The following is a 57,671-nucleotide window of genomic DNA, read 5'->3' on the forward strand; positions in this document are numbered from 1 at the left end:
GGTTCTTGATCGACGAGCGCAAGGCCTCCGCCACTGAGATATTCACGATGATTCGCTCAGGCTTGGTGGACCAACTATGGATGGCTGAGGAGTACCTGCGCGAGAGGAGTTACAGACTACGCATCGTCGAGTGCTACCGGCCACCGACTCAGCAGAGCCAGTACTTCCAGGAAGAGATGTCGCGACTGGCAGGTGAGCATCCAGACTTGGCCTCAAAAAAACTCATCGAGCTGGCCGGTCGGTACGTGTCCCCACCGTGGATCGCCCCGCACAGTTGCGGCGGAGCAGTCGATGTCATACTCGCCTCTCTAGACGGAACCGAGCAGGACATCGGCTACCGGATCAATGCCAACCCCAACAGACCCGACAAAATGTCATTCCTGGATGAGTGTGCCCTGCCTGAACATGCTCGAGATAACAGAGTGCTGCTGTTTTCGGCGATGGCCCACGGCGGTTGGGTGCCCCATTGGTACGAGAGCTGGCACTTCGAGATCGGCACGAGATTCGCGGCACTGATGACCGACCTGGACAAGTCCGTGTACGGGGTCATATCCGATCCACACGCAGAACATCGTTGATCATTCGACCTGAATACTAAGGGCGTCTATGTCGGGCTACGACCCCGCTGCCCCAGGTCGCATCGAGGAGCTCGAGAGCCAGGATCCCGCGAAGCCCACCGATTCCAGAGAGCAGTGCGCGGACCCTGTCAAGGACAGGTAACGTGTGCTGCCTCGCTCGCTGTCGCTAAGAGGTCGTCTCAACTGGATTGATCATTAGGCTGACTCCCATGATGGCGATGGTCGAGCGTCTGGTTCCGGACGGGTTGTGGGAGTTGTTCCAGCGGGTGGTCCCGGCTCCTCCGGTGCGTCCACAGGGCGGTGGGCGACGTCGGTATGGGGATCGGCAAGTGCTTGCGGCCACCACAGGCTGTACGTGGCGGCAGCTGCCGCTGATCTTCGGTCCGTCGGGCCTACCGCGCACCGGAGGTTCACCGAATGGAGCCGGGCCCGGGTGTGGGGCAAGCTCCACCGCCTGGTCCTGGACGAGTTCGGCGCCCGCGGCGAGTTGGACTGGTCCCGGTGCACGATCGACTCAGTGAACATGCGGGCACTGAAAGGGGACATCTTACGGGTCCGAATCCCGTAGATCGCGGCAAGAAAGGATCAAAGATCCACTTGGTCACCGAGCGGACCGGTCTGCCTATCTCGATCGGAAGCTCCGCCGCGAACATGCACGACAGCCAGGGCCTGGAACCCCTCATGCGCGGCATCCCACCCATCCGCTCGCGCCGCGGACCGCGTCGGCGCCGTCCCGCCAAGCTGCATGCCGACAAAGCGTACGACTACGACCATCTGCGCCAGCGGCTGCGCTCGCGGCACATCAGACCGCGCATCGCCCGCAAGGGCATCGAATCCTCCCGGCGACTGGGACGCCACCGCTGGACCGTGGAACGCACGGTGGCATGGCTGGCCGGGTGCCGCCGCCTGCATCGCCGCTACGAGCGCAAGGCCGCACACTTCCTGGCCTTCGCCGGCATCGCCGCCATCCTGATCTGCTACCGCAGGCTGGCGGCCTGACCAGGACGGTGCCGGGGCTGCGATGATCCAAGGTGTAACCGGATGCCCCCGGACCTCGGCCTGCCGCTTCGTGCCGAGACTTGTGCGTACACCAGCGAGGTAGCCCATGCCTGACTATCTGGACGCCGTCATGGCGATGCTCGGAGAAACCCAGAGCGGCTATGCCGAACCGTCGGCGTGGGACCAGCTCCACGCAGAACTCGGCGTACAACTGCCCTCCGACTACCGGGTCCTCGTGGACGCATACGCTCCGATCGAACTCAACGGCCACCTGAGTCTCTCCCACCCGGCGACCGAGCGGTGGAACCTGGGCCAGTGGATACGCGACACGGTCCGGGCATGGTCCGAGGTGTCCTGGGACGACCTTGACACGGACGAGGACCCTCGCCTGCTGTTCGGACTCAAGGAGCTGAGCTTCGGCACCCGCGAGGGTCTGTGGCCGATCGCGAGCACCGATCGAGGAGAGACTATTTTCCTCGCCGCGGCCACCGACACCTCATGGCTCCTCGTCGAGGACGGAGAAGGCGGCTGGTCGCAGCACCACATGAGCTTCGCCGAATGGCTCTACCGCTACCTCGTCGGCGAGAACATGGCCGGCTCTCACAGCTCCGCCTTCTACCCCGGCCCCGTGCAACTGCGCAGGCTCCCGATGACCGCCGCTGAACGTCCAGAGCTGTGGCGCGGCCCGGATCGCGGCATGTAACCCCGTCTCACCACGGCAACCGGATCAACCTGCAGCGCCGAAGGCAAGCCAAACGAGCCGACCACTAAGTCTGACAGCAGTGCCCCCATGCTCCACGCAGCCAAAGATTAAAGTGCGCCTCGCAGCCACTGATCGTGTTCCGCTGCGAGAAGTTCCTCGTCAACGCGCACTTGGCGCAGTGATTCGACCCATGCCACGACAAGCCCGCCGAAAGTATCGACGTTCTCGGGACTCATCTTTTCGTCGACGGAGAATAGCGCAATCAGTTCGGCAGCGGATTTGTTCTGGCGAGAGCACTGGGGGCATAACAGAGTCTCGCAAATGCCTGGAATGTCATCTCCGATTTGGTTTTTCCACGAGTGTCTATAGCGGACGATAAGCAGTCCAGGAGTACCGCAGGCCAGGCAGTTCGATACATCAGCGATCTTGACGAGTAGCTCGTCACAACTGGTGAGGACTGGAGTCTTCGCAGTCCGATCTACGTCGGTCACACCACACCTTGCCAAGCGTCCGGCCCGAACGTGCCCTTAATGTCGGACGCCAGCGAGGCAGCGTCGACCTGTGCCGCCAGGGCATAGACGGTCGTCTTCTGCGGACCGCGCACACTCAGATGGACGGGGCTTTCACCGGGATGGGCCTGCAAGATGCGCTTCAAGTCCGCAACTGCCTTGTCGGACACCCGATGAAGGGGCAAAGCCAGTCGCACAGGGGGTTTTCCGCCGCGTTCGGCGCTCGATACGTCCAAGACCGAGAGCTCCCTACCGAAGATATTCAGAGTGCCGTCTCGATCCTCGACCTTGCCCTTTACTGAAATTACATTGTCCTCAGTCAGAGCATGAGCAACGAGCTGGTAGACAGCTGGGAAAAAGAGCACTTCGATGGACCCGTCGCGGTCTGCAAGGTTCACGATGGCCCAGTTGTTGCCCTGCTTGGTGATCTTTCGCTGAACGCCGGTGATCAGGCCCGAGAGCTGGACATCACCCTGTGTACGTCCTGATGCCAAGAGCTCAGCGATCGTGGTGTCCCTGGCTCCCGAAAGGATGTGCTCGGCGCCGTCCAACGGATGGGCCGACACGTACAAGCCCAGCATCTCCCGCTCCGTAGCGAGAAGTTGCCGACGCGGCCACTCCTGCTCGTCCACTGGGAAGTCAAGTCCGAACCCGACTGCGGAGTCGACTTCCTCGCCTCCCAACCCGGCGAACAGATCGTCCTGGCCAAAGGATGCTGCCTTTTTGACGGGCACGACAGCATCCACGGCGATCTCATGGATCGCGCACAAGCCACGCCTCGAGTGGCCAAGGGAGTCGAACGCCCCCGCCTTGATCAGCGACTCAAGGGCCCGCTTGTTCAGGGCCGGGAGTTCACACTTGTCGAGCATGTCCGCGAACGAGGCGAACTTGCCTTTGGAACGGCGTGCGGCGACGATCGCCTCGATGACCGCGTCTCCGACGTTGCGTACGGCTCTCATGCCGAACCTCACGTCGTCGCCGATGGCGGTGAACTCTGCGGTCGACTCGTTGACGTCCGGCTGTAGAACCCGGACGCCGTTCGCGCGTGCGTCAGCCAGGTAGACCGCTGCCTTGTCCTTGTCGTCGCCGACGGATGTCAGCAGCGCTGCCATGTACTCGGCGGGGTAGTTGGCCTTGAGGTAAGCAGTCCAGGCGGAAACCAGTCCGTACCCTGCGGTGTGGGACTTGTTGAATGCGTAGCCGGAGAACGGCAGCATGACGTCCCAGATGGCTTTGATCGCCTCTTCCGAGTAGCGGTTCTCCCGCATGCCGCCCGCAAATTTGTCCCACTCGGCGGCCAGCACCTCGGGCTTCTTCTTGCCCATCGCTCGGCGCAGCATGTCGGCGCCTCCGAGGCTGTACCCGGCGAGTTGCCGGGCGATGGCCATGATCTGCTCTTGGTAGACCAGCAGATGGTGAGTCGACCCGAGGATCGGTTCGAGGGCGTCCTTGAGCTCCGGATGGATAGGGTCTGGTGCCTGCTTGCCGCTCTGACGCAGTGCGTACTTGGTGTGAGCGTTGTCGGCCATCGGGCCCGGCCGGTAAAGGGCGAGCGCTACGGCGATGTCCTCGAATCGGCTTGGCTGCATCATCTTCAGCAGAGCGCGCATACCGCCACCGTCGAGCTGGAACACGCCAAACGTGTTGCCCTCGGACAGGAGCTCGTACGTCTTGGTGTCGTCCAGGGGGATGACGACGGTCTCAGGGTCGCCGTCCAGGGGGTCAACGGTCGCCAGCTTGATCCCGCGGTTTTCCCGGATGTTCTGAATTGCCTGATCAATGACGCCCAGGTTCCGCAGACCCAGGAAGTCCATCTTGACCAGCCCCATGTCTTCACAGCTGGGGTAGTCGAATCCCGTGATCTTCACGCCGTCCGAGGCGCGCATGTGCAGGGGGATGCGATTCGTCAGGCGGGTCTTGGAGAGGATCACCGCGGCCGCATGGACACCGGTACCGCGCATCAGGCCTTCGACACCCTTGGCGGTGTCCATGACCTTTTTCACGTCCGGCTCGTTCTCATACAGCGCCCGGATCTCACCGGCTTCGCCGTAGCGAGGGTGCGCAGAGTCCCAGATGCCCGATAGTGGGATGGTCTTGCCCTGTTGGTCCGGCGGCAGCGCCTTCACGATCCGCTCGCCGTGGGAGAACGGGTAGCCGAGGATCCTCGATGAGTCCTTGATCGCGTTCTTTGCCTTGATCTTGCCGAACGTGTTGACCATGGCGGTGTACTCGTCACCGTACTTCTCGGTGACGTAACGCACCATCTGGTCGCGCTGGCGGTCGTCGAAGTCGAGGTCGACGTCCGGCGGGTTGATGCGCTCGGGGTTGAGGAAGCGCTCGAAGAGGAGTCCGTGCTCCAGGGGGCACAGTTCAGTGATCCGAGTGGCGTAGGCGACGATGGAACCGGTTGCCGAGCCACGGCCCGGCCCAACCGGGATCCCGTTGTCGCGCGCGTGCCGGCAGATGTCCGCGACGACGAGGAAGTACGAGGAGAATCCCATCGGACCGATGATGCTCATCTCGGTCTCGAACCGTTCCATAACGTGCTCAGGGATGGGGTCGCCGTAGCGCATGGCGAGTCCTCTGAGGACGTCCTTGCGCAGGCGCTCTTCCTGCGTCACTCCCTCGGGAACGTCTGGGAACTGCGGCATCTCATCGACGTTGTCGAATACCTCGCTGTATGAGCCGATGCGCTCGGCGATCAGCAGGGTGTTGTCACATGCATCCGGCAATTCCGAGAAGATTTCGCGCATCTCGGCCGCAGTCTTTAGGTAGTAGCCGGTGCCTTGGAACTTGAATCGGTTGGGATCGTCCTTGTTCTTGCCCACTCCAATGCACAGTAGGTTGTCGTGAGCCTCTGCATCGGTCGGATGGACGTAGTGGGCGTCATTGGTTGCCAGCAAGGGAATGTTAAGTTCCTTTGCCAGGCGAAGCAGTCCGTCCCGCACCTCGCGTTCGATGGACAAACCATGGTCCATCAGTTCGAGGAAGTAGCTGTCCCTGCCGAAGATCTCCTGGTAAGACCCAGCCGTCTCACGCGCTTCGTCGTACTGCCCCAGGCGCAGGCGGGTCTGGATGGCTCCGGAGGGGCAGCCTGTGGTGGCGATGATCCCCTCGGCGTGTTCGCTGATTAGCTCCATGTCCATACGGGGCTTGCCGGCCGGGAACTGGCCCGTGTAGGACGCCTCAGTTGATAGGTAGAAGAGGTTTCGAAGACCTTGGACATTCTCAGCCCACATGGTCATGTGAGTAAATCGGCCACCGCCGGAAACATCCTTCGAGCCCTCGCCGTCATCGCTCATAGCGCGTCGACCGCCAGGCCCCCAAAACTCCTGCTTCTTATGCCTCCGAGAGGAAGGGGCGACGTATGCCTCAATCCCAATAATTGGCTTTACGTCACCAAATCCCTTAGCTACTGACTGGAATTCGTAAGCACCGAACATGTTACCGTGATCGCTCATGGCAATGGCAGGCATCCCCTGGCGTGCCACCTCCTCGAACATAGGCTTCATTCGCTGCGCTCCGTCGAGCATTGAATACTCGGTGTGATTGTGCAGGTGAACGAAGCTGTTACTCACGGTGCGGTGGCTCCCTTGCGCATCGATCGGCCAGAGCAAGAGCCCCAAGCCTAGCGGGATTTGGCGACCCATCAGGACGCGACGCACGCATCCACGCGCACGGAAGACGCAACATCTGCCGATGCCCTGATCATGCAAATTCAGGTAGGACCGCTCCAGCCTGGGAGGACGCCGGCGCTACCCGTTCCATGGACATGGCCGCGGCCGAGTAGATGTGGGGTTGATGCTTCTCATTTTGCGCCTTAATTCCGTTTTGCTTGATAATGGAATGATCTGTTGTGTGGTCGCAGTCCTCTGCAGTCTGGGAAGGCAACCGTGCTCCGTTCCGCCGTCAGCTCATCCCCGCCTCCGATCCCAAGCTGGGGCCTGCCGCACCATGCGGACGCCGTCCGTCGTCTGCGGCTGGCTGTGGCGCAGAGCATCGTCCCGGACGACCCAGCCGACCCTGAGCTTCTTCGGGCGAGCGGGGCTCAGATCCGTGCGCTGATGCGGGATGCCGCCGCTGCTGGGGCCAGGCTGGTCCAGTTCCCCGAGGGGGCGATCGTCTACCCCGACCCAGATGCCATGCCGACGGGAGAGTTGGGGAGGGTGAACTGGACGGGGACGTCCTGGGATGTCATCGGCCAGGAGGAAGAGTCGATCCGGTTGCTGGCTGGTGAGCTCGGGGTGTGGGTAGCCTTCGGCACCATCCGTCCTCTCCCCGCAGCCGCGCTCCCGCGGAACTCCTTGGTGGTCGTGTCAGACCAGGGAGATGTCGCGGCCAGGTACGACAAGCGGATCCTCTCGCACACTGAGGCCACCCGCCTGTACTCCCCCGGTTGCGAGCCGGTGGTATTCGAGCTTGATGGGCTGAGGGTCGGCTGCGCGTTGTGTATTGAGGCGAACTTTCCCGAGCTGTTCGCTCAGTATGAGGCGCTCGATGTGGACGTGGTCCTGCTGTCGGTGATGGTGGACAACGCGGCCCGCGCCGTCGTCGCTCAGGCATACGGAACGCTCTTCAATTTCTGGGTCGGTTACTCGGTTCCCGCGCAGTTCGGCTCCACGGCCCCCGCTGGGATCATCGGCCCGGGGGGCCGGTGGCTCGCTCGTTGCCCGGCAGAGGACCGTCCGGCTCTGGCTGTTATGGATCTGGACCTGGACGCTGCAGACCGGGACATTGCCATCGGTCTACGGCTGGCCCGGCCTTGGCGGCGGCTGGCCCGAGCACAGAGCCGCAAGGTCGGGCTGATCGACTGACGGCTGTGGGACCGCCCCATCGCTGATTGTCGTTAGGCCGTGCGCAGGCCAACCCACGGCTACATGCAGCGGCTGCGGGCAGGCTCGGGTTCCCCGGTCGCGTATTGCCGCAGGCTCTCCCGTGCGTGCTGGAGCAAGGGGGCAGAGGATGAGCCGTCGAGGGTGCACAGCGTCAGGTCTATCTGGTCGTCGTCGCGGAGGACCGCGGTGATCTGCCGGGGCAAGTGAAATCGGTCGCGGGACTGCAGGACTGTCATCCTGTTTCCGCTGCCTGCGGTACGCGCGGCGGTGAAGTTGAAAGAGACCGCAGAGCCGTGCTCCCACTGCTGCCAGGTCGAGGCGGCTGTGTGAATGTCAGCGAGCGGGGCCGCCTCGCTGGCGTAGATCCGTCGCTGGAGGCGTGCAGGGCTGTCGTCGGGTAGGACCGGGACGGGAGCGAAGTACCAGAACATGCCCCAGGCGTCGTCGGCGTGGGCGATACGGGGGTCTCGCCCGTTGGCGACGAGGTAGAGCGTCGTGTTCTCCTCGGCGGCGACGGCCTGTCCGGTCAGTGCGGCCAGGCAGGCCCGCAGGTTGGTGCCCTGCGCTGCGGCACGGGCGCGGCATGCACGTATGGTCTCCGCGGCTACCACGAGGCGGTGTTCGTCAGGCGGTTTCGGAGTCCAGGCGAGCGGCGGGAGTCGGTGCGCGGCCGCGCCGGCGGCTGTCTCGCGACCCAGATGCCGGAGGACGGTGGCAGCAGTCGGACTGGGCGGGATGGGGCTACCGTCGACCAGCAGTGCGAGTTGGTGGAGGAAGCGTCGGTTGCTATGTCCGTCCATCAGCGCGTGATGAGTCTCCACGCCCAGGAGCAGGCCATCGCCACCGGTGAAGGCGGTCAGCGCGGCGAGAGGCGCGCCGTGGCCGGCTCGCTGAACGTCGAGGTGAGCGGGCGCCGCCATCCACGCGCGGGCATCCTTCACATCGCCAGGTTCGATCTGCAGATGCGGCCCTGTGCTCGATAGCCATCGTTGGGTGAGCCTGCCGGTGCTGGGCTCGGTGTGGAACCGGCGGTGGAGGGCGTCCAGACTATCCAGCCAGTGTTCGAGCCGCTGGAGGAATCGCTCCCGCTCGCTGGCAGGTACAGCGAGGTGGAGCAGCTGTCGTGGGAGGTAGATCCCCGCCTTCGGGTCGCAGGCGCCGAAGTGGATCATCATCTGCTGCATGGCGCCGGTAGGGGCTCGCAGCGATCGCTGCTGCCGCGTGGTCGGGCGCGTAGGCCTCGGGGCATCTGGCGTGCTGAGCGCCGCGCTGATGACCTCGAGGATGCTGGCAGCCTGTTGAGGGGAGGTGGTGTCGCCGTGTCTCAGCGTTGCGGTCGTGCCATCCGCGCCAGCACGGAAGGTCAGCGCGAGCAGGTACGGGGTGAGCAGCGCCGGGTTGGCGGGGGCCAGCGCCTGGATGCGGCGCTCCAGTGCGTCCGGCGCTGCGCCGGCGTCCTGGATGTCGACGGCGATGTGACCGACCGCTGATCCGAGGCTAGCCCGGCCGCTCCAGCGCAGGGCGCCGTAGCCGGCACCCTGATCCGGGACATCGGCAAGCTCCAAGGTCAAGTGCTCGATCGCCTCGGTCATGGGCACGTAAGGCGTGAGGACGGGATGATGGAGTCCGAACCAGCCGACGGCGTCGCTTAGATCCAGATCTGGATGGCTGCGCCCGTTGCGTTCTAGGTCGATGACGGTGGGCTGGCCGCCGTTGTGGCGGCCCAGCGCCTGCCCGGTCGCGGCGAGGAGATACGCGGCAGGGCTGTGTTGCCAGCGCCGGGTGAGCTCGCTCAAGGGCGGCATCGTGAGGCTGGTCTCCCGCAGCCGCGAGACGAGCGGGGTCTGGGGCGCGGTGAGCCCTCCGGCCAGTACCGCGCGCCATAGCCCGGTCTCTGCGTCGAAGTGACCGGCTGCGGTCTGCTGCTCGGTCAGCTCGGCGAGTTCCTGGTAGGCGTGGTCCTTGGAAAGGCTGGCACCGTTCAGGGCGAGGGCCAGCCGTCGGCCGATCACGGCCCAGGACCAGGGGTCGACGGCAAGGTGGTGCCCGAACAGGACGAGGCGTCCCGCCCCGTTGACCCGCTGGACGGCGACCGCGGCGAGCATGCGTCCGGTGACCGGGTCCACAGTGCGCTGAGCCCTGGCCAGCGTCTGTCGCAGGTCCAGCTCGGGGGCGCGCTCTGTGACGGCGGCGACGAACGGCCGGTATGGCGGCACCACGGTGAGGAACTGCTCGCACCGGTCGGCGCGGTAGCGCAGCGCCGGAGTGCTCTCGACGAGGTGTTCCATTGCGGAGGCGAGCTGCGCTGTCGGGGGCATGCGGTCGAAGGCGACGCTGTGGCGCAGGGTCCACCGCCGCCAGGCGGGGATCTTCAGCTGGTGCATCCACCGGCCGGTAGGGGTGAGTGGAGACCGCGTATTCGCGTGCCGGACTCTGCTCTGGGTGCGGTCGCGGGTGAGCCTGCGCTCGAGGTCGCGGTAGTAGGGGGCCTCATACACGTCGGCGGGGGTGAGCTGGAATCCGGCCTGGCGCAGTCGGGTCAGCAGGTGCAAGACGGTGAGGGAATCTCCTCCGTCATGGAAGAAATGGCTGTCCGAGGTCGGCGTGCTGCTCAGCAGTTCACGCCAGAGTTTGCCGAGCACTGTGTCCTCGGCGCCGACTCGGGCGGACGAAAGCGTCGGCTGGGTGGCGAGGCCAACGAGCGTGTCGTCGTCGGGCTTCCCGGTGGGGCGGGTGGGGATCCGGTCGACATTGTGTACCTGGTGGGGCCAGTGGGTCGGTGGCAGCGTCTGCCGAAGCCGGTTGGTCAGTTGTTGGGTGTCGGGGCAGCCCTCCACGAAGAGCAGCAGCCGCACGGCGTCGTCGTGGCGGTGCGTCAGGGCACGCGCGGCTGTGCATAGGCCGGTGTGGGTGGCCTGGCCCTCAAGGGCGTCCAGCTCCACTCGGTGGCCGCGGAGTTTGACCTGACGGTCGGTACGGCCGAGGTGGACCAGCCCGGCGGGCGTGTGCATGGCGTGGTCGCCGGTGAAGTACCAGTGGCCAGCGGTATCCGGCAGTGGGTGAAAGGACTCGGTGGTCAGGTCGGGCTGGTCCAGGTAGCCCTCGGCGAGGCCGATGCCGGTCAGCGCCAGTTCGCCGGGGGTTCCGGGAGGGGCGGTGGCTGCCCGGTCGATGACGATTCGGGCGGCCAGACCGCGGATGGGCCGGCCGATGGGCACGGGGTCGCCGGCTCCGGGGGTGGACTCATGGACGGTTGCGGTGACGGTCGCTTCGGTGGGCCCGTAGATATTGAAGGTGCAGGCGGGGGCGAATCGGTCGAGGTCGGTGCTGCGGCAGCCGTCCCCTGCGGAGGCGATCATCCTCAGGTCGGGCAGGTGCGCGTCGGCATCGAGGCTTCGGAGTAGGCCGGCCGGGAGAAAGGCGTGGGTGATGCGGTGGTGCCGCAACTGTTCGGTCAGCGTCGTGGTTCCGATGGGGTTGCCCTGGATGAGGGTCGCTCCCAGGACCAGCGCCGTGGTCACGTGGCAGATCCAGGGGTCGACAGTTGGCGGGGCGACCAGCAGCACGCGGCTGGTGGCGTCGAGGCCGAACCGGTCCTGTTCTCCGTGGATGAGGTTGGTGAGGGCGGCCAGGCCGACGGCCACGCCCTTCGGGCGTCCGGTGGATCCGGAGGTGTGGATCACGTAGGCGGGCGGGTCCTGCAGGCCGTCCTGGTCTGCGGTGGGAGGAAGGCATGCGGGGTGGACGCCGTCGGGGTCCAGGCGCAGTGCGGCGGGCCGGTCGGGGGGCGTGTCGCCGTCGTAGGGGATGTAGGTGCAGCCCAGTTGTAGGCAGGCAAGCCAGGCCGCTGCTCGGTCGGTGAGGCGGAGTCCGCTGACGAGGACCTCGCTTCCCTTGCGCGCGCCCGCGTGCTGCAGCGCCTCGGCGGTGGCGGTGGCCAGACTGAGCAGTTGCGGGCCGGTGCAGGCGGTGTCCGTGTCCAGGATGACGGTCCGGTCGGTCTGGCTCAGTTGCTGGACAGCGGCTTCGTGTAGCGGCGGACCGGTGTAGCCGGGTGCCGGGGTGGCCAGGGCCTGGATGCTGGTGCGGTCTGTCGGGTTGAGCAGTTGGTCGGAGCAGAGCGGGGTGTCCGGCTCTTCGGCGAGTGTGTGGAGGAACTGGTGGAAGGTGCTGGCCCACCGGTCGGGGCCGGCGGCGAGCGGGTCGGTGGCGCGGCCGGTCAGTTCGACGGTTGTGGAGCCGTCGTCCAGAGTGCGCACGACGGTGCTGAGCGCCGCGCCTTGGGGCGTGCTGTCAGCCGTGATTGGGGAGAGGGTGATGCCGGGCAAGGAGGGGTCACCGGGTGGGGCGACTGCCTGCATCACGAACGCGGTGGCTCCGGGTGCGGCCAGAGTGGGGGCTCCGGCATCGTGCAACTGGTCGGGGGTCACCATGACGTGGTCGTGTGCCTCCAGGATGGCGCGGTGCGTCATCCTGATGTATTCCGGCAGTCGGGAGTTCCAGGGCATGGTTAACCGGAGCGGGAGCACGTGAGCGAACTGGCCGACGGTGTCGAGGTGCTCGTCGGTGCGGGTGTCGACGGCCACGTGGATGCTCAGGTCGCCGGTTCCCTGGAGGCGGGCCGTGGTGTGGGCGTGGGCCGCCAGCAGGACAGCGGGTACCGTGGCGCGCGATGCTCGGGCGGCGCGGGCGAGTGCGGCAGCCTGAGCAGGTGCCAGATGCAGACGGAGCCTGGGTACGGTCCGCACCGGCTCCGGATCGGGCACGAGCCGGGCCTGCGGCGCAGCGGTGAAGTCTGTGTACCGGCGGCGCCAGTAGAGGTCGGCCGCTTCGTCGGGAGCCTGGTCGGCGAGGGCCTGGGCGAAGGAACCGGGGCGGTCGTGCTGGTCGCCTCGGTAGATCGCGGCGACGGTGTTGAACAGCAGCTTCATGGAGCGGCCGTCCGCGAAGGCATGGTCGATGATCTCGGTGACCACCCACGTGCGTTCGGCGACGCGGTGCACCGTGATGTGGCCGATCAGGCCGTGAGCAAGGTCGTAGCGGCGCCCGAGTTCTTGGTGGAAGTCGTCGAGGATGGCCTCCATCGTTGGCTCGACAGGTTGTCCGCTCCGCCGCTGGTCGATGAGCCGTACGTCGATCCGGGCCTGAGCGCCGGTCTGCCATGTGTCTCGGTCGGACAGATGCAGTCGTAACGCGTCATGTTCTTGGACGGCAGCGCGGTACGCCTCAGCAAGCCGGTCCTGGTCGAGGGGCCCGTCCAGGCGGAAGATCCGGCCCGAGTTCGCCGTCGGATGGCCAAGCCGCCGGGCCGCGAGCAGGAACATCTGTGCCGGATGTACCGCGAGCTCAGACACCGGATTCCTTCCGGCCCGCGATCAGCGCGGACAGTTGCGTGACGGTGGGGTGGTCGTGGAGGTCGACGGCGCCCAGGCGCAAGCCGTGACGGCGCTGGATCGCGCCGGAGAGCCTGACCATGCCGAGGCTGGTCAGGCCCTGTTCGAACAGGTTGGCGTCTGCGTCGATGGGTTGGTCGGTGATGGCCGCGCAGGCGTCCAGCAGCCACGCGCGGTCGTCTGCGGGCAGGTCTTGCCGCGGGTCGGTCCGGTCCATGGGCGTGCTCTCATCCCTTCGCGGTCAGGCGGTTCAGGTGGTCGGTGGTGCGTTCCAGCAGTTCACTGGCCTGTTTTTGGGTGAGGGTGGCGGGTGTCCAGGACGCCCGCAGTCGTCCTGCGTCGGTGGCCGAGGCGGACAGTTGCAGGCTCAGCGGGTGTTTCGGCCCGGCGTTCGGTGTGGCGAAGCTGCTCCAGGTGCCCGGGCCCAGTCGGCGGGTGGTGGCTGGTTGTTCGATGGCCAGGGAGATCTGCGGCCGTCCGACGGAGCGGCTGAGCAGTCCCGGTCTGGCGTGGGCGTGTCGGGAGGCGAAGTCGAGTGCCTGTTGGCAGTGCTGAACGAGGCGGTCGCCGGTGGGTTCGACATGAATGGGCAGGGGGGCGGAGGCGATGAAGCAGCCGACGATGCCGGCCTCTGCGGCTGTCCGTCGCAGGCTCATCGGCATGTGCAGCACGATGCGTCCGTGCCCGGTTTGCTCGGCCACGGCCTGGGTGACGGCTGCGACGTAGACCGCGGCCGGGCCGACGCTCAGACGCGCGGACACATCGGCGGTGTCGACTGGGCCGAGGGCGCGCACTTGTTGGCCATAGCCGTTTGGGGTCGGTGGCCGTTCGAGGTACTCGGGGTAGGGGCGGGTTTCGTGCGCTTGGCAGCGCTGCGCGACGGCTTCAGCGGCCGTGCGCGCGCTGGTAGCCGCCGCGGCGCTGGTGCTGGCCTCAGCCCATCTGCTGTAGCGCAGGTCGGGGCTGGTGGGCGCCGAGATCGGCGGGGTACTGGCACGGCGCACGATCTCGGTCCACAGCAGTTGGAGTGCGTGCTCGTCGGTGTACAGGTGGTGCGTCGTCAGTGCGCAGACCGTGTTGGGGCCGGCGATGGTCTCAGGGAGGTGGAAGAGGGCGAAGCGGATGCGGGGGCCGCTGCCCCAGAGGTCGTAGGCGGCGGCCCGCTGGGTGGCCATCCAGTCTTCGACCGTCGCGATGGCGTCGGCAGGATCGAGAGAGCGCAGGTCTGTCTCTTCGACGGGTACCAGGGCCGGGCCCAGCCCGGCGCTGGCGCTGATGCGGTAGCGGTCGTCGAGGTTGAGGATCCAGTGCAGGGCGTCGTGCCGAGCGGCGGTATCAGTCGCGGCTTGCCGCAGCGCCTTCGCTGGGACACCGTCGACGATGATCGCGTTGACCATGGTGTAGGCGGCGGGGTCTGGATTGCTGATGCCGGCTTCGAGAATGGCTTCCTGCGGAGCTGACAGTGTGCGTGGCTGTGTCACCTGGATCCTCGATCCCGCGCTGGTAGGCCGGTGGATGGCACCGGCAGATGCCGGGGGCCGTGAGCAGCACCCCCCAAGGGCCGCCGACGGGATCACTGCTTGTTGGCCCAGTAGCCGGTCATCAGGGTCTTGCGCAGGACGCTGTCCCGGCTGCCGGCGACACCGTGGAGCGAGACGGGCGAGTTGGGCATGATGAACGCCCGGTTCGGAGCGAACTGCACCTGGTGGGCCGTGCGGTGCGCGGCGTTGGAGCTGAAGTTCAGGAAGTCGTGGTCCCCGGCGCGGCACTCGTACAGTGCGGTCCCGTAGCGGTTGACGCTGGTCTCGTCGGTGTCGCCCTCGAGCTGGAGGTAGACCACGATCGTCAGGAGCTTCGGTGCGGCGTCCAGGTGCGCGCCGAGCGCCTCGGTGGCGCCGGTGTCCTGGTTGGCGTAGAGCTTGAAGTTGGGCTGGTCCCGGTCCTGGAGCGCCTCCAGGCCCAGGTGTTCCTCCAGAGGGCCCGCGAATCGCGCGAACAGCGACCGGACGAATTCGGGGTGGCGGAACGCCAGGCGGGTCCGGTTCCACGTCTCGGTGGCCATCGGCGCGTCACTGCCCGCGAAGTTCTCGATGATGCGCTCCTTGCGGTTGCCGAGGTAGGCCTTGGGCTGACCTTCCACGAAGCGGGCGACCGGGTCGAAGCCGGACTGCGAGGGCCAGTTCGCCAGGACGCTGCGGTAGAGGTCCTCGCGCAGGAAGTCGTCGACGGTGGCGAACGGGAACGGGTCGTCGTGCATGCTCAGGCGGTCCAGAGCGGGGAGGAGCTCGGCGGCACCGGCGGGGATGTCTGCGCCGATGACCCGCTGGTAGCCGTCCAGGTAACGAGCCAGGCGGGGGTGGGCGGTGGTGGTCTGTCCGGTGGTGGTCACGGTGTTCCCTTTCGTCAGCGCTGGACCGGCATCGCCGGCGCGGTGTGGTCGTCGATGAGGGCCGCGAGGGTTCGCAGGGTGGGTGCCTGGTAGAGATCGCGAGGGTGGATCTGCGCGGTGAAGGTCTCCCTGATGGCTGCGACCAGGAGCGCCGCGAGCAGGGAGCTACCACCGATGTTGAAGAAGTGGCTGTCGGCGCTGATGTCGTCGGTGCCCAGCAGTTCGGTCCACACCCCCGCCAGGCGCTGCTCGGTTGGGGTGAGCTCGTCCGATGTCACCTGGCTGGCGGGCTGCCGGCTGTCGTGGAGGGCAGAGCTCGGAAGCTGGTTGAGGGGGGCGTCCGGTTCACTGAGCAGCGCGGTGAGGACGGCCTGGAAATGGTCGAGGAGATGGTGTGCGGTGGCGGCGGTGAGCTGATCGGCTCGGTAAGTGGCCCGGCACGCGATCATCTGGTCGCTGGGCCACAGGTGCAGCTCGAACGGGTACCTGGTGTCGGCGCGGTCGATGGGCCAGGGCGCCGCGCTGAGGGTGTGGAGGCTGAGGTCGGCGGCGGGGAGATTGTCGTAGGCGAAGGAGAGGTGGGTCAGCGGACCGATGCGTCCGGCGTGGTCGGCTGCGAGTTGAGCGGCAATTTCGGTGATGGGGGCGTCTGCGTGGTCGAGCGCGTCGATGACCTCTTCGCGGACCTTCTTGATCAGGTTGGTGAAGGTGGTGGTGGGGTCGATGCGGCTGCGAATCGGCAGGACGTTGACGAAGAACCCGATGAGGTTCTCGAAGTCGGCTGTGGGACGGTCGCCTCGCGGCGTGTTGACGATCAGGTCCTGACGGCCCAGCGCGGTGCCCATGGCAGCGGCGAAGGCCGCGTGCAGCACGATGAACTCGGTGGAGCTGGTGCGTTGGGCGAGCTCGAGTAGCTGACTGCGGGACACGCCGACGGACGGGATCTGGATCTCTCGGGCGCTGCCCGGCGGATCGTCGGTCTCCTCGGCCGCCAGTAACGGGGGCTGGTCTGCGACGCTGCGCAGCTGCTCGCGCCAGTACGCCAGATCCGTGGCGATGCGCGGCCGGTTTCGGGTCTCGGTGACGTAGTCGCCGAAGTCCACGGACAGTTTCGGGATGTCCGCGGTGGCGCCGGTGGTGTGGGCGGTGTAGAGGGCGGACAGTTCCCTGGCGAAGACGGATTTCGACCAGCCGTCGCACACCAGGTGGCTCATCAGCCAGAACAGCATGTGCTCGTCAGCGCTCAGGCGCAGGAGCATGACTTTGAACCCGGGCTCGCTGGCGACGTCGAAGGGGCGTACGGCCTCGGCTTCGATGATGCTGCGGGCCGCAGCCGGCCTCTCGGCGGCGGGGACAGGCTGGAGGTCGACCACGGGTAGCGGCACCGGGCTCGCCGGGTGGACCAGCTGTGCGGACTGCCGGTCCGGTGCGAGCGATGACGGCTCGGTGGCGGGAAAGGTGGTGCGCAGCACGTCGTGCCGCTCGGCGATGCAGTCCAGGGCCCGCCGGAGAGCGGGTACGTCGAGGGCTCCGGTCAGGTGGACGGCGGTCGGCACGTTGAGGGCGACCGGTCCGCTTGCGGCGGTCTGCATCAGCATGCCTTGCTGGCCGGCGGTGAGCGGGCGGCTCCTGGCATGGGGCGGGTTGGTGGCTGGGGCCGTCATGGGGCGGTGTCCTCCTGGGAACGGGTGAGCGCGGCGCAGAACGCGTCGAGGACGGGGTGGTCGAACAGGGTGCGCACGCTCAGCTGCGGGTGCCCGTTGCGGCGCAGCCGGCTGACGACACGGGCCGCGGACAGGGAGGTGCCGCCGCTGAGGAAGAAGTGCTGCCCCGGGGCAACCGGGCGGCCGAGGATCTCGGACCACAGGGCGGCAACCCTCTGGACCTGCGGGTCGTCGGCGTTGTGGCGGCCGGCTGCGCTATGTCCGGAAGCTGGAGAGGCGGCGAGCAGGCGGGCCACCGCCCGGCGGTCGGGCTTTCCGCTGGGGGTGCGCGGCATTCGGGCCAGCCCGGTGACGGCGGCCGGGCGATGGGTGTGCGGCAGGCGGCTGTCCACCCAGGCGAGCAGGTCGCGCTCGTCGAGGAGGACGGTCTCTCGGACCGCGCCCGGGGCGGCGGCCGGTGAGGCGGGGCCTCTGGTGTAGCCGGGGCGCCGGGCGTACAGGTAGTGCAGGCCGGCGCCTTGTGACATGGGGTCGGCTTCGGTGGCCGTGTGGAAGCCGCGGGTGTGGAGCTGGTGTACGAGGTCGGCGAGCCGGCCGTCGATGTCGTGGACCTCGGCGACGATCTGGTGGATGCGCGGCCAGTGGCGCTCGTCGATGCCGGCGAGGACGTCGGCCTCGGCCTTCTGCACGTCGATCTTCAGCAGGTCGACGTCGGTCACCCCGGCCGTGTCGAGCACGTCGGACAGACGCAGGACCCGGCAGGGGAACAGGTGACCGCGCAGCTTCCCCTCGATGATGTCGGCGGCTTGCTCGCGCCAGGCTTCGGCGTCGTCCACCGCGCCCGTCTCGATTTCGCGGCGGGCGATGGCGTGCAAGGTGTCGGCCTCGGCGACGGGGTCGGGGTGGAGGGTGGACAGCCCGGTTGCCCCCGGGTACCAGGTGATCTCGGCGGTCCCGGTGCGGCTGCCGAGGGCAGCTTCGAGGAGCTGCACGGTGGCGGCCGCGTTCAGCTGCAGGTTCGCGGCGGACAACTGGTAGGTGGGCGGGCACGGTTCGAAGGCGAGGACCCGGGCGGCACGCTGGGCCACGGACAGGGAGAACAACCCGATGTTGGCCCCGGCATCGATGACCGTGGCGTCGCTGGGTACGCCGATGCCGTGCCGCTCGTACACGCGGTGCCGGTAGATCTCCTCGTACATGTGAGTGGTTTCGGGCGGGTTGGCCTCGAGGACGCGCAGTTGCGCGTCGAGGTCGCGCAGCGGGTGGGCGCTGTCGTCGATCAGGTGTCCGGGACGCAGCTGGACGGCGGCGTGAATGCGCGGGTCCTGGTCAGGGGCGGTGAGCGGGACGACGACGGCTTCCTGGACGGCCGGGTGGGTACGCAGAGCTGTCTCGACCGCGTTCAGGTCGACTAGTTTCCCGGACACCTTGACCTGGCGGTCGGCGCGGCCGGTCAGGACGATGCGGCCGGCCTCGTCAACGCGAGCGAGGTCGCCGGTGAGATGCCAGCGGCGGCCCTCCCAAGTCACGAACCGGGTGTCCTGTTCGCCCTGCTGATAGCGGTAGCCGCGGGCCAGGCCGGGGCCCGACACGGCCAGCACCTCGCTTCGTCCGTCGCCGGGATCCTCCTGCTGCGGGTGGAGCGCGACGTGGGTACCGGACAGCGGGTCGCCGATCGGAAGGTAGCCGTCTCCCGGGAGGGCCGACGTGGTCACCAGATGGGCGGCGACGATGCCGGCTGTCTCGGTCAGCCCGTACATCGCGAAGAATCGCGACTCGGGCAGCAGCGTGGTCCAGCGCCGGGCAAGGGCGGCGGGGATGGGTTCGCTAGCGGCCATGATCCGGCTCAGGCCGGTGGCGGCGAGCATGTCCGGCGCCTGGGTGTCGGCCAGCAGTGTCAGAAGGGAGGGGACGGTGTCGAGGCTGGTGACCTGGTCGGTGGCGATGAGCTCGAGCAGGGCGTCGGGGTCCTGGCGCTGTGTCTCGTCGGCGACGACGACGCTGGCGCCGTGGAGCAGGGGCAGGAACAGTTGCCGGACCGAGGAGGAGAAGCTGAGGGGGGCCAGGAGCAGGCAGTGGTCCTCGGGGGTGATCTCGGTGAGCTGGTTCAGGGCCGCGAGGTTGTGCAGGACCGCTTGGTGCGGAACTTCCACCAGTTTCGAGGCCGCGGCAGTGCCGGATGTCGGCATGACGTAGGCGATGCCGTCGGTGACCGGGGCCTCGTCAGGCGCGAACGGGACAAGGGTGGCGTCACGGAGGAGGAAGTGAGGCTTGGCCCGGCCGGTGATCTGCTCCGGGTCGTGCGCGGGGTCGAGCGGAAGGTAGGCACACCCGCAGGCCATGACGGCCAGCAGATCCAGGAGCGCGAGCACGGACCGTGAGACGTCCACGCCGACCAGAGCACCTGGGGTCAAGCCCTGCCAGCGAAGGGCATCGGCGTGCTCGCGGATGCGGTCGGTCATCTGGCCGTAGGTCAGTCGGTCGCCGGGCAGCCACAGCGCGGAGGCCTCGGGCTGAGCGCGGGCGACGGTCTGCAGCGCGGCGATCAGGTCGGCGGGGGGTCGGTCAGTCATGGAACGTCACCGCCTTGACATCGGCGGCGGCGACCGGCCCGCCCATCGCGACCAGGATGGTGCGCTCGCCCTGGAAGGCTCGGCGGCCGTGGGCGGTCAGCATGTTGTCCAGCAGCAGGACATCGCCGAGCTGCCAGTCGAACTGGTGGGCCTCCTCACGCAGGACGGTGCGGGTCAACGTGAGCAGTTCGGTGGGGATCTCCGCGCCGACGCCGGTGCGCGCGTGCATCGGCATCTGCTCGCCGAACAGGTCCCGCCACAGCGCCTCGCGGTCGGGACCGCCGTGGGAGGCATGCCACAGGTGCAGCTGGTTGAACCACACCGGCTCGCCGGTGACCGGGTGGCGGATCGCGGTCGGCAGGCTCTGGGCGGTGCGCAGGGTGTCGTCGGGCAGCCAGGCGTGGTCGATGCCGTGCTCGGTGCAGTAGCGGCTGACCTCGTTCTTGTCGTCGGTGCCGAACGACTGCCTCCAGCTGATGCCCGGCCTGTCTGCGCATGTCTGGTGCCGGATGTAGGTGACCTGGTCGGGTATCTCGCCCGCGGCGGCGGTGACGCGGGCGAAGACCGTGCGGCCGTCGACGAGCGGGGTCTGTCCGCCCCGGCCGAGGGCTGGCGGCTGCGCGCAGTAGAACGCGATCCGGGCCGGCCACAACGGGCTGTAGGCGAGCTCGTGGTGCGGCGGAATGTCCTGCGTGCTGTCCCATTCGGTGCTGGTGTAGACGCCGTCGGTGACGGGCGTGCGCGGGGAAGCGCCGTGGACGTAGGGCAGAAGGTCGCCGAGGAAGGGGCGGACGGCGTGCCTGAACTCCTGCGGGCCGCTCACGGTGAACCCGCGCAGCAGGACCGCGCCGGTGGCGGCGAGCGCCCGCTCTACCTGATCCGCGTGCTGGCCGGTCCAGGTGGCGAGCGGGACGGAGGTCGGTGCGGTGAGAGTGCGCGGGATGGTCATGCAAGGCTCCCCGGGTGTGAGGTGAGCGCGAGCGCGGTGTCCTGGAGCATCTGTGCGCCCAAGACCAGGTCAGCGGGGCTGGTGTCCTCGTGCGGGACATGGCTGACGCCACCGATGCTGGGCACGAAGATCATCGCGGCAGGGGTGATGGCCGCCATCATCTGAGTGTCGTGCCCGGCTCCGCTGGTGAGGGGCAGCGTCGGCACCGCGCGCCGGGCGGCCGCCGCGGCGATCGACCGGCGCAGGGCCGCGTCGGTGAGTACCGGCTTCGAAGATGCGGCTCGGGTACACGAGGCCTTCACCGTGCGGCGCTGCGCGATGCTCTCGATTCGGCGCACGGCCTCGCCGGCCGCCCTGTGCAGCTGCCCTTCATCGGCGTCGCGCACGTCGACGGTCAGGTGCACGAGGCCCGCGATGGTGTTCGGCGAGTTGGGCGCGGCCTCGAGTCGGCCAATGGTGGCCACCTGGCACCAGTCGGCGGCGGGCAGGTGTTCGACAGCAAGGACGATCTCCGCTGCGGCGGCGAGCGCATCGGAGCGGCCGGGCATCGGGGTGGTACCGGCGTGGGCGGCCGCGCCCATGAGTTCGACTTCCAGTTGGACACGTCCCACGATGGCGTCGACGATGCCGATGGGGATGCGCTCTCGTTCCAGGACCGGGCCCTGCTCGATGTGCAGTTCGATGTAGGCCAGGAGCTGATGCGGGTCCAGGCGGGCCTGATCGATGGCGTCGAGGTTGCCGCCGGCCCGGGTGAGCGCGTCCCGCAGGATGGTGCCGTCGTAGGCGGTGGGCGCTGCGGCGGGTGTGGGCAACTGTCCGCTGGCGGCCAGCGATCCCCAGAACGGCTGTGGGTGTAGCGCCCCTTCCTCGTTGGCGAAGGCGACCGCGGTGACCGGGTGCGCGAGGTCGAGAGGGGTGAGGTTCTCGACGGCTTCCAGGGCGGAGACCACCCCGTAGACCCCGTCCAGCGGACCAGCGTCGACGACGGTGTCCAGGTGCGAGCCCAGAACCAGCGTGGTCGTGCCGGGGTGTGGGCGCGGCCCGAGCCACAGATTCCCGGCGGCATCCACGGCGGTGGGGAGATCGGAGTTCTCTGCTTCGCGGACCATGTAGCGGCGTGCTTCGAGGTCCGCCGGGCTGAAGCCGGGGCGGGTCACACCGCCGTTCTCGGACCGGCCGATCTGGGCGAGCTCCGTGAGGCGGCGCAGGAGCCGATCTCGGTTTACGGGCTGGGCAGGCATCAGTTCACCTCTCCTTCCGGTTCTGTCGGCGCGGCCGCGTGGTGGAGCTGGTGGGCCTCGGCTGTGTGAACGCACAGCTCCCCCAGACTCGGAGACCGGTCGACGGCATTCAGAGCGACCCTTGGGGGCAGGCAGAGGGTGCGGGCGAGCACGAGAGCGGCACCGGTCGTCCAGGACAGCGTGTTGGGCAACTCGCTCGCGGCGTCGACGTCCGGCCTCAGGCCCAGGGCATCGGTCACCTGCCGGCCGATGGCGTTGTCCACGGCGGCATGTCCGGTGGCGTGGCGCCTGGCGTTTCCGGGCGCCGGGAGCGCGGAGCGGTCGACCTTGCCATTGGCGTTGAGCGGGACAGCAGGGATGGCGATCAGGTGGGTGGGGACCAGGTGGTCGGGCAGCCGCGTGGCCAGGTGCTGGCGCATCTGGCCGCTATCGATCGGCATGGTGGCGACGTAGTAGCCGGCCAGGGCCAAAAGTTCGCGGCGGCTTCCGACTGCCGTGACGACGGCCTCGATGACCTGCGGGTGGCTGGTCAGCGCGGCCTCGACCTCGGCGGGTTCAACGCGGTATCCGCGGATCTTGACCTGCTGGTCCCGGCGCCCCAGGAACTCGATGCTCCCGCCGGGCTGCCAGCGGCCGATGTCGCCGGTGCGGTACATCCGGGCAGCCGGGTCGGCGGCGAAGGGGTCGGCCAGGAATCTCTCGGCGGTCAGCTCTGGCCGGCCGCGGTAGCCGCGGACCACGCAGGCGCCGCCGATGTACAGCTCCCCGGGCACACCGACGGGCACCGGCTGCTGGTCCTCGTCGAGGACGTACATGGTGGTGTTGGCGATCGGGCGGCCGATGGGGACGAGCTCCACGCCGAGATCGACGGTGTCGTCGATCGTGTGGACGCTGTTGCCGACGGATGCTTCCGTTGGCCCGTATTCGTTCAAGATCCGTGCGTGCCGTGTCGGTTCCCGGTCTCGCCAGTGCGCCAGGGTGCGGGTCGTGAACGCGTCGGCACCCACCGCCAGCATGCCGGTCAGTTCCTTGGCCTGGTCCGCGGTGAGGAGCTCGGCCAGCGCGTCGAGCTGTCCGGGGGTCAGTTTCAAGAATGCGAACGGAGCGTTCTTCGCCAGCGCCTCGGTGATCTGGAAGAGGTCGGCTCTCTCCGGGATCATCAGAACGCGCTGCCCGGCGAGCAGTGGCGCGTACAGGTTCGGGACGACCATGTCGTAGGCAACGCTGGAGAACACTGCGCCGCCGCCGGTGCGCTCGCCGATGTACTGCTCCACGCACCAGTGCAGGTAGTTCACCAGACCGCGGTGTGGCACCTCGACGCCCTTGGGCAAACCGGTGGACCCGGAGGTGTAGATGACGTAGGCCAGGTCGTCACCGGTGACTTCCGGAAGCTCCGTTGGGCCGCCGGGATCAGTGTCGCCACTGGCCAGGTCCCGGATTTCCGAGGCCGTCCACGGGCCTTCCGGGGTGCTGGCGGCGTAGGTGGCGTCGCTGAGCACCAGGGTGACCTTCGCGTCATGCAGCATGTGCACGGTCCGGCTCTCTGGCGCGAGCGGGTCCAGCGGGAGGTAGGCCGCGCCGGCCTTCATGACCGCGACGAAGGCCACCAGCAGGTCCGCGTTCCGGCGCGCGCGGACTGCGACGATCGCCCCGGGGCCGATGCCGAGCCGGGCGAGCCGGGCCGCGACTCGGGCAGCGCGTTCGTCCAGGTCGCGGAACGTCAGCTGCTGGTCCGGGTCCTGGACGGCGACGTGGCCGGGCGTGCGGCGTGACTGCTCCTGCAAGAGCTGGTGCAGCGGAGTCTGCAGGTCCCAGCTACGCTGCGGCCCCTGCCAGGTGGCCATCGTCAGGTTCTCGTGCGGCCGCGTCAGGACACGCGGCTCAGCGGAGCGGGGCGGCAGTGCCAGGGCGGTTTGGTGGACCTCGCCCAGTGCCCGCATCTGTGCCGGGCTCAGGCGCGTGGAGATCAACTGCAGCTTGGTGGTTCCGGTGCTGGGGCAGTGGATCAGGTGCAGCAGCACCGTTGCGTCCGCTGGATGGGTGGTGGCCGGTCCGAGCGCGGTGCCTCCCAGCGGGATGAGCTCGCTGGTTTCGGGGTCGGCCAGGTCGGCGGCGGGCCCGTGTTCGTCGACGAGGACCTGGGTGTCCAGGACGTCCACCATGCCGAGCTTCCGAGCGATCTCGTAGAGGGTGGCCGAGGATGTCGCGGCCAGCAGGGCGCGGCCAGCACCGGCCTGATCGTCGTCGAGGCGGCCGGTGCTCTCGGTCGGCGGCACGGGGGCGCTGGTTACGATCAGGCGCTGGCGGCTGCTCAGTTGGACGGAGATGTTCGGGGCCGGGCGGCCAGTGGCGGTACGCACCGCCGCGAGATGCGCATTGATCAAGGACTCCAGCGAGTGGCCGGTGCCGACCGGCACCCGGACCTTTACGGGGCCACCCGGCGAGCATTCGACTGTGTCGCTGGCCGAGTCCATGGGCTCTGTGATCCAGAACCGGGGCTGCTGCGCCCCGTCCTGCACCTCCGCTACTGCCACAGGCGGCACCGCGGACGGCAGCGTCAGATCGGTTGCGTTCTGGTGGGATACGGCGGCGGCCTGCTGGTGATAGCGGTGCAGGACCGTGGCCAGCGCCTGAGTCTGCTGCTCCAGGGTCAGTGCGGCCGGGTTGTGGACCAGCAGGAGAGCGGCGGAACCGGGGCCGGTGATCAGCCCGAGGCGTACGGCCGGCGACAGTGTCTCGGGATCGGGATCCAGCTGGGTGACCTCGCTCCCCCAGGCCGTGGCCAGCGCGCCGACGGTCTTCGTCAGGGATTCTGCGGGTGCATCGCCGAGGTCGTGGACGGTCAGGGGCGGCGGCTCGTCCGGGAACCGCCACACAGGCGTGGTCTCCCACAGGGTCAGCGCCTTGCGCAGCCCGGGCAGATCCGTGGCAGCAGCATGGTAGGCGGCTTCGAGGCGTCCGCGGTCGGGGACGAAGGAAAGCTGGAGGTGGACGACGGCGGCCCCGGCGCGGACACCTACGCGTAGCAGCGTCAGCTCGTCCGCATCCAAGGCCCCGGCCGGGGCCGATGACGTTGCGGAGGTGGTCATGGTGCTCTCTTTCGGCAGGGTGTGAAGGCCGGTCAGCTGAGCAGGGTGACGGGCAGGTAGTCGTAGCCCCAGGTGCGCAGAGAACGGGACCGTCGCCCGTCTCCGGCCGGGGCGAGCTGGGTCACGCGCTGCACCATCGCGTCGAGCAGGCAGGTGAGGGTCAGCCGCGCAAGCCAGGCCCCGAGGCAGTGGTGTGAGCCCATCCCGAACGACAGGTGGTCGTTGGGCTGGCGCCCAATGTCGACCTGGTCAGGGACGGGAAAGACGCTGGGGTCGCGGTTGGCGATCGGGTGCCATGCCGTGATGCGCTCCCCGGCTCGGATCGGGGTGCCTCCGATGGTGAGGTCCTCGGTTGCTGTCCGCATCACGTTCAGGCTGGGCGCGCTGAGGCGCAGGATCTCCTCCACCGCGCCCGGTAACAGTTGCCGGTCGGTGCGCAGTCGCTGCCACTGCTCGGGCGCCGCGATGAAGGTGCTGGCCGCGCCCACCAGCGCCTGCCGTGTCGTCTCGTGCCCGCCGGCGAGCAGCAGGTGCGCGTTGTAGAGGATCTGCTCCAGGCCGAGATCCTCCTGTCTGTCGGCGCGCAGCCGGGCAAGTACTCCCTCGCCCGCGCCAGGACGGTGCAGGAGCTGCTGGAAGTAGAGGAACAGCTCAGTGTTGGCTTCGGCCACGTCCTGCTGGCTCGGTTCGGGCGCGGAAAGCGGGCCGGAGCTGGAGCCGAAGGCCGCAGCGGTCCACTGGGAGACTTGCTCGCGGTCGGCGGCGGGGATCCCGAGGATCAGACCGGTCAAGGTCAGGGTCATCCGTGTGGCCACGGCCGTAGCGAAATCGACCTTCCCGGCATGGAATACCTCGTCGACCACCGTGCGCGCCGTCTCCGCCAGCGGCTCCTCGACGAAGGAGAGGGCTTGGGGCGTCATGGCCCGGCTGAGCCCGGCCTTCATCCGGCTGTGTGCGCGGCGGTCGGACTGCACGAGCATCCGGCCGCGGGCCGGCTGGTCGGCCTCGTGCAGCTGTCCGACGTGGATGCCGTACTGGCTGGAGACCTGCCGCCGGCTTCGGTACAACTCGACGACGTCGACATACCGCGTCAGCGCCCAGAACCCCGTACCAGCCCCGGAGTTCCAGTAGACCGGGCAGCTGCGCTGCAATTCCCGCAGTTCCTCCAGACCTCCGGTGGTGGCGAACATGTCCGGGTCGGCGAGGTCGATACCGGGCACGTCAGCCCCCGTGATGGGGGTCGTACTGCGCCATCGGCAGTTCCGGGGCCGTGTAGGCGGGGATGACGTCCCAGTCCAGCAGCGCCCGCCGGCGCAGGTCGAGCGCCAACGTGACCGCCCGGTCCGGCTGACAGCCGAGGTGCTCGGCGGCATCCCGAAGCGTGCGCTCGCCAGTGGCCAGGTCGAGCAGGAGCGCTTCGTCCGGGTCGAGACCGGTGGTGCTGGCGCCCGGCGTACGGACTGGTCGCAGATCGAGGCGATCGGGGGCGGGGATCTCGATCGTGCCGATGAACAGCCGGTCGAGCTGACTGCCGAAGAGGCAGTCGATCGCCTCCGCGGGGTCCTCGACGATCGGCTTGCCCCGGACGTTGAAGCTGGTGTTCAGCACCAGCGGGATCCCGGTGAGCCGCTCGAACTCCGTGATGAGCAGCCGGAAACCGCCGGGCAAGTCAGCGGCCACGGTCTGCAGGCGGCAGGTGCCGTCAACGTGGGTGATCTCCCGCACCTGCGGCGCATTGTCCGGCCGAACGGGGCAGACCAGAAGCATGAACGGGCTGTCTTGGCACGGCAGGACGAACCACGCCGTTGCCCGCTCCTGGAGGACCGAGGCAGCGAACGGCCGGAAGCCTTCGCGGAACTTCACGCGGGCATTCAGACGATCCTTCATCCCTGCGATCCCCGGGTGACACAGGATCGAGCGGGCTCCCAGGGCTCGCGGGCCGAGTTCTGCGCGGTCCTGGAACCAGCCGACGATCTCTCCGCGTGCGACGGCGGCGGCCGCTGCTTCGGCAGCGCCGCGCTCGTCGGCGTGGGTCACCGGATCCAGGCCGGTCTTCTGTGCGAGGGCCTGGATGGTGTCCTGCTGGTCGGTGACCTGAGATGGTCCGAGGTAGACGTGGGTCATTCGCGAGGCGAGTGCGGGGGCGGCGCGGCCGAGTAGGACTCGGTCGGCGTAAAGGGCAGCGCCGACGGCGTTGCCATCGTCAGTCGCAGCGGGGAACACGAACAGATCATCAGGCTGCAGCTCCGCGGCGATGCGTGTGTTCAGGGCACTGTTGAGGAAGCAGCCGCCGGCCAGTACAAGGCGGCGGGTGCCTGCTTCCTGCATCGTCCGGGCGGCCATCGCCAGACATGCGGCCTCGAACTCCCGCTGGAGCTGAGCGGCCAGGTCGAAGTGCTGGTGGTCGAACCCGCCCCCGCTCTGTGAGGGGCGAAGCAGGTAGCCGTCGGTGGTGCGGGTGGCGAAGCCGAGCTCGGCGAGGTGGGCGGCGGCCCCGTCAAACCGGATCTGGTCTCCGTCGGTGTGGATGAAAAGCGGCTCTTTCGACAAGGGCTTGCCGTAGCTGGCCAGTCCCATCGTCTTGCCGGCGTCGTCGTAGGTGGACCCAGGCTCGGCAAAGCCGAGAGCGAGTGTGACAGCCCGGTAGACCTCTCCGATGCCGGACAGATCGGTCGGGATCCACAGGTCACCGTCTCGGCGGCGTCCGGCGATCCTGCTGGAGGGTCGCACCGTTCGCCACAGCATCCGGGGCTCGCCCGTCGGCTGGAAGAGGAACGCGCTCTCCTGCTCGCGGGCATTCTGGCCGATACGTGAACCGTAGGCGTCGATGACGAGCGCGGCAGCCGGACGGTCTGCGGTGCTGCAGTAGAACGCGGCGCTGGCATGGGCGAGGTGGTGCCCGGGGTGGGGCAGTGCGAGCGCAGATGCCGGGTCCGTGAGCAGCCCAAGGCTTTCCAGCAGCCCGTTCTCCTCGCCCTGGCTGCGGGTCTCGGTGGAGGTCGCGATCCAGTGATCGACGTCCAGTCGGCCAAGGTCCTGGTCAGCGAGGACAGCGTCGATGAGGCGGGCCATAGCGGCGGGGTAGGCGTGGTGGGCGACGACGCCGCGCTTCACACCCGTGATGCGCTCCAGGGCTAAGGCCCCGCGAACTTGTCCGTCCACGATGAGCGCCGCGGCGCTGTCGTGGCTCATGTTCAAGCCGACAATGACGGTCATGAGGCTCCTCTTGGACAGGCGGAGAGCAGCAGGAGTCCACCGGTGGAAGAGAGACATGAGTAGTCGTCACTTTGCCTGCTGCGAGAGCTATTTGAGAGTGATGGGCGTGTATGCATAGCCGCTAGAGCTGGATGCTGTGCAACCTGTGCAACCCGCTGCAGCCTCTCCCCAGCGGCCACTTAGGGCCGGGACGATCGAGCCACTTCCCGGAACCGCCCCAGGACAATTAGCAACGCGGTGTACATTCTCCGTCACTCTCTGATGCACCATCGTGTTGAAGGGCTGCCCCATGGCTCGGTCAAAAGAGCTCTCACCCAATCACCGGCTCGGACATCTGATAGCCGAGACCGGCTGGGACAACGTCGGTGTTCTCGCCGACCGCGTGAACCGGCTACTCCGCCAGGCCGGCAGCCGCCGCGTGATCCACCGCACTACCCCGTACAAGTGGCTGCGTGGGCACGTCCCGAGCGGCCCCGTGCCGGCTCTCGTCGTCCGAGCGTTATCGACTGCGTTGGGTAGGGATCTCACATTCGATGACGTCTGGGTGCATCGCGGCCCGACTACCGTCACCGAGGTGATCCGCGCACACGAAGGGCTCGATCAACCCTGGGACATCACTGGCCTGCACAAGCTGCTGAAGGAACTGGACACGGTGTCCGCCCGCCGTGTAGTGCTGGCCGCCACGGGAACAGTCCTGACAGCGCTGGCCTGGCAATCCCTCGCCGCCCCGGTTCCCCGTCTCATCGCCCCCCGCAAGCCGACCACCGCGGTCCCGCCATCCGCACTGCGGATCGTGGACAGCCTGGTCTCCTCCGCGCAGGCTGCTGACGACAGGGAAGGAAGCTCAGCCAGGCAGACCATCAGCATGTCCGTCCCGATCATCGTGAAGCTGCTCCAAGAAGGCGACTACTCCCCCGAAGCCGGGGCACACCTGGCCCGATCTCTTGCCCAGGTCTGCCAGACCCTGGCCTCCATGCATCATGACGAACTCGCTGCTGGCATTTCCCAGCGCCTCTACCTCATGGCCTTGCGAGCCGCCCATGCCGCAGGCGATCACGCCCTCGTCGCAAGCATTCTCGCTCGCATGTCAGGTCAAGCGGCTGACTACGGACAGGCCGCCGATGCCGTCCAACTCGCCGCGACGGCCACCGAGGCAGCCGCGCACGCCGCGCCGAGCGTGCGAGCCCTCGTTGCGGCTCGCAAAGGAATCGCCCACGCCAGCGCCCGCGAATCGGACGCCTTCGAAGCGTCGATTGACGACAGCAACCGTTTTTTCGAACAATCGGCTCGTCAAGGCGAAGCCTCTTCCTGGGCCGGCTACGCCGATCGGACCGAACTCGACGCCATCGCTGGACGCGGCCTGGTCATTCTGGCAGCCAAACGCACCGCTGACCCGTTGATCGTGTTGCCCCGGGCATCCAAGCTCTTACAGGCTCGGGCGCAGACGCCGCTGGGTGGCGATCATCAACGCTCCGCCCTACGTCACGGAGCCCTCTACAGCCTGGCTCAGGCCCAGCTCGGCAACCTCGATGCCGCCGTCGATGCAGCCGAGACTGCCCTCACCCGACTGCCGACCGTTGCATCCACCCGAAGCGTGATGTTGCTACGCGATCTTGCCTTCGTGCTGGACGGGCACAGCGCCGCATACCCACGGGCCCGCACGATCGTTCACGACATTCACGGCCACTGCCAGCGCCTTCGTCTGCGCTAGGCGCCACCCACCGATAGTGACGCGTCACTACGTCAGAACCTATACCAGTCAACGCATCTGCTGGTTCAGCACCGTCACCTGGAGGAATACGCATGATCAGCGGCTGGACTACGGTCTCGTCGACCGTTCAGTACGCCGGAGTCCGGGTGGTGGTGCGCCGCGATTCGGTCAGGCGCACAGACCAGAGTCTGGGGACCTACGAGTACACCGAGTCGGTCGACGGCGTGCGCGTTGTAGCTCTCGACGACCGAGGCCGGATCGCTCTGGTGGAAGAGAACGTCTACGTGTGCGGTCAGCGGCTGCTGATGTGCCCCGGTGGCGGATGCGAGCCCGGCGAGGATCCGCGGGCGGCTGCACGCCGGGAATTGGCCGAGGAAGCGGGCATCCGTGCCGCCGAGGTCGAACCGCTGATGACGATGTGGCGGATGCCTGCTGGCGCGCGCACGCGTGAGCACCTCTTCCTTGCACGGCACTTGAGCATCGGTGAACACCATCGGGACGCAAGTGAGGCCGACATGGAGCTGTGCTGGGTCGCATTGGAGGATGCGGTAGCGATGTGCGGCGACGGTCGGATCACCGAAGCCGGCACCCTCGCAGCGGTCTTGCTGACCGCGCAGCGCGCCGCTTCTAGCCCAAGCCCTGAGCCTCGGGTCAAAAAGGCCCACTTTGCTAACGCCTCTGCCTGAGCGTCGGCGTTTCGGCCAACCAGCCACTGGGCGTGTGCTCTTGCGCAGCAGGGGTCGTTGCAGCACACACCTTCGAAAATCCGCACAACTCCGGGGTGTCCAACCCGTCCGAAAGCGCAGGTGTTCGAACTCGGTGCGGCGTCGTTGAGCACGACGACACGACCGTCACGTCCACGAGAGGGAACTCATTGACTGGAGGACGGGCTCGTTGAGGACGGGGTGTTCGACGTGCTGCTCGCCCGCCGGACGGGAGGTGCCCGGTGAGCGGCGGCGGGCGGCACATGGTGCCGGTGGACGTGCATCTGATCGCGGTCCGCGAGGGGAAGGAGGGGCCGGAGGTGCTGCTGTCGCGGCGGGCCGGCACCGTCTACGCCGCGGGGCACTGGCACTTCCCCTCGGGCCACGTCGACGGTCCCTTCGAGGACGTCGTCACCGCGCTCGTGCGCGAGGCGTACGAGGAGACGGGCCTGGTGGTGGATCCGGACGACGTACGGGCCGCAGTCACCGTGCACCACCGGGCGCCGGCCGGGAGCGCGCGGGTCGGGTTCTTCTTCGAGGTCCGCCGCTGGGCCGGGACTCCGGACGTCAGGGAGCCCGAGGTGTGCGACGCCGTGGACTGGTTTCTCCACGCGCTGCCGGAGCCGATGGTCGCCTACTGCCGCGCGGGGCTGCAGGCGTACCAGGCGGGTGTTCCCGTGGCGCTGCACTTCCAGGAGCCGGACGATCCGTTCGGGCACGACCCGGCTACCGACCGGCTCTGCCTCGTGCCCGCCCCGGGCTGCGGTGAGCCGCGTCCTGGGCGGGAGGTGCGGGAGTTCGCCGAGCAGGCGATCGGCCGGATCACGACCTGGACGGACGTGTCCTGGGCACGTGAGGAAAGCCGCGTATGGCGGGCGCACGGCGCCGAGGGCGGCACCTGGTACGTCAAGATCCACCAGAACGACCGCTTCCACCAGCGTGAAGTGGCCGCGCTCCGCGTCTGGGTGCTAGGCATCGGTCCGGCGGCGCCTCGCCTGGTAGCCGCTGACGCGCAGTTGCGGGCCGTCGTGCTCACCGCCGTGGGGGGCCGATCCCTGTGCGGCGCCACGTACGCGCCCGAGCAGCAGCGCCACATCTTCCACCGCATCGGGCAGCTCGCAGCCGCCATCCACACCAGCGCCCCACCGCGCCCGGCAGCCAGCACCCTGCCCCTGGGGAAGCTGGAGCGGCACCTGAACGGCGCCCGGTCTCACCTCGCGGCCGGGGACGAGGAGTTCATCCGCACCACCGCCGAGAAGGCCGCCGGCCTGCCCGCCCCGGACGTGGTGCCCACGCACGGTGACTTCCGGGACCTTCATTAGGCAAGTCAGTTGTCGGGATTGGAGTTGTCGGGGCTGCTGGCCGTCAGGGTGGAGGCGCAACATCATGTGGTCCGCCTTTCGGGTGGGTTGAGAGCGATTCGGTTCAAGTCGCGATCTGTCGGCGCTCGTTGTGGTTGGATGAAGGAACGTCACCTGCGTGGAGGCGTGCTGCCTCACCTGCTGCGCTGCGGCCCAGGGGTGAAGCTGATGATTCTCGGATCGTCGCAGCACGGAGCCCTGTCGGTGTCGCCGAAGCGCCGGGCACCGAGAGTCCCCGGAGGCAGACAGCGAGTGTGTGGGCCCCGATGGTTCCGCTGCACGCGGACTTTCGGCACGGCCCAAGGAGCACTCTCCGTGAGTCTCAACCCAACTTTTCGCTCGCCTGCACACACGACGGATCTCGATGAGACGCTAACTTCGGTCTCTGCCGTCGGCGTCTCTGCGGAACCGGCGCTCGATGCCGACACCGCTGACATCAACGTTTCCGCTGACCGGGATAGCACCCTCGACCCGAGCGATGAGTCTGAACCTCCACTGCAGGTCATCCCGGTCACCAGCACCATCGACGCCCATGGTCGGCCCACGCTGCGCGTAGTCGATGCCCGTTCGGCTGCCAAAAAGGCCGAGCTTCTGGCCGCGCAGCCGAACATTCAGCTGGGCGTGAGCACATTGACGCGTCTGGCCTCCTCGTGCGTCACGCTCGCCGAACTCACCCCGGCCCATATCAAGAGTCAGCGCGTAGAGACCGGGTGGCTGTCCATGATCGAGGTGCGCGAGTTCGTCACGCTCCTCGGCTTGACACCCAGCAATGACCGGCTCGGTGACCAACTCATGTATGCAGCCGATCCTGCGTTCACTTCCCTTGCGACGGACACCTTCGGTCGACCGGTCGGTCACATCGCGGTGCCGATGCCCACGTCGGAGGGCACGAATGCGCAAATCGTGTACAGCGCAACAAAGGCCACACTACTGCAGGCCACAGATCGTAACTGCCTTGCAGTACAGGCGGAGAACCCGCAAGACGACATTGGTCCCGACATCATCCATCGGGCTCTGACTGCAGTGTTCACGTTGCTGGACTACTCCGGCGAGCGTGAGGAAGAGGAGCAGGCCACAGCAGATGGCAACAGCCGGCTGGGAAGCGCCTACGCGCGGATTGAGATCGTCCCGGAATGGCTGCCGACGCGGCTGCGGAAGCAGTACGCGGTTCCGGTCAGCGAACGCAAGAAGACGGTTAAGCTCCTCCCGTCAATGATCATGAACTGCACATTCTCCGAGCGCCGCGACCTCACCCGAAAGATCATCAAGGCGAACGAAGAACGGCTCGCCATGCCCGCAACAGGGAAAGCCAAAGATCTCAGGGAACGTAACGCTGCCGTTTGCACGCTCAACGCGCTGACCGCGCCCGTCCAGGTGATCGTTGGCTACGTCGACGACGACCAGGCCACCTACGGGATGAGCCGCTTCGCATCGGCAGTCCGTTCACTCCTTGTACGCATGAATGTTGGCGTCAAGGCCTTCGATAAGGGCGCGCAGAACGCCGTCAAGGCCGAAGAGATCGTGCTCGCAGCTCGTCAAAACGGCCACTTCGACGACGCGGATACAGACCTGCTGATCGGTCGCGGCGACGTGACCGCGGCCATGGAGTATCACGGGCTCGACCCATCCCTGCGTGATCTCCGCGCGGCGTTCGTGACGAGGAAGTGCTCTGAGCACGCCTACTGGCTCAACAAGGCAATGCGCGAGAAGAACAGAGCTGGGAAGGTCACACCCGTTCACCGCACGGGTGCCGCGAGTGAGCTCGCGTTGCGCTCCTACACCACCAAGCTCAGCTCCACTGAGCTTGACCGCGCCCGCACTGCGCTCAATTCCGGGTGCGTATGGCAGGACCTCATCAGCTCGCCATGGCACGTCACGAACGTAAACAGCAGCGACAAGATCGACGAGCTGCTCAAGAATGCTCTCACCGAACTCGGCGTCAACCAAGACGGCGACACGGTGACAGGAAAACCGGGAGAACATGCCCGACTCCTCGGCGTCCTCGGCCTGTTCGCGCTTGTCATCGCCGGCGGCCTTACCAGCCCGAAGGGGTCGAGCGAGAAGGAGGTCAACGATGCGATCGACCGATCCAGCGTCGGTAGCATCGTCGACAAGCTTCTGACCTTCCCGTGGGGCCTGCGCCTGCTCGCCGAGAACATCAAACGTGCCCGCGCCAACAGCCCACTTCTCCTCGCGCAGGTCCCGGACGGCGAGACAGAGATCGAGCTCGTCGACGACGCGGCCGCCACCGTCACAGTGCGTGATGCCCGACTGCGGCAAGCGGTCCGCATCGCGACTCAGGGCCGCGCAGAGAAGACTGCCGCCTCCGATGAGGAGACAGCGTTCACCGCTTTGTGCCGCCACATTACTCAGGCCGACGAGGCATTCAGGCGCTACCGCGCGATCCGCAACGAGGATCCCTCGCCTCCGCTGCTGCCGACGGTGAAGACCGACACACCTATCAAGCAGCTCGAGACGATCGCCAAGGCCCTCAACAAGATGACCGTGGACGAAGACCAGTGAGCACTCTCGATTGGCCCGGTGTCGTCGAAATGACCGAGCGCCGATACCACTATCTGGCATCTCTCGCTGGCAAGCACCTTCTCGATCACCGTCCGGTGCCGTACCTCCTTGGCCGGCCCTACGACGGCGAAGAGGAGAAGGCGGTCTACATCGTTGTGAACCACAATGACCTGGCGTGCTACGGAGGTCAGACCAGGCCCACGAAGTGTTGGACGGGGGCAACTGGTGTTCGCCTTGGGCAGCACCTGCGGGAGGAGTCCAAGCGTCGAGAGTGGAAGGCGTTTTGGGTCCTTCCGCTGAAGTGGGCCACGGGGCCTGAATTCGTCAACTGGTATGAGGACACCGTCACTGCCCGGCTCGGGCTGCCGTTGCGTCGACGAAGGGGCGGCCGGACTTCCTTTCGCTCGTAGGGATCACAAGCGCCGAGTGAGCGACCTCTAATGGCATGGCGTGCACCACGGCGTCTCCCGTCTCCGGTGAGGAGAAATCCATGCCTAATTTTCTCCTCACCGGAGCGAGTGCTTGGCTGGGCCCCGATACCTTTCAGTGAGGCGGAGGATGTGGCGTCGTCCGGTGGTGACGAGCTGGACGACCGTGGGAAACCGCAGCATGCGGAACCATCGGGTTGAGAAATGTCAGCCCCGCCCTGCCCGCCGACGCGGGGAGGGAAGGCGGGTGACGTTCCCGGACTGCTCAAGTTCCTCCCGAGCTTGCAACAGTTCCAAGTCAAGCTCGGCAACAATCCGCCGCAGCGCGGCACTGACGGCTCGCTCCTTCGCGAGTGCCTTCGTGACTGCCGCCAGCTCCTCCTTCACCTCGGCGTATTTGTCGGCCAGTTCCTGCATGGCAGCCGGTGTGACGTTCTGCGCCTTGGCACGCGCCTGGAACTCCTCCACGAGGTCCTTGTGGTCGCCGTAGGCGACATCGCGCCGGAGCCCGGACTCACGAAGCAGCTCGGAGGCGGTGAGTTTCCCAGAGACCGAGCGCAGGGGCGTGCCGGCCAGGAGGCGATCGGCTGCGGCCCGAAGCACGGCACGTTCGGCTTCCCGATCCCGCGGGCGTCGGCTGGTCATGCGGTCCTTTCCCTGGCGTCAGGGGCGCCGTGTACTTGGTGGCGGTCGATGATCCCCGATAGATGCGCAGCCTGCGCCGCCGCGCGGTCGCGCCGGGGCCTGGGGGCCAGCGGGTCGGCCGCGTCGGCCCGGTGCCGCTCGCGTCGGCGCTGCACGTCGTCGATGTCACGATCGGTGTAAGCGAGGTTGGCGCACGAGGATCTGCACTCCGACTCGTCCGGCGTGTCATCGTCTGGCAGCCCGAGTGCAAGTTTGGCCTTGCGGCAGGCGGCCGTGGCCGCACGCCATACGCAGGTCATGCCCTGGCCGTGATAGATGGCGGGATCCATCTGTTCCAGGAGGCGTTCCACGCTACCGGCGCTTGTCACCACTCGGCCTTCGAACGACGCGGTGCGCTCCATGCGAGCCCGGTACTCGTCGGCAGAGGGGCCGCTGACGTGCTCACCGGCTGCGAGGTGCTGGCCGTCCTGTTCGACCTGGTCGATGATGAGCTCGAGTTTCTCCACGGCGATGTCGTGCAGCCAGGAGGGGTCGGCATACCCTAACGGTGGAGTCGGGTATTGGAACTCTCCGAATACCCGGTCGCCACCTGCGGCACCAGGCCTTGGGTCGGGTGAGCGGCGTGCCGCCGCCGTGCGCGCTCATGTCCTATCGGCAGGGCCGGCTCCTCGCTCGAGGAGCCGGATTCGGCCCACGGCCTGGAGCCGCCCAGGCGAGCCCAGGCCGCGGACCATCGGCGATGTCGCTCGGCCCTTGCGGTCCTCGATGCGTCCCCTTCGCGCGCTGTCACGGGCCCCATGTGGCCTCACGCGGCGGCAACGCACTACGCCCAACGGACGAACCTGATGGCGCTCATTCATAAGTCGTCATGTAAATGCGACATCTGAACATAGCGTGGTCTGGTCCTGCCATTAAGACAGTGGAGTGGTCTCGCATGGGATACAACGTTGCCGCCATTAAGTTGCAAGTTGAAGGACGGGACCTCACCACAGTCAAGTGGGTGACAGATGTTCTGACGTGGCTTAACTATACGTACGATGTTGTTGCCGTCGTCGATCTGATTGAGAACGGAAATTTTCCGAGCTCCGAAACTGGGCTATTGGAAGCGGTACTTGATGCCACTCCGGAAACTGGTCTCCCTGCGGCGGTACTCGCTCTTGAGTCGATGATTTCCGATGAGGGGGCCAGGCTTCAGCTGGAAGGATTGACCACTGGACATACCTTCCACATTGAGATCAAGGGTATTGACAAGGTAATTGATGCCATTGCTCGGATTTGCGATCCCGCCAGACGGAGGGAGCATAGGGTCAAAGCAGAAAGGGAAGCGGAGGAGGCCCGCCATGAAGCGGAGATGAACAGGAGCGAAGAGAAGGTTGTCACTGCCAAGGCGGAGCGCGAGGTGCAGGATGTCAAGATCAAGGCTGCGCATGAGAAACTTACGGGAATTGGGCTTCTCGCTGAGACGCATTCGAGGCTGCACGACCAGTTGACGGAATATTACGGCGAGGAAGCTGCGCAGAGAGTGATGGATAAAATCGGCGCGGAGCTCGACAGGGCGATCGGGATCCAGCCCGCGAGTGAAATCAAGATGATCGAAGGCCCGGATAACCGCTAGAGCACTGGATTGCGTTCGCTATGGGCGATCAAGCGTAGTCGTCTGGTAATCGTGCGGGAATTCATGCTGCCGGAGCATCCGCCAAACCGGCCATCCAGGGTGTACGTCTTCATTATTACCGATGAGCGCGGTTGGAGCGCTGGCTGACGTCGGCGGCGTAGGCGGCCCAGTCCCCGCCTGATGCCTGCTGCCACTGGACAGCGACTTTGATGTGGACCCCGAGCATCCGGGCGAGGATCGCGGCGGGGACTTCGGTGGCGAGGGTGAACAGCGCGGTGGAGCGGTCCTGCCTCGGCTGGATACCGATTTTCTGGAGGCGTTGGCCGATCCGGTCGTCCCCGAGGGGGTGCCCGGGGCGTCCTCCTGGGAACAGCCATGGGACGTCGTCGGGGGTGCCGATCTTGGCTTTGCCGCGGCGGGTCGTAACGAGCTCGAGGACCAGGCTGGCCAGCGGTGCGGGGAGGACGACTGGCGAGGTACCGAACGTGACGGAGACCGTGTCGTTGCCGATGTGAACGTCGTCGACGGTGAGCTGGCTGATGGTGGCGATCTTCTGTGCGTAGAGGATCAGCAACAGTCCCGCGACGCGGTCCGGGGTCGGCAGGGTGTTGTCGTTGAGGAGGCGGCGGGCTCGGCCCAGCGTTTCTCGCTGTCGATGGTGCTGAGTGGGCCGGTCCAGCGGACGGTGCCGTAGGTCAGGTCACGGGCGTGCCGGTGCTGTACCGACCAGCGGATGAAGTGGCCGGTCTCGTCGCGGTAGCTGACCTTCGGGGCGGCCATCCAGCGTTCCAGGTCCGTCTGGGTGCAGGTGCCCAGTGTGAGTCCGTCGCCGGTGAGCCAGTTGAGGAAGTTGTCCGCGGCGGTGACGTGGCAGCGCACGTTCAGGTCCTGGAGCCGGGTGGTGTGGTCTGCTCCGAGGCGGCGCCGGAATCGGCGCATGTGGTGCCAGACCGCGTAGCCGTGCAGGATCCGGCGCTCGGCGAGGTCGGTGCGGGCCTGGACCGTCGCGGTGATCCATTTTTCCAGGGCGACGAGCCGCTCGTCGCGGGGTGGCAGGGCGCCGGTCGCGACCAGGACACTGCGCAGGTGGGCCAGCACTTTGCCCGCAGGTAGTTCGTCGAGGACCTCGTGGGCGACGGGTCGCTCGTCGCGTCCTATGCGTTCCAGGAGGTCGCGGGCCTTCGAGCGGGAGACCCAGGCAAAGGCGACGTCCGGGCGCTCGGCGCTCGTCAATGCCTCGTGGAACGGGGCGAGTTCGGGCCGGATGGCCCCGTTGGCGTCGCCGAGGAGGTTGCGTACTTGCTGGTCGAGAACGCATCGCTGGCAGGGGCGGGTGCTGAGCTGCCAGGTGATGGTGCAGACCGGGCAGCGGCCCCAGAAGTCCGGGTCGGGGTTGGTGCATTTCGCGCACAACGGCGCCTCCCAGGTGCCACTGCGGGCCTGGGCGACGGTGCCGCAACTGCTGCAGGCCACCCATCGCTGCTGGCAGCGGTCGCACCAGGGCTGGCCGGTGGCCCGAGCGCGGGCACGGGCGGCGCGAGACCCGCTCCACCCGCGTCCTTACCGTCACCGACCTCCACCTGGACTTCCCCCACGTGGTCCAGGCCGCGAAGATCCTGCGTCACCGCACGGACGTCCGCACCGGCAAGGTCACCCGCCAGACCGTCTACGCCATCACCGACCTGACGGCCCAGCAGGCCTCCCCGCAGAAAGTCGCGCAGCTCGCCCGCTCGCAGTGGACCATCGAGAACCGGCTCCACTTCGTTCGCGACACCACCTTCGCCGAGGACTCCTCCAAGATCCGCACAGGGCACGGCCCGGAGAACATGGCCACCCTGCGCAACCTGGCCATCGACACCCTCCGTCGGGCCGGGCACCGCAGCATCGCGGCCGGCCTGCGCGAGGTCTCCTACGCGCCCCACACCCGCCCCCTCGACCTACTCAAGCTGCCCTGACCAGCAACAGCCCCGGGCCACAACGACTATGAATCAGCCCTGGCCCGGCTCCTGGGAGGTCAGCCATCGGCCGATGTCACTCTGAGTGCACGTGGCCAGGGTGCTGCCGGGTTCTCGGAGCCAGGCGAGCAGGCGGATGGCCGAGCGGATCTCGTATCGGTAGAAGTTGAACTGGCCGCTGGTGAGGGGGCGGCGCCGTGCGGGGCGCAGTCGGAGTCGGAGCGCCACCGCGAAGGGGTGGCGCTCCGGTGCGAGGGGGTCTGGATCCGCGACGCCAGAATCGAGTGACCTGCTTCTTGGTCAGAGCCACGAGCGTCCCAACCCCGGTGACCTAAGCCTGGGGCCGCCAGTCGGCCTCAGTTCCTGACCAACGCGCGCAGGATGCGATCACACAGGACCCAAAGGTCTGCTCCACGGTGCGGCGTGCCCACCAGCGTGCGACCGAGGCTCACATGAATAGCCATCTACAGACGTTCAGGAGCTAAGGGATTCGATAAGAGGGAGATAGCGATTGAGTAGCGACTCACCTCAAGGGTTGGAAGACCTGATTGACGAGTCAATGCGCGAGTAGATAGGCTTTCAGGGTGAGCTTTGATAGGCAAACTGGAGCGGCCACCCATGAGGACTTGACACACACCAGGAACCGACTCGACATCATCGCTGCAGCACAGCGTCGGCAGTGCCGCTGCTCGAGGTGCACTCCGCGCTGACACGCAAAGACCAGCCGTCTACAAGTTCGCACCAGTTCCTGCGCTCGCTTCAAGTGCGAGTGCCTACCAGCTGACGAAGCACCCAACCAGCCCGAGACGGAAGAGAGGTGCCATGACTGGTCCGGAGGCAAACCACACCGGTGCCGAGCGCAAGGCCGTAATCGAGGCAGCCATTCAGGCCCTTGAGCAGGGCGAGGTGATGCTCGCCCCGCGGGAAGCGGCTGGCGCCATCGGCTGCGGCGAGAGGTGGCTTCGAGATGGGGCTAAGGGCCCGCAGAAGAACAAATTGATGATTCTGCGACTTGACATCGCAGGTCAGCTCGACGCGCGCCTGCATGTTGATTCTCTGCGGGCCCTAACCATCGCGGCTTCCCTCACCACCGCTTCGGCAAATTCCTGCGGTTCAGCCTCCAGGAAGCCGCGAAATCCGGGAGATTCACCGTGAGATGGCCCGGCCGTCGGCACTGGCCAAGGCCCGCCGCCGCAAAGCCACTACACGTAAGTCCACTGGCAGCGGCCTGGCTACACGCTGCCTGAAGCCCGTCGCATGAGGCGACCCCTCAGGGTACGCCGCGACCCCCAGCATCACCCCAACTTGCTTCTTCCGGACGACGGAGCGCATAGGTCGGCTGGCTCCGCCAGTGACGATGCCGTTCACGGTCATGCGGCCTGCAGAGCTCTACGCTCTGCGCCCCGCGTTCTGCCACCCGAACTGGTCAGTTTCAAACTCCGTTCTTGAGCGGTGGAAAGAAGCCCTGGAGCGCTACGGGCCAACGGCATTGACCGCGTTGCGTGCCCAGTGGCAGTTCCAACGCGAGTCCGGCAAGGGACCGGTGAAGGTCTCACCCACCTGAGCTTTGGAAGCGACGAACAAATCACCCAAACCAAATAACACGGCTTGAAACCCACTCTATTGCTCCGTCAAGGGGACATCTATGTACGCGTCGATATCCACCCCGGGACCTGACCATGGCCGAAAGAATCGGTATCCCGTCCGCGCAGGTGATCGACTTAGCATCCCGATCGTCCCCGACACGTGGCTGACCGCCAAGGACGTCGCCGAGCTTCTCGGAGTCTCCCAGAAGACGCTCCAGAAGTGGCGCACCGCCCGGAAGGGGCCGCGGTTCCACCGCCTTGGCGCCGTCGGTGGACGTGTCCGCTATGCCGCAGCCGACGTCTCCGCCTTCCAGGAGGGGACGCAGGTGACTGTCGCGACCGCGGGCAGCGGGAGAAATGAGAGTCCGTCCGCCGGACGTTTGAAGCGTCCGCGACCAAAAGGATGAGCATGGCCAAGGCATGGGTCGAAGACCTCTGGCACAAGAGGAACGGCAAGCCGACAGAGTACTGCCGCCGACACAAAGGGGCCAAGCGCTACCGCAGTGCGGCCCACGGAGCCGGCGCGCAATGGCAGGTTCGCGGCTACGACGACCAGGGCGACGCACTGCCCAAGGAGAACTGGGAGTCGTACGACGAGGCGGAGAACCGAGCCCGGGAACTGACTACGGATGTCATCTCAGGCAGGCTCCAGCAGCAGCAGCGAGGTGAGATCACCCTGACGGCATACTATGAGACCGTATGGTGGCTGAATGCGGAGATCCTGCCCGGTACCCGGGAGCGCACCGAACAGCGTGTGAAGTCCTGCATCTTGCCCTACCTCGGGGAGAAGCGGCTGCTCGACATCGGCACGGAAGAACTAAACGCCTGGAAGCTCGCTCTGCGCAAGCAGGTCGCGGCGGGGACAGTCCGCACGGCGTGGCAGAACCTTTCGAAGATCCTCCAGGCCGCGTACGAGGCAAACCGCATCCCCCTCAATCCCTGCCGGGGGCTGGATTCTGCTCGACCGCCGAAAAGGCCACCAACGAACAAGGAGGCATGGGGCCCGTCGGTGTTCCGGGATGTGCGTGTGGCCCTCCACGCGCGGTACCGCGCCCTCGCTGATCTCGGCGTCGCCGCTGGCCTGCGCCCCGGCGAGGCGTTCGCGTGGAGCCCCGACGATCTGCGGGACGGCTGGCTGTATGTCGACAGGCAGCTCCAGAGCATCGGGGCGCGGCACTGGTTCAAGCTGCCGAAGAGGGACAAGACCCGCCGTCTCCCCGTGCCGACGGAGTTGGCGGAGGCCCTGCTCGCTCACATGGAGGCATTCCCATCCGTAGAGGTGACTCTGCCCTGGGTCGACGCGAGCGACCCCACCATGGCATGGGAGCAGAGACCGCGGGTGACGGTCCGGTTGCTCACCACTACGGCGTACGGCAACCCGATCACCAGCAACATCTTCCGGACCGACAACTGGAATCCGGCTCTGGAGGAAGCCGGGCTAGTGGATCGGCTATACCGGGCCGACGGGACGCCTCGGGATGCCTGGAAAGGCACGGAGCCGTTCACATTCCACGCTTTGCGGCACACCTACGCCTCGGTGCAGCTCGGCGCAGGCGAGACGCCGGTGACGGTGGCGGAGTACATGGGCGACACCGTCGAGACCGTGCTGGAGACCTACGCGCACTTCATCCCCGACGCCGGCGGCCGGGGACTGGAGGCCATGGGCAACTTCATGACGGCGACATGATCATGTCTCAACTGACCGCGGAAGATGTGGTGGTGGCTCCGGATGTGCCAGGCTATCGGGCAATGACGACTCAGCTGATCGGCTTCGGCCCTGCAAGTATCACTTCGGCGGGCACCCGGTGCGCCCATGTGCCCGACCGGTGCCCGACTGCGCGTGCTGCGAGCCTTTCACCTGAGGGAACGTTCTTCCACAACCCCTTCCAGAGGAAGGGGTTGGACCAGCCGCCGGTCCATACCGTCGGGAACGGCGCGGCGATTCCCGCGAGTCGCCCGTCGACCCTGATCCGCACCTCACGGTATGGCCCTTCGCCCGCCTTGCAGGAGTACGGGGCGGGGTCGGGCACGGTCAGATACCAGTACTCCTCGCAGCCGCCGCCCGAGCCGGTCGCGTACACCTCCGCGAGGACCCTTTCGGAGTTGCGCGGGGTGACGAGGGGCACCGTCGTATCGAGTGGGAGTACCCGGTCGGGGACGTCGGCGGACCGGCCGGCGGTGTGCTCGGCGGGGTAGAAGGCGAGCGTCACCCTGACGTCGATGACGCCGGTGTAGGTGTCGTTCACGACATTGCCGATCAGCATCTCCACGGGCTGGGGCCGGCTCAGGGTGTCGCGGTAGCGGGTGACGTCCTTCTCCACGGACCAGGTGATGCCGTCGGGCGAGGGCTGTGGCGTGGACGTGCGCAGGACCTCGACGCCGCCGATCGAGAGATGCCCCAGACGGTCGTACTGGCGGCCCTTGACCTTGCCGTCGAGGCGCAGCACCACCTTGTTCCATCCGCTGCCACAGCCCTTGGGCGGCGTGTAGACCCCCTTGTACGGCGTGAAGTCACGGAATTGGGCCTCGGCGACGGTGACGTCGCAGGGCCTCGTGGTGGGGCGGCCGACCACCGGGGCGGCGGTGGCGGGGTCGTGCCAGTCGCTGCCGAACTCGGCGGGCGGCTCCCCCGGCGTGCCCGCCGCGGCGGCCGCCGGCCAGCAGAGGGATCCGGCCGCCAGTACCAGCCCGGCGAGCAGGGTTGTGAACCGTCGTTGTCTCATGCGCCGGGAGTGAAGCGCGGGGGCAGGACGCCCGCCAGAGGGGCCGTCCGATCATGGCGGGTTCTCTGCCACGGGGCCGGAAAATCGGTTGCCGCACGCGACTGCGCAGAGCGAACCTTGCACGTCCGAGGCGGTTTCCCGAACGATCTGGGATGTCATGCAGATTCGCGATCTTCCGTATGCCGATCCCGGCACACCGGACGTCCGCTCCGGTCTCAGGTTCCTCGTCTGGCTCGGGCGGAGGCAGCTCGGCGGCCAACTCGTGGCGCTGGCCTGGGGCCTGGTGCACTTCGTCTCCGTGATGGCCCTGCCGTACGGTGTCGGCTTCGCCGTTCAGGCCGTCGTGGAGCGCTCCGGCACCCGGCTCGCCCTGGCGGGCGGGCTGATCGCCGCCGCCGCGGTGACCATCGCCCTGGGCGACACGATGCTGCACCGGGCCGCCGTCACCAACTGGATCACCGCGGCGGCCCGCACACAGCAGCTGCTCGCCCGCCGGGCATCGGCGCTCGGCTCAGCCCTCACCAAACGCGTCGCCGCGGGCGAGGTCGTCGCGGTCTCCACCGGAGACGTGGAGAAGATCGGCTGGTTCGTGGAGGCGGTCTCGCGGTTCCTCGCCTCGGCGCTGACGATCGTCGTGGTGGTCGTCGGGCTGCTGGTCTACCAGCCCGCGCTCGGCGCGCTCGTTGCGGTCGGCGTGCCGGTGCTGGCGCTTGGCGTGCTCCCGCTGCTACCGCGTGCCACCCGCCTCGCCGACGTCCAGCGCGAGAAGGCGGGCAGGGCGACCGAGCTCGCGTCCGACACGGTCGCCGGTCTGCGCGTGCTGCGCGGCATCGGCGGCGAGGAGCTGTTCCTCACGCGCTACCGCCGTGCCTCTCAGGAGGTACGCCGGGCGGCCGTGCGCAGCGCCAGGATGTGGTCGCTGATCAGCGCGCTGCAGGTGCTGCTGCCGGGACTGCTGCTGATCTGGGTCGTCTGGTACGGCATCGGGCAGGTGTCCGCGGGCCGCATCGAGGTCGGTGAACTGGTCACCGTCTACAGCGCGGTGATGCTGCTGGCCTATCCGCTCCGTCACTTCGAGGAGATCGCGATGGCGTACTCCTTCTCGCAGCCGTCCGCCCGCCGCGCCGCGAAGGTGCTGTCACTCGACCGCGTATCGGACGGGATGTCGCCGGAGCCGGACCACCCCTCCGAGGCCTTGCTGCAGGCGTCGGACGTGCTGCCGACGGGTGATCTCTACGACCCGGCCAGTGGACTGCTCGCCCCTGCCGGGGAGCTGACGGCCGTCGTGTGCGGCGACCCGGACGCGGCGGGACGGCTGGCCGAGCGGCTGGGCGGGCATCCCGCCGAGCCGGACGACCTCCCGTCCGTGCTGCTCGGCGGGGTGGCCCTCGACGAACTCCCGCGCGAGTCGGCCCGCGCCGCCGTGCTCGTCCAGGACAAGGATCCGGTGCTGCTGTCGGGGACCCTGACGGAACTGCTCGATGTGCCGGCCTCGGGTGAGGTGTCCGCGACCGCCGCGCTGACGGCCGCCGAATGCGGGGACGTCCTGGACGCCCTGGCACAGGCCTCGCTGGACGGGGATCCGATGGCCGCGCCCATCACGGAGCGGGCCCGCTCCCTCTCGGGCGGGCAGCGGCAGCGTCTCGCCCTGGCCCGGTCGCTGATCGCGGACCCCGGGGTGCTGGTGCTGGACGAGCCCACATCGGCCGTCGACTCCCACACGGAGGCCAGGATCGCCAAGGGCGTGCGGGCCCTTCGGGAGGGCCGCACGACGGTGGTCCTCACCTCGTCACCGCTGCTGCTCGACCGGGCCGACCGGGTCGTCCTGATCGCCGCGGGCCAGGTCGCGGCCGTCGGCGTCCACCGCGAGCTGCTGTTGAAGGAGCCGCGTTACCGCGAAGTGGTGACCCGGGAGCCCGAAGGTTCGGGGGAAGCGGAGGAGAGGCGGGACGCCCGGGACAGCGCCGTGCCGGTGCCCGGGCCCTTCACCGAGCATCTGACCGACCGGCTCACGGAGGCTGCGGTCGACATCGAGGAGACGGCATGATCGCAGTGGCGCCGCCGGCGTACGACCCCGCCGCACCACGCACGGCCACCACCCTGCCCGTGGGCACGCCCGCCACGGTCCGTGCCTATGCCCGTGAGCTGCTGCGGCGGCACCGGCGGGCGTTCGTGCTGCTCGTCGCGGTCAACACGGTCGCCGTCGTGGCCTCGATGACCGGACCGTGGCTGCTCGGCTCGCTCGTGGAGCGGGCGGCCGAAGGGGCGCGCGAGATCCATCTGGAGCGCACGGTCGCCCTGTTCGCCGTCGCGCTCGTCGTACAGGCCGCCTTCGTACGGCTGGTGCGGCTGCGCGGAGCGGTGCTCGGTGAGCGCATGCTCGCGGATCTGCGCGAGGACTTCCTCGTACGGTCGGTGGCACTGCCGCCGGGCGTACTGGAACGGGCCGGTACGGGCGATCTGCTGTCGCGTATCACCACCGACATCGACCGGCTGGCGAACGCGATGCGCGAGGCCGTGCCGCAGCTGACGATCGGCGTGCTCTGGATCGTGCTGCTGCTCGGCGGGCTCGCGGTGACCGCGCCGCCCCTCGCGCCGGCGGTGCTGGTGGCCGTGCCGGTGCTGGTGCTCGGCTGCCGCTGGTACTTCAAGCGGGCGCCGTCCGCGTACCGTTCGGAGGCCGCCGGGTACGCGGCGGTGGCGGCGGTGCTCGCCGAAACCGTCGACGCGGGGCGGACGGTGGAAGCCCACCGCCTGGGTCGGGCCCGCGTGGCCCTCTCGGAGCAGCGGATCGGGGAGTGGACGGCCTGGGAGCGGTACACCCTGTGGCTGCGGTCCGTGCTCTTCCCCGTCATCAACGCCACGCACACGACCGTGCTCGCCTCGGTACTGATGATCGGCGGAGTGTTCGTGCTGCAGGGGTGGATCGGCATCGGCCAGCTCACCACGGGCGCGCTGATCGCGCAGATGATGGTCGATCCGGTGAACCTGATCCTGCGCTGGTACGACGAGTTGCAGGTGGCCCAGGTATCACTGGGCCGGCTGGTGGGCGTACGGGAGATCGAGCCGGACGCCGGTGATGTACGGGTGCGGCCCCAGGGTCGTGCCGTGCGCGCGGACGAGGTGCGCTTCGGCTACCGCGAGGGCGTCGACGTGCTCCACGAGGTCTCGATGCAGGTGCCCCCGGGCACCCGGCTGGCACTGGTCGGACCCTCCGGCGCGGGCAAGTCGACGCTGGGCCGGCTGCTCGCGGGGATCTACGCTCCGCGGGCCGGCCGGGTCACCCTCGGCGCCGCCGAACTCTCCCGGATGCCCGCGGAGCGGGTGCGTGAGCACGTGGCGCTGGTGAACCAGGAGCACCATGTGTTCGTCGGTTCGCTGCGGGACAACCTGCGGCTGGCACGTGCGGGGGCGGACGACGCCGAACTGTGGGCGGCCCTCGGTGCGGTGGACGCGGACGGCTGGGCCCGGGCTCTCGGCGACGGCCTCGATACCGAGGTCGGTTCGGGCGGCGTCTCGCTGACTCCGGCGCAGGCCCAGCAGATCGCTCTGGCCCGCCTCGTCCTCGCGGACCCGCACACCCTGGTCCTGGACGAGGCGACCTCGCTGCTGGACCCGCGCGCCGCCCGCCATCTGGAACGCTCGCTGGCCCGGGTCCTCGACGGCCGTACGGTCGTGGCGATCGCCCACCGGCTGCACACCGCGCACGATGCGGACGTGATCGCGGTGGTCGAGAACGGCCGGATCAGTGAACTGGGCAGCCACACCGAGCTGGTGGCCGCGGGCGGGGCGTATGCGGCGTTGTGGAGGTCGTGGCACGGCTAGGGCGCCCGGTGTCCGGTCGAGGCTTGCGCCCACGTCGGACGCCCGGCTAGGGCGCCCGGTGTGGGCGCCCGGCGTCCGGCAGGCCGCGTCAGATGAAGTTCAGCGCCGCCGCTCCGCCCACTCCCCCGAGCAACATGAACACCGGCATCAGCACCTTCAGCTCCACCCAGCTGCCGGCCCGGAAGCGTATGCCCTTCGGCGGGCCGATCGGGTACCAGCGCTTGTTGCCGATCGGGATCGGCCACAGGATCGGGCAGCCCGAGACGGTGATGGCATCGCCGATGTCGTGCACCAGGGCGCCGAGGATCACCGGCAGGCCGAGCCAGAGGTACTCCTGGCCGGGGCCGGTGAACAGCCAGTCCGCCCCACTGCCCGGTTTGTCCAGGACACCGGCCAGGATCCAGGCGCTGGTCGCGCCGAGGAGCCATACCAGCACATCGCTGGACACCCGGGCGGCCCGCCACAGCAGGCCCTCCACCGCGAGCACCAGGTGCACGAAGAGGATCGCGAGGACCGCCCAGCGGCCACCGATCATGGCCAGCGCCGAGGTCCCGCCGCCGATCAGCACGGCCCACAGCCAGGTGTGGGTGAGCGTGCGATGCCCGCCCGTCCTGCGCTTGTCACCGGGCTTCTTCGTCGCCTTGTAGACCGCGTACGAGAGCTTGTCGACGACCTCGCACAGGCCGCGCGAGACCGGCCCGAAGGCCCGGGATATCGTCGCGGCCTTGTGATCGAGGTCGGGCGCCAGGGCCGCGCCCGCGCAGATCAGTGCTCCGACCACGAGCACGGGCCACGGCATCGGACGGCCGGCGGCGGCCGTCGCCGCGCCCACCCCCAGCCAGGCTGCCGCCCCGGACAGGGAGTGCGCAGGTCCCATCATGCTCGTTCCCGACCCATCTTCTGTTGTCTCCGACGCCAGTTGACGGCACAGCGTAGCGGTAGCGATCTTCCGGTCGGCAGCCGGTTCCCTGTCGGAGCCGGAAGCCAGGCAAGATGGGGGGCGTGACCCTTATCGATCAGCTGCCGCCGGACGCCGACCCCGATGCCCTCTTCGAAGCCTTCTCGTCATGGGCCGAGGACCGGGGGATCTCGCTCTATCCGGCCCAGGAGGAGGCGCTGATCGAAGTGGTCTCCGGCGCGAACGTGATCCTCTCCACGCCGACCGGCTCCGGGAAGAGCCTGGTCGCCGCCGGGGCGCACTTCGCGGCGCTGGCACGGGACGAGGTCACTTTCTACACCGCGCCGATCAAGGCGCTGGTCTCGGAGAAGTTCTTCGATCTGTGCAAGCTCTTCGGCACGGAGAACGTCGGGATGCTCACCGGCGACGCCTCCGTGAACGCGGACGCGCCGGTGATCTGCTGCACCGCCGAGGTGCTGGCGTCCATCGCGCTGCGTGACGGCAAGGACGCGGACATCGGTCAGGTCGTGATGGACGAGTTCCACTTCTATGCGGAGCCGGACCGCGGCGGGGCCTGGCAGATCCCGCTGCTGGAGCTCCCCCAGGCACAGTTCGTGCTGATGTCGGCGACGCTCGGCGACGTCTCGATGTTCGAGAAGGACCTGACCCGTCGCACCGGGCGGGAGACGACCGTGGTGCGCTCGGCGACCCGGCCGGTACCGCTGTCGTACGAGTACCGCACGACGCCCATCACCGAGACGCTGACCGAGCTGCTGGAGACCAAGCAGGCGCCGGTCTACATCGTGCACTTCACCCAGGCCCAGGCGGTCGAGCGGGCGCAGTCGCTGATGAGCATCAACATGTGCACCCGCGAGGAGAAGGACCAGATCGCCGATCTGATCGGCAACTTCCGTTTCACCACCAAGTTCGGCCGCAATCTGTCCCGTTATGTACGCCATGGCATCGGCGTCCATCACGCGGGCATGCTCCCCAAGTACCGCCGCCTGGTGGAGAAGCTCGCACAGGCCGGTCTGCTGAAGGTCATCTGCGGTACGGACACCCTGGGCGTCGGCGTCAACGTGCCGATCCGCACCGTGCTGTTCACCGCGCTGACCAAGTACGACGGCAGCCGTGTGCGTACGCTGCGCTCCCGCGAGTTCCACCAGATCGCGGGCCGGGCGGGCCGGGCCGGATTCGACACCGCCGGCCTCGTCGTCGCCCAGGCGCCCGAGCACGTCGTCGAGAACGAGAAGGCCCTGGCCAAGGCCGGGGACGACCCGAAGAAGAAGCGCAAGGTCGTCCGTAAGAAGGCGCCCGAGGGCTTCGTCGGCTGGACCCAGAACTCGTTCGAGAAGCTCATCTCCTCCGACCCGGAGCCGCTGACCTCCCGCTTCAAGGTCACCCACGCCATGCTGCTGTCGGTGATCGCCCGCCCGGGCAATGCCTTCGAGGCGATGCGCAAGCTGCTGGAGGACAACCACGAACCGCGTAAGCAGCAGCTGCGGCACATCCGGCGGGCCATCGCGATCTACCGGTCGCTGCTCGACGGAGGGATCGTGGAGCGGCTCGAGACCCCGGACGCCCAGGGCAGGATCGTCCGGCTCACGGTCGACTTCCAGCAGGACTTCGCGCTCAACCAGGCGTTGTCGACGTTCGCGCTCGCGGCCTTCGACCTGCTGGACCCCGAGTCGCCGTCGTACGCGCTCGACATGGTCTCCGTCGTCGAGTCGACACTGGACGACCCGCGCCAGATCCTGGGCGCCCAGGAGAACAAGGCGCGGGGCGAGGCGGTCTCCGCGATGAAGGCGGACGGGGTCGAGTACGAGGAGCGGATGGAGCGGCTCCAGGAGATCTCCTACCCGAAGCCGCTCGAAGAGCTGCTCTGGCACGCGTACAACCTCTACCGGAAGTCCCACCCCTGGGTGGGTGACCACCCGGTGTCGCCGAAGTCGATCATCCGCGACATGTACGAACGGGCGCTGTCCTTCACGGAGTTCACGTCCCACTACGAGCTCGCACGTACCGAGGGCATCGTGCTGCGCTATCTGGCGAGCGCCTACAAGGCCCTCGACCACACCATCCCGGACGATCAGAAGACCGAGGACCTCGAGGATCTGATCGCCTGGCTGGGCGAGATGGTTCGCCAGGTGGATTCCAGCCTGCTCGACGAGTGGGAGCAGCTGGCGAACCCGGAGACCGAGACCGCGGAGGAGGCCCAGGAGAAGGCCGACCAGGTCAGGCCGGTGACCGCCAACGCCCGTGCCTTCCGGGTGCTGGTGCGCAACGCGATGTTCCGCCGGGTGGAGCTGGCCGCGCTCGACCATGTCGCCGAACTGGGCGAGATGGACGCCGAGTCGGGCTGGGGCGAGGACGCCTGGGGCGAGGCGATGGACGCGTACTGGGACGAGTACGAGGATCTGGGCACGGGCCCGGACGCGCGCGGCCCGAAGCTGCTGTCCATCGAGGAGGACCCGGAGCACGGCTTGTGGCGGGTCCGGCAGACGTTCGCCGACCCCAACGGCGACCATGACTGGGGTATCAGTGCGGAGGTCGATCTGGCGGCCTCGGACGAGGAGGGCCGGGCCGTGGTCCGGGTCACGTCCGTCGGCCAGCTGTGAGGGCCGGCCCGCCGTGAGAGTGGAGCTTTCATGAGCAATCCCGCCGGGGGCACTCCCGCCGAGCGTCTGGTCGACCTGCTCGACCTGGAGCAGATCGAGGTCAACATCTTCCGGGGGCTCAGCCCCCACGAGTCACTTCAGCGTGTCTTCGGCGGACAGGTCGCCGGACAGGCGCTGGTCGCCGCCGGCAGGACGACCGACGGCGTCCGCCCGGTCCATTCGCTGCACGCCTACTTCCTGCGGCCGGGCATCCCCGGGGTGCCGATCGTCTACCAGGTCGAACGGGTCAGGGACGGCCGGTCGTTCACCACGCGCCGGGTCACGGCCGTCCAGCAGGGCCGCACGATCTTCAATCTGACGGCTTCCTTCCACCAGCCGGAGGAGGCCGGATTCGAGCACCAGCTGCCGCCCCGTCTGGACTTCCCGGCCCCGGAGACCCTGCCGAGCGTCGCGGACGAGATCCGGGAGCACCTCGGGGCGCTTCCGGAGGCCCTGGAGCGGATGGCCCGCCGCCAGCCCTTCGACATCCGCTATGTCGACCGGCTCCGCTGGACCGCGGAGGAGGTCAAGGAGGCGGACCCGCGCAGCGCGGTGTGGATGCGGGCGCTCGGCCCGCTCGGCGACGATCCGCTCGTTCACACGTGTGCCCTGACGTACGCCTCCGACATGACCCTGCTGGACGCGGTCCGGATCCCGATCGAGCCGCTGTGGGGGCCACGGGGCTTCGACATGGCCTCGCTGGACCACGCGATGTGGTTCCACCGCCCCTTCCGTACGGACGAGTGGTTCCTGTACGACCAGGAATCCCCCATCGCGACCGGCGGGCGTGGGCTGGCCCGCGGGCGGATCTACGACCGTGAGGGGCGACTGCTGGTTTCCGTGGTGCAGGAGGGGCTCTTCCGTCCTGTGCGGCCCGCCGTGCGAGAGTGAGCGCAGAAGACCGTTACCGGAGGAGAAGCTGAGATGGCTCTGCACGACATCCCCCTGCGCACCCTGAGCGGTGAGCCCACCTCTCTGGCCGCGTACGCGGACAAGACCGTGCTGCTGGTCAACGTGGCGTCGAAGTGCGGCCTGACGCCGCAGTACGAGGGGCTCGAGCGGCTGCAGCAGCAGTACGGGGAGCGCGGCTTCACGGTGCTGGGCGTGCCGTGCAACCAGTTCCTGGGCCAGGAGCCGGGGACCGCGGAGGAGATCCAGTCGTTCTGCTCGACGACGTACGGGGTCTCTTTCCCGCTGCTGGAGAAGACGGATGTGAACGGCGACGGCCGCCACCCGCTGTACGCGGAGCTCACCGAGGTCGCCGACGCCGAGGGCGAGGCGGGCGACATCCAGTGGAACTTCGAGAAGTTCCTGATCTCTCCCAAGGGCGAGGTCACCCGTTTCCGGCCGCGCACGGAGCCCGAGGCGCCGGAGATCGTGGCCGCGATCGAGGCGCAGCTGGGCGCCTGACGACGACGCGGGAGGTGCGGGGTACGGGTTTTCCGTACCCCGCACCTTTCGTGTGCGGGACAGCCCCTTAGCCTCGCCGTTTCGGTTGGGGTGATGAGACGTTGCTGATCGTCAGCTGTCGGGCGGGGAGGGCGATTCCGCCTTTTGGGGATGGCTGAGTCCCGGCGCGGTGGTCGGGTTCTCCGGGGTCTTTCGGGTCGTGGGCGGTCTGGGTGGTTGTTGATCAGCTGGCGGGACGGGGCAGTGCGGCGAGGCGGTGGAAGGCCGTGGCCAGTTCGTGTCTCCAGGGCCAGGTCGCCGATATCCGCAAGCGCAGGCGTCGGCCGCCGCGGGTGAGGCGGGCGGCGACGTGCAGCAGCCGGTAGCGGAGCTTCTTCGGCTCGGCGGTGGCCAGCTCCCCGTCCAGGAGCAGGATGCGGGTCCAGGCCAGTAGGTCGATCGCGGCGAGGCTGAGTTCGAGCCAGACGGCATTGATGGCGAAGTGGCGGGAGGGGAAGCGGCCGAAGCCGGTGGTCTTGCCGCACCGGATGTGGTCTTCGACGGTGGCATGCCCGCGGTGGCGGACCTCCAGGAACTGGGCGGAGCCACCGCCGCAGTAGGGGGTGTCGGTGAGGAACACCTGATGGCGCAGGCCCTCGTCCTGGTCGAACAGGGACAGCTGGGCTCCGGGGTGCGGTCGTTCACGGCGCACGATGATGCGGGTGCCGGGCGGAAAGCCAGCCAGGTCGACCATGCCGGTCAGCTCGGCGACCTCGGCTCCCTCTCGCAGTGTTCCGTTCTGGTCCAGGGCGGGATGCCAGAGGCGGTCGGGCACCGAGCGGATCGCGCGGCGGACCGGCTCAGTGACCGCGTATCCGGCGGAGAACCGCAGGTCCAGCCCGTGCTCGCGCAGGTGACGGATGTGGGCGAGGAAGGCTTTCGCGGATCCTGCGCTGTCGGCGCGGACCAGGATCTGGGTTCCGTGCCGGTGAGCGTCGGGGATCTGCGCGAGGGCCTGGTCGAGGACCGCGATGTGATCGGCGGCGGTGTTGGCTCCGGCGTTGCCAGGCCGCAGTCGCGCCGACATGGCCTCGCCGGTGTTGGCCAGGAAGCACACCAGCGGGTGGAACCCGAAGCCGCCTTTGTAGGTGGGTGCGGCCGCTTCTTTCTCGGAGTGGCAGGCGACCAGTGTGGCGTCGAGGTCCAGGACCAGGCCGGGCAGTTCGCGCGCTGCGGCGGTCACTGCGGGTATGCCCTCACGGGTCTCGGCGGCTTGCAGCCAGGCGACCTCCCGAGCCGAAGTGCGGGCCGCTCGCATCGAAGCGAGTACGGCCTCGTCCATGTCGGCGAGCAGCCGCCAGGCCGTGGGCGTGGAGGCCACCGGGCCGAACATCTCGGCCTGGTCCCGCAGCACGGCCAGATCCGTGATGGCCTCGCCGCCATCGGCGAGCATCACCGCGAGATCGGTGGCGATCCGGCCCGGATCATGCCCGGTCCCGCGCGGCCGAAGCGGCCTGAGCGCGGTGGAGTACGCACTGGTCAGCCCGGTGGCATCGGCAAGATCAGCCAGCATCCGTGCCCCGGCATGCCCGACCACACCCGAACCGTCAGCGGAGACATGGAGCTTGGGACGAGAACCGATACCCTTCACGCAGAAAGTGCCTTCCGCTTGGACCGACATAACCCCTCGACAAGGTTCATCGTTCCAGCTCAGAAGGCACTTTCGTACTTCCGCCCCACGCCCGGACTCATCCCAACCGAAACGGCGAGGTTAGGTCCTGTCCGGGCGGTCTTTGAGGACCAGCCCGCGGCGTCGGATGCATGAGGACTCCCCGGCCCTCCGGGGCCGAGGGGAAGCATCGCAAGGCGGTGGGCGTACCCCCGGCCGGAGGCTGGGGGAGATCGTCCTCGTACGGGACGTACTCGGACGACTCCGACAACGCAGCGTGGGGGTACCTCCCAGCGGTAGCCGGGGGAGCGCCGTAGCTCTGACGAGCTCATCGAGCTGCAGCGGGAGGCTGTTGCAGCGCAGGAGCAGGCGACTGCCGGCGGATACTCCAAGGAAGCGTGGCGGCCGTGGCTCGACGCCGCCGAGAAAGTACAGGCCTCTGTCACCGCGTGGGCCGAGCAGACCGGGCAGAACCGGTACGAGGTCGACCAGGAGCTGAAGCGGCGAGTGGCGAGTGTTGCCATGCACTGGCAATCGCGGAACCCACGCGCTTACACCCGTGCGCCTGGCTCTATACCAGGGACTTTGTCGCCGTTACGGTATCTTCACTGCTTCCGCCCACTGCTTCCATCCACCGCTTCTCCGGCATGTTCATTGCGCTGCGCGCTAAGCCGGTGTTTCATGCCCCGGAAACCGGTGCTCCGGTTAGCAAAGCACCTGCAGACCGTGACTGGAATGCGACCCAAAGAGTCGCACGATCTGGCGGGCTGCTTGCGTCGAATGGCAAGGGGTAGAGGGGGATCTGCCGGGCCGCGCGGAAGGTTCCAAGTCTTTCGAGAATGACTCAAACGCATCGGCAACCCGCAAACCCTGAATGACGGTGACCCATGTCACGGCCTCGGTCGCCCAAAAAGAAGTTGCCCTTCGAAAGGGCCCTAGGTAAACCTTGATCCATGCCGGGCAACCGCCTGGCAAACGGGAAAGGAGATTGCGATGAAGCTCATCAAGGCTGCTCCCACCGCCAAGAAGGTCACGTTTTCTGTGATGTACAACGCCCCGGTCTAATCCGAGGCGACGCAAATTCGTGAGGGGCAGGGATTCCCTGCCCCTCACGGGCACGATTGATTCCCCGGCGGAACAAACGTGCAAGGGAAAACGGGGGTCCAGGGTGCGCCATTTCGTGGTTTCAGCCGATCGTGGAGTCGTGAGCTTTTCGCCGGTCAAGGCGCTGATCAGTGTGACGGACAGGGCCCACTGGCCGCGGGAAGCACTCATCGGGCTCAAGCTGATCTCCCCCGACGACCCGTCCTGCTCCGGTATCGGCAGCGAAGCCAGTCTCACAGACGCCGCGCAGGCTCAGGACCGCATCCGGTTCTTCCTCAAGGACCGCCTCACCCGCAACTTCCGTGATGTTGGAAGGGCTTGGCTGTCCGCCGTAGGACCCTGCGTCGTCGAGGTGACCCACGCCGAGATTCTCGACGAGGGCAGTCGGCTCTTTCTTGAGACGCTGGCAACTCTGCCGGGGCACGACGTCAAGGTGCGGCTCCAGGTGGGCGAGGGCGATTCCGCCGCCATCACACATCCTCCGAAGAACCCTCGGGAAGAGAGCGTCAACCGGCTCTTCGCTCAGGTCGTGACACTGTCGGAGTCCGATCTGGACTACCTGTACGAACAGGCCGTGGAGTATCTGAGCGTCGGCGACAGCTGGACGGCCGAGCGGATTCTTCGGGGCATACAGCCCCAGCGCGACGTGCCGGCCGTCTGGGGGCGCCTGGGCCTGGCGTACACCATGCAGGGCAGGACCCTGGAGGCGGAGTTCTGTTATCTGAGGTGGCGCAGCGACCCGGACTCCGTCGGTGTGGCCGGAGCGGACTATGCACTCTCCATGCTCTATGCGCGCCATCACCCTAGCCACCTACGCTCCCTCGACCGGACCGCTGAGTACCTGGAACACGGATACGCAGCGCTCGACCGGGTGGACGAGGACGACGACCGGGATCTCACCTTCCACCGGGTCTTCAATCGCAACGGTTATGCTCTTGTGGAATTCCGGCGCGGGCGCGTAGATGCGGCGATCGAACATCTGACATCGGGGATAGCGAAGCTCCGCAGTGGCACTGCAATCCACCGCATGCATCAGACGGTACTGATTTACAATCTGGCACAGTGCTACAGGAGAATCGGCAGGCTTGACTCTGCCATCGAGACCTATCTCGAATTGCTGGGTGTCGATGGAAAGATGCCCGAATATCACATGGAACTCGCTCACTGCTATCTGAGTATGGAGCGGTTCAACGAAGCACTGGCCAGCCTCCTGGAAGCCAGGAACCTGGCGCCCTCCATTCAGGAGGCGCATTCTCTTCTGGGGTTCACATACATGCAGCTTGGAAAGACGACGGAGGCCCTCGACGCGTACCGCGTCGCGCATGAATGCGACCCGCAGGACGTCGAAACGCTGTACGACTACGCGTACCTTCTGGCCGAGTCCGCGCAACCGGAAGGGGCACTGCGGCTGGCCTGCAGCCTGGACCACACCCTGCTCCCGCGTGAGCAGGCGGTCAAGCTCCTGACACTGGCGGCCGAGCAGCACGCACAGCTCGGGAACCTTCCCGAAGCCCGGTCGGCGTTGGAAGAGGTCGTCGCACTCACGCCAGACGACCCCGACGCCCACGCCAACCTCGAACAAGTGGCGGCCGCAATGGCGTGACCGCAGCACGCCGTCCCCGAAGCCCGGCGTGCCCGAAGCAAGGGATCTTGTGTCCAAAGCCCAGAAGGCGTCAATGCGTTCCTCTCCAGCCACGCCATCAGATCGAAGCCTGCCGGTCCCGGGCGCCCGTCGCGTCGTGGCCTACACCTTCATGTTCTTCACCGGTATGTGGCTTTCGAAGACAGTGCAGCCGCTGTACTTCAACGCGCATGACGATCTTGTGAACTTCGGCCTCTCGTACACCGCGATGGCCGTCGCCGGCACAACGTCGGTGTTCATAGGCCGACTCTCGGACCGGTGGGGATCGAGAGCGGTGCTCCTCGGGGGCACCGTCCTCTACTCGGCTGGCATGACACTGCGCATCGTCCACGACAGTGCCCTCGTCGCGGTGGCTTCCGGCCTCGTGGCGGGTGTCGGAGCCTCATCCGTGTTCATCGGTCTGCGCACTTGGACCTTGCACAACACAACTGAGGAGCAGCGGGCCGGCATCGTCTCCCGCCGGGAGTTCATGAACCAGGCCGGAACGGCACTCGGCATGGGGACCGCCGGAGCGCTGGCCGCGTTGATCGGCGCGGGTGACCGGGGCTACGTCTGTGTGCTGCTCCTAGCCGCAGGCTGTGTTCTGTCCGGACTTTTCCTCATTCCCCCAAGCCAGACGAGCGCGATCTCCGACGGCCGGGCAAAGGGCGGCGAGGCGGGGTTCGCCACGGTGTTCCGACAGCACAGGGGCCTAGCGCTCGGCATTGTCGGTCTCGGATTCCTGATGGGCTCCTACGTCAGCATCCTCAGCCCGTACCTCCCGTTGCTGCTTGCCCAGCGGGGCGTGCCCTTGGCTCTCGTCGGTGTCGTGCTCGCCGTGGCCAGCGTCGTCCGGCTGACCGCAGCAGCCGTCGCCGGCAAGTACCTGCGCGAGCGTTCCCCTCTGACGGTCTTTCTGGTCTCTGAGAGCTGCTGCGCGGCAGCCACCCTGATTCTCGCCCTGTCTGTGAGCCCTTGGTTGGCCGCCTTCGCTTTGGCGGCGCGCGGCGCCTTCCTGCTCGGAGCAACCGTCTCCCAGGAACTGCTGCAGTTGAGTGCCTTCCCCAGTGCCCTCGCCGGAGTTCTCTTCGGGCTCGTGCAGAGTGCCTTCCTGGCTGG

At 67.6% G+C, this 57,671-nt stretch carries 40 protein-coding genes and 1 pseudogene (2 of these 41 running past the window's edge); 20 read left to right on the forward strand and 21 right to left on the reverse strand.

Translation table 11 applies throughout. The annotated features are described in order from the left end of the window. The 3 genes and pseudogenes from ACTWOL_RS04200 to ACTWOL_RS04210 all read left to right on the forward strand — a co-directional run. Positions 1-578, forward strand: partial view of a M15 family metallopeptidase domain-containing protein gene (locus tag ACTWOL_RS04200; protein ID WP_474294436.1) — the 3' portion only. The gene continues 76 nt to the left of window position 1, outside the view; the window shows 578 of its 654 coding nt (coding positions 77-654); its start codon lies off the left edge, out of view; its stop codon occupies positions 576-578. A gap of 218 nt (positions 579-796) precedes the next feature. Continuing rightward, a pseudogene (locus ACTWOL_RS04205) lies at positions 797-1,577 on the forward strand (IS5 family transposase). A 106-nt stretch (positions 1,578-1,683) separates the two neighbouring features. Continuing rightward, positions 1,684-2,280: an SMI1/KNR4 family protein gene (locus ACTWOL_RS04210; protein WP_474294438.1), complete on the forward strand. Its 597-nt coding sequence runs from the start codon at positions 1,684-1,686 to the stop codon at positions 2,278-2,280. A gap of 107 nt (positions 2,281-2,387) precedes the next feature. Here the strand turns inward: ACTWOL_RS04210 and ACTWOL_RS04215 are convergent, their stop codons facing one another. After that, positions 2,388-2,771, reverse strand: a complete 384-nt coding sequence (locus ACTWOL_RS04215; RefSeq protein WP_474294440.1) for a DUF6300 family protein — start codon at positions 2,769-2,771, stop codon at positions 2,388-2,390. Then, positions 2,768-6,367 carry a DNA polymerase III subunit alpha gene (gene dnaE / locus ACTWOL_RS04220; protein ID WP_474294442.1) on the reverse strand — a complete coding sequence of 1,200 codons (3,600 nt, stop codon included), beginning with the start codon at positions 6,365-6,367 and terminating at the stop codon, positions 2,768-2,770. Before dnaE ends, ACTWOL_RS04215 begins: the two co-directional genes overlap by 4 nt. A 408-nt stretch (positions 6,368-6,775) precedes the next feature. Between dnaE and ACTWOL_RS04225 the strand changes: the two genes are divergently transcribed. After that, positions 6,776-7,603: a carbon-nitrogen hydrolase family protein gene (locus ACTWOL_RS04225; protein WP_474294444.1), complete on the forward strand. Its 828-nt coding sequence runs from the start codon at positions 6,776-6,778 to the stop codon at positions 7,601-7,603. A gap of 59 nt (positions 7,604-7,662) precedes the next feature. Here the strand turns inward: ACTWOL_RS04225 and ACTWOL_RS04230 are convergent, their stop codons facing one another. The 11 genes from ACTWOL_RS04230 to ACTWOL_RS04280 all read right to left on the reverse strand — a co-directional run bounded on the left by ACTWOL_RS04230 (position 7,663) and on the right by ACTWOL_RS04280 (position 28,138). After that, positions 7,663-12,978 (reverse strand): condensation domain-containing protein, encoded by a 5,316-nt coding sequence (locus ACTWOL_RS04230; protein ID WP_474294446.1) that lies wholly within the window; start codon positions 12,976-12,978, stop codon positions 7,663-7,665. Continuing rightward, positions 12,971-13,234 carry an acyl carrier protein gene (locus ACTWOL_RS04235; RefSeq protein WP_474294447.1) on the reverse strand — a complete coding sequence of 88 codons (264 nt, stop codon included), beginning with the start codon at positions 13,232-13,234 and terminating at the stop codon, positions 12,971-12,973. The genes ACTWOL_RS04230 and ACTWOL_RS04235 overlap by 8 nt, the downstream gene beginning before the upstream one ends. 10 nt (positions 13,235-13,244) lie before the next feature. Then, on the reverse strand, positions 13,245-14,498 hold the full coding sequence (locus ACTWOL_RS04240) for a condensation domain-containing protein (protein ID WP_474294449.1): 1,254 nt from the start codon (positions 14,496-14,498) through the stop codon (positions 13,245-13,247). Positions 14,499-14,590: 92 nt separating this feature from the next. Next, positions 14,591-15,406 (reverse strand): hypothetical protein, encoded by an 816-nt coding sequence (locus tag ACTWOL_RS04245; protein ID WP_474294451.1) that lies wholly within the window; start codon positions 15,404-15,406, stop codon positions 14,591-14,593. A 14-nt stretch (positions 15,407-15,420) separates the two neighbouring features. Continuing rightward, positions 15,421-17,070, reverse strand: coding sequence for a condensation domain-containing protein (locus ACTWOL_RS04250; RefSeq protein ID WP_474294453.1), 1,650 nt, complete (start codon positions 17,068-17,070; stop codon positions 15,421-15,423). Continuing rightward, on the reverse strand, positions 17,067-19,643 hold the full coding sequence (locus ACTWOL_RS04255) for an FkbM family methyltransferase (RefSeq protein WP_474294455.1): 2,577 nt from the start codon (positions 19,641-19,643) through the stop codon (positions 17,067-17,069). The genes ACTWOL_RS04250 and ACTWOL_RS04255 overlap by 4 nt, the downstream gene beginning before the upstream one ends. After that, entirely contained in the window at positions 19,636-20,592 is a 957-nt protein-coding gene (locus tag ACTWOL_RS04260; protein ID WP_474294457.1) for a TauD/TfdA family dioxygenase, read from the reverse strand. The genes ACTWOL_RS04255 and ACTWOL_RS04260 overlap by 8 nt, the downstream gene beginning before the upstream one ends. Continuing rightward, on the reverse strand, positions 20,589-21,833 hold the full coding sequence (locus tag ACTWOL_RS04265; protein ID WP_474294459.1) for a M20 family metallo-hydrolase: 1,245 nt from the start codon (positions 21,831-21,833) through the stop codon (positions 20,589-20,591). The genes ACTWOL_RS04260 and ACTWOL_RS04265 overlap by 4 nt, the downstream gene beginning before the upstream one ends. Next, a complete protein-coding gene (locus ACTWOL_RS04270; RefSeq protein ID WP_474294460.1) occupies positions 21,833-24,922 on the reverse strand; it encodes an amino acid adenylation domain-containing protein in 3,090 nt (1,029 codons plus the stop codon). The genes ACTWOL_RS04265 and ACTWOL_RS04270 overlap by 1 nt, the downstream gene beginning before the upstream one ends. Before the next feature lie 32 nt (positions 24,923-24,954). Next, complete coding sequence (locus ACTWOL_RS04275; protein ID WP_474294462.1) at positions 24,955-26,142, reverse strand: cytochrome P450; 1,188 nt, start codon at positions 26,140-26,142, stop codon at positions 24,955-24,957. Position 26,143: 1 nt separating this feature from the next. Further along, a complete protein-coding gene (locus ACTWOL_RS04280; protein ID WP_474294463.1) occupies positions 26,144-28,138 on the reverse strand; it encodes a carbamoyltransferase C-terminal domain-containing protein in 1,995 nt (664 codons plus the stop codon). A 289-nt stretch (positions 28,139-28,427) separates the two neighbouring features. Here ACTWOL_RS04280 and ACTWOL_RS04285 point away from each other — a divergent pair, with 289 nt between their 5' ends. The 4 genes from ACTWOL_RS04285 to ACTWOL_RS04300 all read left to right on the forward strand — a co-directional run bounded on the left by ACTWOL_RS04285 (position 28,428) and on the right by ACTWOL_RS04300 (position 34,437). Continuing rightward, complete coding sequence (locus ACTWOL_RS04285; protein ID WP_474294465.1) at positions 28,428-29,849, forward strand: hypothetical protein; 1,422 nt, start codon at positions 28,428-28,430, stop codon at positions 29,847-29,849. A 92-nt stretch (positions 29,850-29,941) separates the two neighbouring features. Next, positions 29,942-30,535, forward strand: coding sequence for an NUDIX domain-containing protein (locus ACTWOL_RS04290; RefSeq protein ID WP_474294467.1), 594 nt, complete (start codon positions 29,942-29,944; stop codon positions 30,533-30,535). Positions 30,536-30,795: 260 nt separating this feature from the next. Next, positions 30,796-31,875, forward strand: a complete 1,080-nt coding sequence (locus ACTWOL_RS04295; RefSeq protein WP_474294469.1) for an NUDIX domain-containing protein — start codon at positions 30,796-30,798, stop codon at positions 31,873-31,875. Between the two features lie 354 nt (positions 31,876-32,229). Continuing rightward, complete coding sequence (locus tag ACTWOL_RS04300; RefSeq protein WP_474294471.1) at positions 32,230-34,437, forward strand: hypothetical protein; 2,208 nt, start codon at positions 32,230-32,232, stop codon at positions 34,435-34,437. A 635-nt stretch (positions 34,438-35,072) separates the two neighbouring features. Here ACTWOL_RS04300 and ACTWOL_RS04305 read toward each other — a convergent pair. Both ACTWOL_RS04305 and ACTWOL_RS04310 read right to left on the reverse strand, forming a co-directional pair. Next, positions 35,073-35,510 (reverse strand): hypothetical protein, encoded by a 438-nt coding sequence (locus ACTWOL_RS04305; protein WP_474294473.1) that lies wholly within the window; start codon positions 35,508-35,510, stop codon positions 35,073-35,075. Then, on the reverse strand, positions 35,507-36,016 hold the full coding sequence (locus ACTWOL_RS04310) for a hypothetical protein (RefSeq protein ID WP_474294475.1): 510 nt from the start codon (positions 36,014-36,016) through the stop codon (positions 35,507-35,509). Before ACTWOL_RS04310 ends, ACTWOL_RS04305 begins: the two co-directional genes overlap by 4 nt. Positions 36,017-36,444: 428 nt before the next feature. Between ACTWOL_RS04310 and ACTWOL_RS04315 the strand changes: the two genes are divergently transcribed. Further along, positions 36,445-37,125, forward strand: a complete 681-nt coding sequence (locus ACTWOL_RS04315; protein WP_474294477.1) for a hypothetical protein — start codon at positions 36,445-36,447, stop codon at positions 37,123-37,125. Between the two features lie 115 nt (positions 37,126-37,240). Here ACTWOL_RS04315 and ACTWOL_RS04320 read toward each other — a convergent pair whose 3' ends face one another. Then, complete coding sequence (locus ACTWOL_RS04320; protein ID WP_474294479.1) at positions 37,241-37,699, reverse strand: hypothetical protein; 459 nt, start codon at positions 37,697-37,699, stop codon at positions 37,241-37,243. Next, on the reverse strand, positions 37,693-38,598 hold the full coding sequence (locus tag ACTWOL_RS04325; RefSeq protein ID WP_474294481.1) for a hypothetical protein: 906 nt from the start codon (positions 38,596-38,598) through the stop codon (positions 37,693-37,695). The genes ACTWOL_RS04320 and ACTWOL_RS04325 overlap by 7 nt, the downstream gene beginning before the upstream one ends. A 2-nt stretch (positions 38,599-38,600) precedes the next feature. Here ACTWOL_RS04325 and ACTWOL_RS04330 point away from each other — a divergent pair, with 2 nt between their 5' ends. Beyond that, a complete protein-coding gene (locus ACTWOL_RS04330; RefSeq protein ID WP_474301085.1) occupies positions 38,601-39,080 on the forward strand; it encodes an ISAs1 family transposase in 480 nt (159 codons plus the stop codon). 33 nt (positions 39,081-39,113) lie between these two features. Here ACTWOL_RS04330 and ACTWOL_RS04335 read toward each other — a convergent pair whose 3' ends face one another. Beyond that, on the reverse strand, positions 39,114-39,308 hold the full coding sequence (locus tag ACTWOL_RS04335; protein WP_474294483.1) for a hypothetical protein: 195 nt from the start codon (positions 39,306-39,308) through the stop codon (positions 39,114-39,116). Positions 39,309-39,902: 594 nt separating this feature from the next. Between ACTWOL_RS04335 and ACTWOL_RS04340 the strand changes: the two genes are divergently transcribed. From ACTWOL_RS04340 to ACTWOL_RS04350, 3 genes are all read left to right on the forward strand, one after another. Continuing rightward, positions 39,903-40,235: a hypothetical protein gene (locus ACTWOL_RS04340; protein ID WP_474294485.1), complete on the forward strand. Its 333-nt coding sequence runs from the start codon at positions 39,903-39,905 to the stop codon at positions 40,233-40,235. A 490-nt stretch (positions 40,236-40,725) separates the two neighbouring features. After that, positions 40,726-41,073 carry a helix-turn-helix transcriptional regulator gene (locus tag ACTWOL_RS04345; RefSeq protein WP_474294487.1) on the forward strand — a complete coding sequence of 116 codons (348 nt, stop codon included), beginning with the start codon at positions 40,726-40,728 and terminating at the stop codon, positions 41,071-41,073. 2 nt (positions 41,074-41,075) lie between these two features. Continuing rightward, entirely contained in the window at positions 41,076-42,353 is a 1,278-nt protein-coding gene (locus ACTWOL_RS04350) for a tyrosine-type recombinase/integrase (protein WP_474294489.1), read from the forward strand. Between the two features lie 70 nt (positions 42,354-42,423). Here ACTWOL_RS04350 and ACTWOL_RS04355 read toward each other — a convergent pair whose 3' ends face one another. Then, complete coding sequence (locus ACTWOL_RS04355) at positions 42,424-43,389, reverse strand: peptide-N4-asparagine amidase (protein ID WP_474294490.1); 966 nt, start codon at positions 43,387-43,389, stop codon at positions 42,424-42,426. Positions 43,390-43,546: 157 nt separating this feature from the next. Between ACTWOL_RS04355 and ACTWOL_RS04360 the strand changes: the two genes are divergently transcribed. Both ACTWOL_RS04360 and ACTWOL_RS04365 read left to right on the forward strand, forming a co-directional pair. Then, positions 43,547-45,436 (forward strand): ABC transporter transmembrane domain-containing protein, encoded by a 1,890-nt coding sequence (locus ACTWOL_RS04360; protein WP_474294492.1) that lies wholly within the window; start codon positions 43,547-43,549, stop codon positions 45,434-45,436. Beyond that, complete coding sequence (locus ACTWOL_RS04365; protein ID WP_474294494.1) at positions 45,433-47,214, forward strand: ABC transporter ATP-binding protein; 1,782 nt, start codon at positions 45,433-45,435, stop codon at positions 47,212-47,214. Before ACTWOL_RS04360 ends, ACTWOL_RS04365 begins: the two co-directional genes overlap by 4 nt. Before the next feature lie 88 nt (positions 47,215-47,302). Here the strand turns inward: ACTWOL_RS04365 and ACTWOL_RS04370 are convergent, their stop codons facing one another. Next, the gene (locus ACTWOL_RS04370) at positions 47,303-48,094 is read right to left on the reverse strand and encodes a metal-dependent hydrolase (RefSeq protein ID WP_474294496.1); all 792 of its coding nucleotides are present in this window, start codon (positions 48,092-48,094) and stop codon (positions 47,303-47,305) included. Positions 48,095-48,216: 122 nt separating this feature from the next. Here ACTWOL_RS04370 and ACTWOL_RS04375 point away from each other — a divergent pair, with 122 nt between their 5' ends. The 3 genes from ACTWOL_RS04375 to ACTWOL_RS04385 are packed head-to-tail and all read left to right on the forward strand — an operon-like array spanning position 48,217 to position 52,179. Then, positions 48,217-50,730 carry a DEAD/DEAH box helicase gene (locus ACTWOL_RS04375; RefSeq protein ID WP_474294498.1) on the forward strand — a complete coding sequence of 838 codons (2,514 nt, stop codon included), beginning with the start codon at positions 48,217-48,219 and terminating at the stop codon, positions 50,728-50,730. Positions 50,731-50,760: 30 nt separating this feature from the next. Continuing rightward, complete coding sequence (locus ACTWOL_RS04380; RefSeq protein WP_474294500.1) at positions 50,761-51,660, forward strand: acyl-CoA thioesterase; 900 nt, start codon at positions 50,761-50,763, stop codon at positions 51,658-51,660. Positions 51,661-51,693: 33 nt separating this feature from the next. Beyond that, positions 51,694-52,179 (forward strand): glutathione peroxidase, encoded by a 486-nt coding sequence (locus tag ACTWOL_RS04385; protein WP_474294502.1) that lies wholly within the window; start codon positions 51,694-51,696, stop codon positions 52,177-52,179. 223 nt (positions 52,180-52,402) lie between these two features. Here the strand turns inward: ACTWOL_RS04385 and ACTWOL_RS04390 are convergent, their stop codons facing one another. After that, positions 52,403-53,839, reverse strand: coding sequence for an IS1380 family transposase (locus ACTWOL_RS04390; RefSeq protein WP_474294504.1), 1,437 nt, complete (start codon positions 53,837-53,839; stop codon positions 52,403-52,405). A gap of 1,192 nt (positions 53,840-55,031) precedes the next feature. On the opposite strand from ACTWOL_RS04390, the gene ACTWOL_RS04395 reads away from it, so the two are divergent. Continuing rightward, the gene (locus ACTWOL_RS04395; protein ID WP_474294506.1) at positions 55,032-56,534 is read left to right on the forward strand and encodes a tetratricopeptide repeat protein; all 1,503 of its coding nucleotides are present in this window, start codon (positions 55,032-55,034) and stop codon (positions 56,532-56,534) included. A gap of 136 nt (positions 56,535-56,670) precedes the next feature. Further along, on the forward strand, positions 56,671-57,671 hold the 5' portion of the coding sequence (locus ACTWOL_RS04400) for an MFS transporter (protein WP_474294508.1). It continues 181 nt past the right edge of the window; the window shows 1,001 of its 1,182 coding nt (coding positions 1-1,001); its start codon is at positions 56,671-56,673; its stop codon lies beyond the right edge, outside the window.

Source organism: Micromonospora sp. IBHARD003, from assembly GCF_056106285.1.

What these genes read in the sequence shown, in the direction of transcription:
- ACTWOL_RS04210 (WP_474294438.1), top strand. Translation starts at nt 1,684, where the DNA reads ATGCCTGACTATCTGGACGCCGTCATGGCGATGCTCGGAGAAACCCAG.
- ACTWOL_RS04235 (WP_474294447.1), bottom strand. Translation starts at nt 13,234, where the DNA reads ATGGACCGGACCGACCCGCGGCAAGACCTGCCCGCAGACGACCGCGCG.
- ACTWOL_RS04250 (WP_474294453.1), bottom strand. Translation starts at nt 17,070, where the DNA reads ATGACGGCCCCAGCCACCAACCCGCCCCATGCCAGGAGCCGCCCGCTC.
- ACTWOL_RS04255 (WP_474294455.1), bottom strand. Translation starts at nt 19,643, where the DNA reads ATGACTGACCGACCCCCCGCCGACCTGATCGCCGCGCTGCAGACCGTC.
- ACTWOL_RS04260 (WP_474294457.1), bottom strand. Translation starts at nt 20,592, where the DNA reads ATGACCATCCCGCGCACTCTCACCGCACCGACCTCCGTCCCGCTCGCC.
- ACTWOL_RS04265 (WP_474294459.1), bottom strand. Translation starts at nt 21,833, where the DNA reads ATGCCTGCCCAGCCCGTAAACCGAGATCGGCTCCTGCGCCGCCTCACG.
- ACTWOL_RS04270 (WP_474294460.1), bottom strand. Translation starts at nt 24,922, where the DNA reads ATGACCACCTCCGCAACGTCATCGGCCCCGGCCGGGGCCTTGGATGCG.
- ACTWOL_RS04280 (WP_474294463.1), bottom strand. Translation starts at nt 28,138, where the DNA reads ATGACCGTCATTGTCGGCTTGAACATGAGCCACGACAGCGCCGCGGCG.
- ACTWOL_RS04285 (WP_474294465.1), top strand. Translation starts at nt 28,428, where the DNA reads ATGGCTCGGTCAAAAGAGCTCTCACCCAATCACCGGCTCGGACATCTG.
- ACTWOL_RS04290 (WP_474294467.1), top strand. Translation starts at nt 29,942, where the DNA reads ATGATCAGCGGCTGGACTACGGTCTCGTCGACCGTTCAGTACGCCGGA.
- ACTWOL_RS04305 (WP_474294473.1), bottom strand. Translation starts at nt 35,510, where the DNA reads ATGACCAGCCGACGCCCGCGGGATCGGGAAGCCGAACGTGCCGTGCTT.
- ACTWOL_RS04315 (WP_474294477.1), top strand. Translation starts at nt 36,445, where the DNA reads ATGGGATACAACGTTGCCGCCATTAAGTTGCAAGTTGAAGGACGGGAC.
- ACTWOL_RS04340 (WP_474294485.1), top strand. Translation starts at nt 39,903, where the DNA reads ATGACTGGTCCGGAGGCAAACCACACCGGTGCCGAGCGCAAGGCCGTA.
- ACTWOL_RS04345 (WP_474294487.1), top strand. Translation starts at nt 40,726, where the DNA reads ATGTACGCGTCGATATCCACCCCGGGACCTGACCATGGCCGAAAGAAT.
- ACTWOL_RS04350 (WP_474294489.1), top strand. Translation starts at nt 41,076, where the DNA reads ATGGCCAAGGCATGGGTCGAAGACCTCTGGCACAAGAGGAACGGCAAG.
- ACTWOL_RS04355 (WP_474294490.1), bottom strand. Translation starts at nt 43,389, where the DNA reads ATGAGACAACGACGGTTCACAACCCTGCTCGCCGGGCTGGTACTGGCG.
- ACTWOL_RS04360 (WP_474294492.1), top strand. Translation starts at nt 43,547, where the DNA reads ATGCAGATTCGCGATCTTCCGTATGCCGATCCCGGCACACCGGACGTC.
- ACTWOL_RS04365 (WP_474294494.1), top strand. Translation starts at nt 45,433, where the DNA reads ATGATCGCAGTGGCGCCGCCGGCGTACGACCCCGCCGCACCACGCACG.
- ACTWOL_RS04370 (WP_474294496.1), bottom strand. Translation starts at nt 48,094, where the DNA reads ATGATGGGACCTGCGCACTCCCTGTCCGGGGCGGCAGCCTGGCTGGGG.
- ACTWOL_RS04380 (WP_474294500.1), top strand. Translation starts at nt 50,761, where the DNA reads ATGAGCAATCCCGCCGGGGGCACTCCCGCCGAGCGTCTGGTCGACCTG.
- ACTWOL_RS04385 (WP_474294502.1), top strand. Translation starts at nt 51,694, where the DNA reads ATGGCTCTGCACGACATCCCCCTGCGCACCCTGAGCGGTGAGCCCACC.
- ACTWOL_RS04390 (WP_474294504.1), bottom strand. Translation starts at nt 53,839, where the DNA reads ATGTCGGTCCAAGCGGAAGGCACTTTCTGCGTGAAGGGTATCGGTTCT.